The sequence below is a fragment of the Eximiradius proteiniborus genome, assembly GCF_058546985.1.
Window position 1 is genome coordinate 2198700 of sequence record NZ_CM178592.1, and the last position, 57671, is coordinate 2256370.

Annotated in this window: 46 protein-coding genes and 3 tRNA genes (2 of these 49 cut by a window edge); 31 read left to right on the top strand and 18 right to left on the bottom strand. The window is 37.8% G+C overall.

Annotation, left to right across the window (positions count from 1 at the left end):
- On the top strand, positions 1-6113 hold the 3' portion of the coding sequence (locus tag ACY2LT_RS09050; protein ID WP_491815266.1) for a T9SS type A sorting domain-containing protein. Its footprint begins 2845 nt before the window's first position; the window shows 6113 of its 8958 coding nt (coding positions 2846-8958); its start codon lies beyond the left edge, outside the window; its stop codon occupies positions 6111-6113.
- Between the two features lie 114 nt (positions 6114-6227).
- Positions 6228-7769 (top strand): YifB family Mg chelatase-like AAA ATPase, encoded by a 1542-nt coding sequence (locus ACY2LT_RS09055; RefSeq protein ID WP_491815267.1) that lies wholly within the window; start codon positions 6228-6230, stop codon positions 7767-7769.
- Here the strand turns inward: ACY2LT_RS09055 and ACY2LT_RS09060 are convergent, their stop codons facing one another.
- Both ACY2LT_RS09060 and ACY2LT_RS09065 read right to left on the bottom strand, forming a co-directional pair.
- Positions 7770-8663: a lytic transglycosylase domain-containing protein gene (locus ACY2LT_RS09060; protein WP_491815269.1), complete on the bottom strand. Its 894-nt coding sequence runs from the start codon at positions 8661-8663 to the stop codon at positions 7770-7772.
- A 5-nt stretch (positions 8664-8668) separates the two neighbouring features.
- Entirely contained in the window at positions 8669-9301 is a 633-nt protein-coding gene (locus ACY2LT_RS09065) for an ABC transporter ATP-binding protein (RefSeq protein WP_491815270.1), read from the bottom strand.
- A gap of 263 nt (positions 9302-9564) precedes the next feature.
- Between ACY2LT_RS09065 and ACY2LT_RS09070 the strand changes: the two genes are divergently transcribed.
- The 3 genes from ACY2LT_RS09070 (at position 9565) to ACY2LT_RS09080 (ending at position 12236) form a co-directional block, all read left to right on the top strand.
- A complete protein-coding gene (locus ACY2LT_RS09070; RefSeq protein WP_491815271.1) occupies positions 9565-10194 on the top strand; it encodes an MBL fold metallo-hydrolase in 630 nt (209 codons plus the stop codon).
- A 124-nt stretch (positions 10195-10318) separates the two neighbouring features.
- A complete protein-coding gene (lptE, locus tag ACY2LT_RS09075; RefSeq protein ID WP_491815272.1) occupies positions 10319-10735 on the top strand; it encodes an LPS assembly lipoprotein LptE in 417 nt (138 codons plus the stop codon).
- Positions 10736-10781: 46 nt separating this feature from the next.
- Complete coding sequence (locus ACY2LT_RS09080) at positions 10782-12236, top strand: cellulose synthase family protein (protein WP_491815273.1); 1455 nt, start codon at positions 10782-10784, stop codon at positions 12234-12236.
- Positions 12237-12296: 60 nt separating this feature from the next.
- On the opposite strand, the gene ACY2LT_RS09085 is transcribed toward ACY2LT_RS09080, so the two are convergent.
- Positions 12297-13736: an FAD-binding oxidoreductase gene (locus ACY2LT_RS09085; protein ID WP_491815274.1), complete on the bottom strand. Its 1440-nt coding sequence runs from the start codon at positions 13734-13736 to the stop codon at positions 12297-12299.
- Between the two features lie 46 nt (positions 13737-13782).
- Here ACY2LT_RS09085 and ACY2LT_RS09090 point away from each other — a divergent pair, with 46 nt between their 5' ends.
- From ACY2LT_RS09090 to ACY2LT_RS09160, 15 genes are all read left to right on the top strand, one after another.
- Entirely contained in the window at positions 13783-15693 is a 1911-nt protein-coding gene (locus ACY2LT_RS09090; protein WP_491815275.1) for an OmpA family protein, read from the top strand.
- Complete coding sequence (thyX, locus tag ACY2LT_RS09095) at positions 15693-16520, top strand: FAD-dependent thymidylate synthase (RefSeq protein WP_491815276.1); 828 nt, start codon at positions 15693-15695, stop codon at positions 16518-16520. Before ACY2LT_RS09090 ends, thyX begins: the two co-directional genes overlap by 1 nt.
- A gap of 76 nt (positions 16521-16596) precedes the next feature.
- On the top strand, positions 16597-16863 hold the full coding sequence (gene rpsT / locus ACY2LT_RS09100; RefSeq protein ID WP_491815277.1) for a 30S ribosomal protein S20: 267 nt from the start codon (positions 16597-16599) through the stop codon (positions 16861-16863).
- Positions 16864-16871: 8 nt separating this feature from the next.
- Positions 16872-16945: transfer RNA gene (locus ACY2LT_RS09105), tRNA-Arg, on the top strand.
- Positions 16946-17087: 142 nt separating this feature from the next.
- Positions 17088-19976 (top strand): T9SS type A sorting domain-containing protein, encoded by a 2889-nt coding sequence (locus tag ACY2LT_RS09110; protein WP_491815279.1) that lies wholly within the window; start codon positions 17088-17090, stop codon positions 19974-19976.
- Positions 19977-20295: 319 nt separating this feature from the next.
- Positions 20296-20961, top strand: a complete 666-nt coding sequence (locus ACY2LT_RS09115; RefSeq protein ID WP_491815280.1) for an RNA-binding domain-containing protein — start codon at positions 20296-20298, stop codon at positions 20959-20961.
- Between the two features lie 182 nt (positions 20962-21143).
- On the top strand, positions 21144-21722 hold the full coding sequence (locus ACY2LT_RS09120) for a 4Fe-4S dicluster domain-containing protein (protein ID WP_491815282.1): 579 nt from the start codon (positions 21144-21146) through the stop codon (positions 21720-21722).
- A complete protein-coding gene (locus tag ACY2LT_RS09125) occupies positions 21715-22596 on the top strand; it encodes a CoB--CoM heterodisulfide reductase iron-sulfur subunit B family protein (RefSeq protein WP_491815283.1) in 882 nt (293 codons plus the stop codon). The genes ACY2LT_RS09120 and ACY2LT_RS09125 overlap by 8 nt, the downstream gene beginning before the upstream one ends.
- Positions 22597-24597, top strand: a complete 2001-nt coding sequence (locus ACY2LT_RS09130; protein ID WP_491815284.1) for a 4Fe-4S dicluster domain-containing protein — start codon at positions 22597-22599, stop codon at positions 24595-24597.
- Complete coding sequence (locus tag ACY2LT_RS09135) at positions 24584-25042, top strand: hydrogenase iron-sulfur subunit (protein ID WP_491815286.1); 459 nt, start codon at positions 24584-24586, stop codon at positions 25040-25042. The genes ACY2LT_RS09130 and ACY2LT_RS09135 overlap by 14 nt, the downstream gene beginning before the upstream one ends.
- Positions 25035-25835 carry a 4Fe-4S dicluster domain-containing protein gene (locus ACY2LT_RS09140; protein WP_491815287.1) on the top strand — a complete coding sequence of 267 codons (801 nt, stop codon included), beginning with the start codon at positions 25035-25037 and terminating at the stop codon, positions 25833-25835. The genes ACY2LT_RS09135 and ACY2LT_RS09140 overlap by 8 nt, the downstream gene beginning before the upstream one ends.
- 7 nt (positions 25836-25842) lie before the next feature.
- Complete coding sequence (locus tag ACY2LT_RS09145) at positions 25843-26847, top strand: 4Fe-4S dicluster domain-containing protein (RefSeq protein WP_491815288.1); 1005 nt, start codon at positions 25843-25845, stop codon at positions 26845-26847.
- A 2-nt stretch (positions 26848-26849) separates the two neighbouring features.
- Positions 26850-27683: an FAD/NAD(P)-binding protein gene (locus ACY2LT_RS09150; RefSeq protein ID WP_491815289.1), complete on the top strand. Its 834-nt coding sequence runs from the start codon at positions 26850-26852 to the stop codon at positions 27681-27683.
- Between the two features lie 405 nt (positions 27684-28088).
- Positions 28089-28928: a DNA-methyltransferase gene (locus ACY2LT_RS09155; protein ID WP_491815290.1), complete on the top strand. Its 840-nt coding sequence runs from the start codon at positions 28089-28091 to the stop codon at positions 28926-28928.
- A complete protein-coding gene (locus ACY2LT_RS09160; RefSeq protein WP_491815292.1) occupies positions 28909-29568 on the top strand; it encodes a hypothetical protein in 660 nt (219 codons plus the stop codon). The genes ACY2LT_RS09155 and ACY2LT_RS09160 overlap by 20 nt, the downstream gene beginning before the upstream one ends.
- 232 nt (positions 29569-29800) lie before the next feature.
- Here ACY2LT_RS09160 and ACY2LT_RS09165 read toward each other — a convergent pair.
- Positions 29801-29872 (bottom strand) — tRNA-Glu (locus tag ACY2LT_RS09165).
- Between the two features lie 314 nt (positions 29873-30186).
- Here ACY2LT_RS09165 and motA point away from each other — a divergent pair.
- From motA to ACY2LT_RS09195, 6 genes are all read left to right on the top strand, one after another.
- The gene (motA, locus tag ACY2LT_RS09170; RefSeq protein WP_491815294.1) at positions 30187-31035 is read left to right on the top strand and encodes a flagellar motor stator protein MotA; all 849 of its coding nucleotides are present in this window, start codon (positions 30187-30189) and stop codon (positions 31033-31035) included.
- 15 nt (positions 31036-31050) lie between these two features.
- Positions 31051-31971: a flagellar motor protein MotB gene (locus ACY2LT_RS09175; protein ID WP_491815295.1), complete on the top strand. Its 921-nt coding sequence runs from the start codon at positions 31051-31053 to the stop codon at positions 31969-31971.
- Complete coding sequence (locus tag ACY2LT_RS09180; RefSeq protein ID WP_491815296.1) at positions 31964-33172, top strand: response regulator; 1209 nt, start codon at positions 31964-31966, stop codon at positions 33170-33172. The genes ACY2LT_RS09175 and ACY2LT_RS09180 overlap by 8 nt, the downstream gene beginning before the upstream one ends.
- The gene (locus tag ACY2LT_RS09185) at positions 33172-33921 is read left to right on the top strand and encodes an SDR family oxidoreductase (protein ID WP_491815298.1); all 750 of its coding nucleotides are present in this window, start codon (positions 33172-33174) and stop codon (positions 33919-33921) included. Before ACY2LT_RS09180 ends, ACY2LT_RS09185 begins: the two co-directional genes overlap by 1 nt.
- Before the next feature lie 206 nt (positions 33922-34127).
- Positions 34128-35459, top strand: a complete 1332-nt coding sequence (locus ACY2LT_RS09190) for a UDP-glucose dehydrogenase family protein (RefSeq protein WP_491815299.1) — start codon at positions 34128-34130, stop codon at positions 35457-35459.
- Positions 35460-35469: 10 nt separating this feature from the next.
- Entirely contained in the window at positions 35470-37851 is a 2382-nt protein-coding gene (locus tag ACY2LT_RS09195; protein ID WP_491815301.1) for a glycosyltransferase, read from the top strand.
- Between the two features lie 83 nt (positions 37852-37934).
- Here ACY2LT_RS09195 and ACY2LT_RS09200 read toward each other — a convergent pair whose 3' ends face one another.
- The 5 genes from ACY2LT_RS09200 to bshA form a co-directional block, all read right to left on the bottom strand.
- Positions 37935-38468, bottom strand: coding sequence for a 2-oxoacid:ferredoxin oxidoreductase subunit gamma family protein (locus tag ACY2LT_RS09200; protein WP_491815303.1), 534 nt, complete (start codon positions 38466-38468; stop codon positions 37935-37937).
- Position 38469: 1 nt separating this feature from the next.
- On the bottom strand, positions 38470-39264 hold the full coding sequence (locus ACY2LT_RS09205; RefSeq protein ID WP_491815304.1) for a thiamine pyrophosphate-dependent enzyme: 795 nt from the start codon (positions 39262-39264) through the stop codon (positions 38470-38472).
- A complete protein-coding gene (locus tag ACY2LT_RS09210) occupies positions 39264-40334 on the bottom strand; it encodes a 3-methyl-2-oxobutanoate dehydrogenase subunit VorB (RefSeq protein WP_491815305.1) in 1071 nt (356 codons plus the stop codon). Before ACY2LT_RS09210 ends, ACY2LT_RS09205 begins: the two co-directional genes overlap by 1 nt.
- A gap of 30 nt (positions 40335-40364) precedes the next feature.
- Complete coding sequence (locus tag ACY2LT_RS09215; RefSeq protein WP_491815306.1) at positions 40365-40595, bottom strand: 4Fe-4S dicluster domain-containing protein; 231 nt, start codon at positions 40593-40595, stop codon at positions 40365-40367.
- Positions 40596-40768: 173 nt separating this feature from the next.
- Positions 40769-41896: an N-acetyl-alpha-D-glucosaminyl L-malate synthase BshA gene (gene bshA, locus ACY2LT_RS09220; protein ID WP_491815307.1), complete on the bottom strand. Its 1128-nt coding sequence runs from the start codon at positions 41894-41896 to the stop codon at positions 40769-40771.
- 19 nt (positions 41897-41915) lie between these two features.
- Between bshA and ACY2LT_RS09225 the strand changes: the two genes are divergently transcribed.
- Complete coding sequence (locus tag ACY2LT_RS09225) at positions 41916-42521, top strand: IMPACT family protein (protein WP_491815308.1); 606 nt, start codon at positions 41916-41918, stop codon at positions 42519-42521.
- A gap of 84 nt (positions 42522-42605) precedes the next feature.
- Here the strand turns inward: ACY2LT_RS09225 and ACY2LT_RS09230 are convergent, their stop codons facing one another.
- Entirely contained in the window at positions 42606-43286 is a 681-nt protein-coding gene (locus ACY2LT_RS09230) for a F0F1 ATP synthase subunit B family protein (RefSeq protein ID WP_491815310.1), read from the bottom strand.
- Positions 43287-43427: 141 nt separating this feature from the next.
- On the opposite strand from ACY2LT_RS09230, the gene ACY2LT_RS09235 reads away from it, so the two are divergent.
- Positions 43428-43499 (top strand) — tRNA-Thr (locus ACY2LT_RS09235).
- Between the two features lie 52 nt (positions 43500-43551).
- Here ACY2LT_RS09235 and ACY2LT_RS09240 read toward each other — a convergent pair.
- From ACY2LT_RS09240 to ACY2LT_RS09265, 6 genes are all read right to left on the bottom strand, one after another.
- Positions 43552-46137, bottom strand: coding sequence for a glycoside hydrolase family 2 TIM barrel-domain containing protein (locus ACY2LT_RS09240; protein ID WP_491815311.1), 2586 nt, complete (start codon positions 46135-46137; stop codon positions 43552-43554).
- Positions 46138-46310: 173 nt separating this feature from the next.
- Entirely contained in the window at positions 46311-47633 is a 1323-nt protein-coding gene (locus tag ACY2LT_RS09245) for a cyclic 2,3-diphosphoglycerate synthase (protein WP_491815312.1), read from the bottom strand.
- A 37-nt stretch (positions 47634-47670) separates the two neighbouring features.
- Positions 47671-48873, bottom strand: coding sequence for an ornithine--oxo-acid transaminase (rocD, locus tag ACY2LT_RS09250; protein ID WP_491815313.1), 1203 nt, complete (start codon positions 48871-48873; stop codon positions 47671-47673).
- Between the two features lie 73 nt (positions 48874-48946).
- Entirely contained in the window at positions 48947-49084 is a 138-nt protein-coding gene (locus ACY2LT_RS09255; RefSeq protein ID WP_491815314.1) for a hypothetical protein, read from the bottom strand.
- A 76-nt stretch (positions 49085-49160) separates the two neighbouring features.
- Positions 49161-49922 (bottom strand): glycerophosphodiester phosphodiesterase, encoded by a 762-nt coding sequence (locus ACY2LT_RS09260; protein WP_491815315.1) that lies wholly within the window; start codon positions 49920-49922, stop codon positions 49161-49163.
- 63 nt (positions 49923-49985) lie between these two features.
- Positions 49986-51836 carry a T9SS type A sorting domain-containing protein gene (locus tag ACY2LT_RS09265; protein WP_491815316.1) on the bottom strand — a complete coding sequence of 617 codons (1851 nt, stop codon included), beginning with the start codon at positions 51834-51836 and terminating at the stop codon, positions 49986-49988.
- Between the two features lie 139 nt (positions 51837-51975).
- Here ACY2LT_RS09265 and ruvA point away from each other — a divergent pair, with 139 nt between their 5' ends.
- The gene (ruvA, locus tag ACY2LT_RS09270; protein WP_491815317.1) at positions 51976-52578 is read left to right on the top strand and encodes a Holliday junction branch migration protein RuvA; all 603 of its coding nucleotides are present in this window, start codon (positions 51976-51978) and stop codon (positions 52576-52578) included.
- Complete coding sequence (locus tag ACY2LT_RS09275) at positions 52575-53339, top strand: HisA/HisF-related TIM barrel protein (protein WP_491815318.1); 765 nt, start codon at positions 52575-52577, stop codon at positions 53337-53339. The genes ruvA and ACY2LT_RS09275 overlap by 4 nt, the downstream gene beginning before the upstream one ends.
- On the opposite strand, the gene ACY2LT_RS09280 is transcribed toward ACY2LT_RS09275, so the two are convergent.
- Together ACY2LT_RS09280 and ACY2LT_RS09285 are read right to left on the bottom strand one after the other, a co-directional pair.
- A complete protein-coding gene (locus tag ACY2LT_RS09280) occupies positions 53340-54341 on the bottom strand; it encodes a DUF3137 domain-containing protein (RefSeq protein WP_491815319.1) in 1002 nt (333 codons plus the stop codon).
- An 11-nt stretch (positions 54342-54352) separates the two neighbouring features.
- The gene (locus ACY2LT_RS09285; RefSeq protein WP_491815320.1) at positions 54353-54910 is read right to left on the bottom strand and encodes a LemA family protein; all 558 of its coding nucleotides are present in this window, start codon (positions 54908-54910) and stop codon (positions 54353-54355) included.
- Between the two features lie 177 nt (positions 54911-55087).
- On the opposite strand from ACY2LT_RS09285, the gene ACY2LT_RS09290 reads away from it, so the two are divergent.
- Positions 55088-57671, top strand: partial view of a T9SS type A sorting domain-containing protein gene (locus tag ACY2LT_RS09290; protein ID WP_491815322.1) — the 5' portion only. Its footprint extends 1205 nt past the window's final position; only the first 2584 of its 3789 coding nucleotides appear in the window; the start codon lies at positions 55088-55090; the stop codon falls past the right edge of the window.

Consider the following 57671-nt stretch of genomic DNA (forward strand, 5'->3'; position numbering starts at 1 on the left):
ACCACAATATTTCTCTATTAGAAAACAACATACAAAAAGTATATTACGGTATCCGTGTAATGGGTGCTTCACCTGGTCTCAATGGTTTGATTATTAGCAAGAACTATATTGGAAACGATGTTGATACCCTAACTGTTGTATTCAAAGGCATCCACCTCGAAAATACTAATGCAGCTCAAATCACTTATAACACTTTAAGAAATATTAAAGCTAATACTTCAATAAACATCGCAGCAATTGATTTAGCAAGTGGTGCATTCAATAATACATACATTTACGGTAATAAAATACAAGGTGTTGTAAATCCTGCTTCAGGTGGTTATGGTGCTTATGGTATTAACGTTGCATCTTCAACTACCTACAACACTTACATAATCAACAATATGATTTCTGATGTTACAATAATGAACTATTCTACCTCGAGTACAACCTACAATCCATTTGGTATTCGTGTAACTGGTGGTTACAATTATTACGTATATCACAACACTATCGATATGTCCGGCACAATGGCTAATGTTGGCTCAGCCGCAAGTATGAGTGCTTGCGTTCTTGTAACCGCTACTACTGTTGATTCTGTTTATGTTAGAAACAATATATTTGTTAATAGAACTGTTCATAATATTGCTGGTTCTGTATCATACATTTACTACTTACCATCAGCAACTTGGGCAGGTGTAAGATATTGTGATTACAACCATTATTATACCGGTGGCAACTATCCATATTTTGCTTATAGAGGATCTGCTATCCAAACATTTGATGCTTGGAAAACTGCTGTTGCTCCAGCCGACTCCAACTCAACTTATGGCAATGTTACTTTTGTTGGCGTTCGCAATGCATATATTGCTGCTCAATCCGTTGGTGACCCACTTCTTATCAAACCTACATTCACTGGTATGCCAGATGAAGATATAGACGGCGAATACCGTGATCCTCTTACTAACTATGCTGGCGCTGATATAGCTGTCCCAACAGGTTTCGATATTGCTGAAAACTTGCCATTCACTCTTCTCAAAGGCGGCGACCCATTCACTCTTGCGTTCCAACCAGTTATTTTAGGCTTTGTTGATGAAGTTGACCGTGGCGTTACTACTGGCGATGCAAATATTTACCAGTATGAATGGTACTACAACAATGCTCCACTTGCTAGCACACCAGGTGTTCGCGAAGTTAATAGAAATACTGTCGAATTTATTAACCCTGCCGCTAACTTATCTGGCGAATACTACGCTACAATTACTTATGGCTCAACAACATTAACAACTAATGTTTGTCAATTAACAATTGACCCATTGCAGCCAACATTGGTTGCTCCTGCTAACGATACTGATGATAAGCCTCTTAATGTATTGCTCCAATGGACTAATGTTGCAGCAGCTACTTCCTATCAGGTTCAGGTTTCGACTTCTCCACTCTTCACAACAATCGTATTCGATACTATTGTTACTACTAATTCTGTCATCCCATCTGGACTGACTTACTCAACTACCTACTTCTGGCGTGTTGCAGGTCGTCAGGGAACAACTGCTGGTCTTTGGACACAACCTTGGGCATTTACTACCCGCGTTGCTATTTATCCTTGCGTTCTTATTTCCCCAGCCAACGCACAGAATTTTGTAGAAATAAACCCACAACTTTCCTGGCAACAAAATGTTGATGCTTCTTCATATAGAGTGCAAATTTCTACCGACATTGCTTTCATTAATTTAGTCCTCGATACTGTTACAACTGATTTTGTATATACTTCTCCAGTTACATTACAATATCTTACTACATATTATTGGCGAGTTCAGGGTCTCAATCCTCCTTATGAAAGCGACTGGAGCGAAATTCGTGAATTCTTTACTCGTCCAGCTATATATACTCCAACTCTTGTATATCCGGCAAATAATGCTACCAAGATATCTACTAATCCTCGCCTGCGCTGGAATGTCGCAAATGGTGCTACTTCCTACAACATCGTTGTATGGAAAGATTCTATAAACACTACTCCGATTGTTAATACTGTTGTTCCTGATACAACATTCTTACTCCAAAATCTTTATGGCGAAACTAACTACTTCTGGCAAGTCCAAGGCTTGAACCCATCTTACCAGTCTGAATGGTCAGAAATTAGAAAATTCACTACCAAGATTATCTTCTGGGGTCCCGTCGTTCAGGATACTATTACCGTTGGAACTATAACTACAGCTACTGCTTCTTACCCATTCTATACTTTCTATATGGATTCCAGAACGCAAACTATTTTGCTTGCTTCCGAGCTCGGTAGTTTGACCGGAACTATTACTTCAATAGCTTATAATGTTGCTTCAGTTGCTACACAACCGATGTTTGGATTTACTGTTAAAATGAAAAATACTACTGCAACAACTGTAGGCACTGATTTCGATAACGTTGGTCTTACTACTGTCTATTATAACAACGGTGAAGTTGTATCAGCAACTGGATGGAAATATATTCAACTCCAAACACCTTTCACTTACGACCCGACTAAAAATCTTCTTATTGATGTTTGCTTCGACAATACATCATATACATCTAACTCAACTGTATATTCACACACTACTGCTACAAATCTCACATTACACAGATATGCAGATCTATCTACTGGCAATGGTTGTGTGGACCTATCATCAGCAAACTCTGGCGGTCCATATACCAACCGCCCGACAACACGTATTATTGGATATGCTGATGGATGGTTAAGTCCAAAACAATACTTGCCTCAAAATAATGCTGTCAATGTTGAAATTACACCTGCGTCATTTGTTTGGGGCTCGCTCGAAGATGCTTCTTCATACCAAATTCAGGTAGCAACAGACTCAAGCTTCAATAATTTAGTGATTGACGTTACTACTGCAGACACCGTATTAAACGCTACTACCTTATCATACATCACTACATACTACTGGCGAGTTCGTGGTATCAATATCCACCAGAATAGTATTTGGTCTTCAACCCGTAAATTTACTACTCGTCCTGCAATCTTCCCGGTTGTGCTCGTTGCACCTATCAACGGCGCTCAATACATTCCTATGACTCAAAACTTTATCTGGCGTCCTCAGACAAATGCTACCCAGTATCAATTGCAGGTATCCACTTCGCCAACATTTGCTACTACATTGCTCGACTATACAACTCCAGATACTACATACACATTCACTACAATTCCAAACGCAACAATTTACTGGCGTGTTCGCGGCTTGAATGCAACAAATACAGGCGAATGGTCTAGTGTTTGGTCATTCACTACTATTCCAAACATTTATCCTCCAATTCCGCTCGATCCATTCAGCGGTTCAACAGATGTAAATCCAAGCCCGATATTTGTTTGGTCTTCAATCAGCAATGCTACTGGCTATTCATTCGAATTAGCTGCAGATCCATTATTCAATACAATGCTCGATAGCTACACCGGTTCTGATACAACTTATCGTGTATGGGGTCTCGAAGGTGGCACTACATATTACTGGCGCGTTCGTGCATTTAACTCAACTGATGTTAGTGATTGGTCTGGTACCTCATCATTCATCACTATTAATATGCAGGCAGATGTTCAAATTGGCACTATTGGGACAACTACATCCAATCAAATTCCTATTAATCGCTGGTATGACCATAGCATTAGTGAAACAATTTACTTGCAAAGCGAAGTTGGCAGCGGACAGAAAACAATCAAATCAATTGCATATTATAAAGCAAGCGGAACCAATGTGGATCCAATTGCAGATGTTCACATCTATATGCGTCATACTACTTCAACGACTGCAACTATAGGAACAGTTCTTGCATCGACTACTGCACCATATACCCCGGTTGCTACTGATTACCAAAGAGTATATAGCGGCAACTTCCCGAACGACTCCTTAACTGGCTGGATGAAAGTAGATTTAGACTCATTCTTTGTCTATAATGGTGTCGATAATCTTCAAATCCTCGTTGTTAAAGGATTCCAGAATTATGTCAGTGGTTATCCTTTATATGCTGTATTCACACCTGGCAGCACTAATAGATCAGCATACCAATACCAAGATGGCACTATGCCAAATAATGTCCCTTACGTAACAACTAATGTTCCTGTTACTCGCTTCGAATTCCTTGCGTCAACTGTTCCTACACCAGAATTGCTCTCGCCACCTAATAACAGTATAGACCGCCCAACTACCAACAACCTTGTTTGGGACGTTGTCCCGGGAACTGTTTATTATAGAGTGCAACTTGCAAGCGATGCAGCATTCAACAACATTATTGTAAACGAGCTTACTACATCGACTAACTTCGTTGTTACTGGTCTCGATTCTGGTGCAACTTACTTCTGGCGCGTTAAATCAATTCACGACACAGCAACATCTGCTTGGTCTGCTGTTTGGAAGTTTACTACTGCATATCCGCAACTTGCTGCACCTATACTGCTTTCACCAGCAAATAACGCAATACATATTCCGTTCAACGCTCCAATTCCATTATCCTGGCAAGCAGTTCCTTACTCAACAGAGTACCATATTCAGATATCTATTGATACTTTCACAACTGTCTTAGCAGAAGGGACCTTCCCTGCAAGTGTTACAGAAGTTGTTCTGAATAACCCAACAGCTGGAACAACCTACTGGTGGAGAGTCCGTGCAATTAACCCATCCGACACTTCAGACTGGTCTGCTGTATGGAACTTCACAACATTACCTGTTCTTGTTGCGCCAACTCTTGTTTCTCCAGCTGATAGCTCAATGAACGTTCCTGTTATGGTTCAATTTACTTGGGATCCTGTAATTCCAAATTCCGGATACCATATACAGGTTACAGCTCTGCCAAACGTATTTGCCAACTTAATTGTTGACGATACAGTAACTTCTGAAAATCATACAATTCAATTATTGCCTAACACTGAATACTGGTGGAGAGTTCGCACTCTTCGTTCAGATGGTGTTTCTCCTTGGTCTGATGTTCGTTACTTCAAGACAGTCGGTCCTATCACGCAAACCTTCCCGTTAGTAAATGGCTGGAATATGATAAGTGCGAACGTAGAACCAATGAACGGCTCAATTCCGACGTTGATGGCACCGCTATCAGGCAACTTACAGATATTGCGAAACTATGTAGGACAATCATATGTACCACCATTCACAAATACACTATCGAACTGGAACAAATATCACGCATATCAGTTGAGATTAACAACATCACAACAATATGAAATACAAGGTTCACAAATAGCACCGGAAACTACGCCGATTACATTGAACACAATAGGCTGGTATTGGTTGCCATACTACCGCACAACATCAGCGGCAGTAGCAACAGCATTGGCAAGCATCAGCGGCAAATACCTGCAAGTGAAGACAATCACCGGCGAAGTATATATGCCACCATTTGCCAATACGCTCACACAGTTAGAACCGGGCAAGGGCTATATGATACGCTTGACAGCAGACGACGGAGTGCTTACATATCCTGCAAACGGACCGATCAAAGCAACAGGAACAAGCAATAGCATAGCAGAACCAAAAGTATTCGTAAGAGAGAACGTATCGACAGGCAAGAATGCGTTTGTAGCATTAGACCTTGATTTACGGGATGGCGACGAAGTAGGCGTATTCACACGAGACGGGTTGTTGGTAGGTTCGAGCGTATGGCAGTCAGCACTGAGAGGCGTAGTAGTATGGGGCGACGATGAATTCACGAACGAGAAGGACGGAGCATACGAAGGCGAAGAACTGATTGTAAAAGTATGGAGCCGTTCGGATGAGACGATAGGCAGTGTGCGTGTCGTAGAGAGCAAAGATATGACAAACGGCGTTCGTGGACACTCGTTGCGATACGAAACAGATGCGATAATGATGTTGAAGGGTGGCGTAGAGTACGATCAGGTAGGATTGACGATAACACCACAGCCTGCATCGAGCGAGTTGATAATAACATTGGGCAAAGTATCGAACGATGGGGTAGAGGTTGAGTTCTACAACCAGAGCGGGCGAATAATGCTACGAGCAAACGAGAAAGCATCAAACGGTGTGATAAAACTCAATGTTAGCGACTTGCCAAGCGGTGTTTACAACGCAGTAATTCGCACTGGTGCTACTACAATGAACGAACGTATAGTAATCGTTAGATAATACACATAAGAATCATACAATTAGGGGCGCGTCCATTGGATGCGTCCCATTTTTTTATTGAAAAATACATATTCATTTTGTATATTCTATCTAAAAACCATACAGGTGCATAAAATGTATTCCCGCGTTTTCTCTGCTGCTGTATTTGGTATTAATGCAATAACAATAGAAATCGAAACACACACCGATAATCAATTACCTGCTTTTAATATTGTTGGATTGCCCGATTCTGCTATAAAAGAATCGCGTGAACGTGTTACTGCCGCAATCAAAAACTCAAATTTTGCATTCCCGGCAAAAAAAATTACTGTAAACCTTGCTCCTGCAGACGTCAAAAAAGAAGGTAGTGCTTTCGATCTACCCATTGCAATAGGACTGTTAGCCTCCTTTGGTGAAATCGACTACAAGAGCATTCAAGATACGATACTAATTGGTGAACTCGCTCTCGAAGGTTTTCTTCGCCCCGTCCACGGTGTTCTCCCAATTACCTTGGAAGCTAAATCAAAAGGATTTCGCCGGATTATTCTTCCTGAACGAAACGCAAGCGAAGCCGCTCTTGTTGACGGAATTGAGGTTATCCCTGTTGAAACACTATCTCAAACCGTTGAGTATATAAATGAAGATACTTCTATCGAACCAAGAAAAGTGGACATTTTTAGTTTATTCAACGATGCTCAGTCTCAAAATCATCTTGATTTTGCCGACGTCAAAGGACAGGCAAACGTAAAGCGAGCCTTGGAAGTCGCTGCTGCCGGCGGACATAATTTGTTAATGATTGGTCCACCAGGCTCTGGCAAAACTATGTTAGCTAAACGAATCCCTTCAATACTTCCACCACTGTCGCTCGAAGAATCTCTCGAAACTACTAAAATTCACTCAGTTGCAGGTCTTTTGCCAAATGGTGAACCTCTTATTCGCATACGTCCGTTTCGATCCCCTCATCACACAATTTCAGATGCAGCTTTGGTAGGTGGTGGTATTAATAAAATTCGTCCCGGTGAAATTTCTCTTGCTCACCACGGAGTGCTGTTTTTAGATGAATTGCCCGAATTTGCTCGAAATGTTCTCGAAGTGCTTCGCCAACCTCTCGAAGATAAACGTATTACTATTTCTCGAACCAAGCAAACTCTCGATTATCCCGCTAACTTTATGTTAGTTTGCTCGATGAATCCCTGCCCCTGCGGCAACTTTGGCGACCCCAATAAAGAATGTTCTTGCTCTCCTCAACAGATTCAAAAATATCTTGGAAAAATTTCCGGACCACTCCTTGATAGAATTGATATTCACGTCGAAGTTCCTGCTGTAAAATATCAGGAACTTTCCAGCAAACTTTCTTCTGAGTCAAGCTCAGCTATTCGGGAGCGTGTTATTAATGCCCGGTCTATCCAATCCAAACGCTTCGAAAATGAATCAAATGTATTTAAAAATGCTGATATGAACACCAAATTAATCCGTAAGTATTGCTCGCTTGATGAACAATCCCAAAGCCTGATGAAAATGGCAATGACCAAACTTGGTTTTTCTGCTCGAGCTTACGATCGTATTTTGAAAGTTGCCCGCACAATTGCAGATCTCGCCGGCGACCAAGATATTTCTTCATCTCATATTAGTGAAGCAATTCAGTATCGTAGTTTAGACCGTCAATATTGGAAATAATTATTTCTCTGGCACTTCTATAAGCCACACTTCTCCCGGTTTTGGTGCTGGCAAAGAACGCCCTAATATCCACGGATTTAATATCTTAACGTCTTTGTATGTGGTTCTGTTTGCTTTTGCCCATTCTGCTAAATTTGCGATAGATGATGTTTCTTTAATTATCTTTGTCCTCTCAGGCTTATAGCGTTCCCAAGCCGGAACTCGAAATCCATATTTTTCCGGATTTTGCATTATTTCTTTGATGATTGCTATTCTGAAAATATATCTTGAAGTTTCCTCATTCAAGAATAGCTCAAAATAATTATCCGTTCCTTGAAAATTTATATTATTTGCAACTCCTTCCACTCCCATATTATATGATGCAAATGCAACAATCCAACTACCAAATCTTCTGTATGCCCGTTCAAGGTATTTCATTGCCGCTTGGGTGCTTTTCTCTGTATGTCTCCGTTCATCTACATCTTTGTCCACTCTCAACCCATATGTTCGGGCAGTCCCTTCGATAAATTGCCATAGTCCAACGGCATCTTTTGGTGAACGTGCCTGGTATAACGCACTTTCTGCTACCGACAAATACTTTATGTCGTCTGGCAGTTTGTTTTCCTTTAATATCCGTTCAAACATCGGGAAAAAACGTCCCGAACGCTTTAAATATAGTATTATTTGCCCCGGCTGTTGCAGCAACAAATAAAATTCTCGCTCTGCTCTTTCTCTAACTTCAGGTATTTCAAGCGGAATTCGCTCACCACATAATTCAAGCTTATCTGGCAGTGTAAGTTGCGACAAGAAATAAAAATAATTAGGTTCTTCTGCCTCAACTCTCGCTTCATTTGCTTCAGAGTAACACGACTTACTAAATAGCATCAATACAATCAAAAAAACAATCTTCTTCATATTTCCTAATTAGCATTATTTACAAATAACTTTTTTTTGCATAATCTGAGCTCTTCTTCATTATTGGAAGCTAAAAACACAATCCCGTCTTTATCAACTTGCTCTTTTATCAATCGGTTTACTAACTGTATCCCAATATCATCTAAATTAGTCGTTGGTTCGTCATAAATAAGCACAGCCGGGCTATGCAAAACCGATAGTAGCAATTTCATCCTTTGTTTCATACCCGAAGAGAAATTGCGTATATACTTATTATAATGCTTCTCTAAATAAAACAGTTCTAATAATTCATTGGTTTTGCTTCTGGAAAATGATATTCGTCGAATATTAGAGATGATTTTTATTAACTCGACCGGTGTGAACTCTTCGTAAATATTCAGGTACGGTGCAACAAACCCAAAATAGCTAAAAAGTTCATCCTGATTTAATTGCTTCCCATCAATTTTCCAAATCAGACTGCCTTTTGTTGTTGAATTAATCCCGGCAATTATTTTAACTAATGTTGATTTTCCTGAGCCGTTCGGACCACATATCCCAACAATATCTCCGTTCTTTCCTTCAAAACTTATGTTTTTTAATATATATTTGTTGCTAGAATACGCTTTGAAAATATTATTTCCTATAATTTCTAATTCCACTTTACTCATTTGTGATATTTAAATAATTTTCAATATAACAACAAAATTGTAATTATTAAAGCAAATGAATTGTTTTTCTGAAAAATTAATTTGTTTTCATAATATGTCTTTTGGTTATTCAAATAATAGAAGAATATTAATGGATTTTAATTATTTAAGCTATTTTTGCATAAAGAATTAATCAATAATTAACCACTATACTAATAATGTTTGTTATTTTACAAAAACTTGATAATTTTGCATATCGTAATTATAACAAAAATATGAAAATAGATATAATAACATCTGGACCATTTGATACAAACGGCTATCTTGTGAGTGATGAGACTAACGAAGCGGCGATTATTGATGCGCCGCTCGAAAGTACGCACATTTTTATGAAACATATACGAAACAAACATCTGAAAGTTACAGCGATATTTTTAACTCATTCTCACTGGGACCACACAGCTGATGCTCCTGAACTTCGCCGTCAAACCGGAGCTCAAATTTATCTCCACTCAGACGATAAATATCGTGTCTTAGAGCCAAACAAATTCACTATTTTCAGATTACCTTTTAATTTAGAAGAGTTTTCTCCAGATGTTGAATTATCCGGCAACGAGGAAATAAAAGTGGGGAATATGCTGTTCAAAGCAATTCACACACCAGGTCATACCGAAGGTGGAGTTTGCTATTCTGTAGAAAAGCAAAAAGTAATTTTTTCTGGTGATACTCTTTTCGATGGTAGCATCGGTAGATGCGATTTGCCCGGTGGTTCGCTCGACACCTTGCTTTCGTCTATTCATCAAAAATTACTCGTTTATTCCGATGATACAATTATCTATCCCGGTCACGGAGATTCTACCACCATTAGAAACGAAAAAGATAATAATCCTTACTTAAATATTTAGAAATCAACTAATGATTAAAAATAATTCACATATTTTTCATATATTAATTTCTTTTTCTTTTGTAAGTTGCTTGTTTATTACTGGCATATTTTTAAAAGGTTGTTATTCTTTTACTGGTGGGTCTGTGCCTGAACATTTAAAAACATTGTCTATTCCAACTGTCAACGATCAAAGTGGTTTTGGAAACCCCGAATATAAATTGATTCTAACTCAGTCATTAATAGATAATTTTAAACGTGACAACTCTTTCGAACTTGTTGAATCTGGAGGAGATGCCCGAGTGATTGTTTCTATAAACTCTATTTTGGAGCAAACAGTCGCGGTTTCTCCCGGCGAACTCGAAACCGAACGCAGAATTGTGGTTAATTGCACTGCTGAATACTACGACTTTATCAACAAAAAAAGTATTTGGAAAAAGAATTTTTCCAACTATGGTGTTTTTGATGTAAAAAATGCTATTGCCGGTCGAAATCAGGCTATCGAAGGTGCTCTCAGGCAAATTGCCGACGACATCCTTCTGGCTGTTGTTTCTGGCTGGTGATTCTTTACCGAAGTATGTTAATCTTTGAAGGATTTATTATCCTATTATGGAAGAAATAATACTAATTATCTATTTTCTGGCTCTCTCCATTCTTTTTGGATTTGGTATTCATGGTCTTATTCTTTTATACTATTATCGTAAGACTCAGAACAACAAAATTAAAGAGCCGGAATTACCCAAAGAATTGCCGATGGTTACAATTCAATTGCCTCTCTACAATGAATATTTCGTTGTCGAAAGGCTTATCCGTTCCGTTTGTAATATTAAGTACCCTAAAGAAAAACTCGAAATTCAGGTGCTTGACGATTCTACCGACGAATCTCAAGAACTCTGTAAGTCCTTAGTAGAAGAATATAAAAAGAAAGGCTTCAATATTAAATATATTCATCGAACCGACAGAACCGGCTACAAAGCTGGTGCTCTTAAGCATGGTCTTGAAATTGCAGAAGGCGATTTTGTCGCTATTTTTGATGCCGATTTCGTTCCAAACGAAAACTTTTTGCTCAAAACTGTTCCCTATTTCTCAAATCCTCAGATTGGTATGGTGCAAACTCGTTGGGAACACCTTAACGAAGAATATTCATACCTTACCCGTGCCCAGGCTCTTGCTCTCGACGGTCATTTCGTTTTAGAGCAGCAAGTGCGTAATAAAGCTGGCTTCTTTATTAATTTCAACGGTACTGCTGGCATTTGGCGCAAATCTGCTATTATCGATGCCGGCAATTGGGAACCCGACACTCTTACCGAAGACCTCGACCTTAGCTACCGCGCTCAACTGCGTGGCTGGAAGTTCGTCTATCTCAATGATGTTACTTCTCCTGCTGAGTTGCCAGCTGATATTAATGCTCTAAAAACTCAACAATTCCGCTGGACAAAAGGTGCTGTTGAAACTGCTAAAAAACTTCTCCCTCGCGTTCTCAAAGCTGATATTCCTCTCAAAGTTAAGCTCGAATGCTTTGTCCATCTCACAAGCAACATCGTATTTCCGTTTATCATTATTGTTGCATTGCTAAATGTTCCCATTGTGTTGATTAAAAACACTGTTGGCGGTTTCGACCAATTTTATTCCTTTATGAGTGTATTCGTTTTAGCCTCGATTTCTACATTCCTTTTCTATATGTATGCTCAAAAAGCTATCCATCTTGACTGGCGCCGCCGATTGCTGCTTTTCCCGGTCTTTCTTGCTGGCAGTATGGGATTTGCTGTGAACAACACCAAAGCTGTTCTCGAAGCTTTAATTGGTAAGAAAACTGGATTTGCTCGCACTCCAAAGGAAGGAATTGTTGGCACTGCTCCAAAACCTAAAGTTAAAAAATATAAATCTAATAAATTTAGCTGGATTGTTCTTTTTGAAATCCTTTTAGCTCTATATTTTGTTGTTGGAGTTGGTATTTCCGTATATTATCTCGAAATTGCTGCCATTCCTTTCCAACTTCTCTTCTTGCTTGGGTTTGGCACCGTTGGCTACCTGTCACTCCGACACGCAATCTTTTCTAAATAAATTGTGATAGATTCTATTATCAAAAAGGCTTCACTTCTGCGTGAAGCCTTTTTATTATTATTAAAAAATATTCCCACAATTCAATACATCTTCAGGGTCAAATGCTTTTTTTATTCTGCGAAATCCATCAATTACTTCATCACTGTATAAAATTTTCAAATACTCTTTTTTTATCTTCCCTATCCCGTGTTCTGCCGAAATTGTTCCACCCAACGATACAGCTTTGGCTAATATATCAACATATATCTTTTTAGCTCTGCTGAATTCATCCTCATCTTTTGTTAATATGTTTGCGTGAAAGTGCGAATTTCCTATATGCCCCCAAATCACATACTCTAATTGCTCTTGCATGAATAAATTTACCATATATTCATAGTATTCCTTAACAAATTCATTCGGAACTGCACTATCAGTGCCCAACTTTTGCTGCTTGTATTGCTGTATTTTCTCATACACTGCAAGTGGGAGCTGATGGCGAAAATGTGCAAGCCGCTTGTGCTCCTGCTCGCTCATTGCAATCCACGTATCATCAACAAGAGTTGTAAATTCCGAAGTGAATATATACAGATTTGCAAGTGTCTCGTCTGATTTTTCATTGCTTGTCTCGATTTCTATCCATAGCGCATAATGAGCATTTTTTGGTATATGTGGTATTGTTCCGCGTAGCAACATTATTGAATTGTTATCGAAAAATTCAATTAGCCTTGGCGATATTATTCCATTTTCCCGCCGTATTTCATTCAAAAAATCAAACATTCCTTCGTGCAAATCAAAGAAAATTATCGCACCCAGTATCTGTTCAGGACTATCAAGCAACTGCAGTTCTGCTCCTGTAACTACTCCAAGAGTTCCTTCCGCTCCTATAAATAAATCAATCAAATCCATATTCTGTTCAATATAATATCCAGCCGCGTGTTTTACTTTTGGCATCTGCACATTTGGCAATTCAAAAGATATACTTGTCCCTTCATTTGTGCTAAACTCAAACTTATGCCAATTAGCAAATATCTCGCCCCGCCTTATTGTTCTGCTTTCGCCTGTTGGAAAAACGACATCTATTGCATTGATATATCTCCGGGTTGCTCCATATTTATACGTCCTCGCTCCTGATGCGTTATTCCCAATGTTGCCTCCTATCGTTGCCAACTTTTCTGTTGGATTAGGTGGATAAAACATTCCACTTCCAGCAAGATAGTCGGCTATCTCTTCTATGCGAACAAAACTCTCTACTTTCAGAGTCTTTTTGTCTTTATCAAAATTCAAAATCTTATTAAATCGCTCCATCGATAAAATTTTCCCGCCAAGCGGAACACGGCTGCCTGTTAGTCCGGTGCCGGCACCGGAAATTGTTATTTTCTGGTTCTTTGCAGTTGCTTCTTTCAGTATTTGCTTTATTTCATCTACACTTTCCGGTATTAATAATTCATCTGCATATCCTTCGAAAGATGAAGCATCGACCAGATAATCCTCAAATTCATTTTTGTTATGTTTAACAATCATATTTTTAATATATTTGTATAGTTATATAATTAATTTTAATAAATTTATGAAAAAAGCTTTATTTTACGTAATTGTTTTTTGTTTAGCAAACATTGCTGCACTTTCTCAGGTTGAAAAATACGAACTTTTCACAGTTCAGCCTAAATTAGGATTTGGAATTAACAAGTATTCAGCCGATTTCAACAACTTTGAGGGTGCTGCTGATTGCGGTCGCTTCAAAGATGGTTCCGGCAGTGGGCTATTCTTTGGTGCATTATTCGAACGCTCATTAGATACCAAAAAATCCATTGGCTTGGCTCTAAGCTACATCAACCGCTCGGGCATTCTCTCTATTGATTATATCTACCCATTGCGAAATCCCGACAATACTATTACAAAAGCCAAAATTAAAGATAAAATTGATGCACAACTTTCATATTTAGAAATTTCTCCTTCATTTGTTTACTCTTTAACTGATGAATTTATCAATGCTCCGTTGCGAGCAATCGGAAGTTTGCGATTAGGTATTCCTCTTGAAAAAACTTTCGAGCAGTACGAAGAAATAGTCTCGCCATCTGGTGCTGTTTTCGTCGATAATGGTGTTCGCCGCAAACGCCGCGATATTGCTTCTGGTGATATTAAATCCATAAATAACCTTGCTTTTGGCATTTCGCTTGGACTTGAAAATAATTTGAAAATCGGTAATAATACTTTCTTTACTCAAACTTTGTCTTTTGATTACAATTTTAATAATGTTACCAGCGATGCTGATTGGAAAGTGCTTGGTGTTCGCCTTGATTTAGGCTTGCGTTATACACTGTTTAGAACGGTTGAACATCCGAAACCCGCACCGCCTCCGCCTGCAGAAATTGATATTTATGTCGAACCTCCAAAAGAACCGTTTGTTGATATCCGACAAAAGAAATTCGATGGCAAAGTCTTCGTTGGAAATGAACTTTTGGCAACTTCCCCACTTGTTAATGCATTGTTCTTTGCCCGCAATAGCGACAAAATCCCGGAATACTACGTCGATGCTGTCCCGGCAAGTATTAATTATTTTGTTTCCAGTCCGGTTGAACTTCACAGATACGTATTGCCTCGCATTGTTGAAATTGTTAAACATAATCCAAAAGCCAGAATTACTGTTGAAGGTGCCACCTCCGGTCCCGCAAATGAACCCGAAGGGCTCGAACTTGCTCGTCGCCGTGCTGAAAATGTCAAATCTCGCCTTATATCTCTTGGTGTTCCTGAAAGTATTATCAAAACTTCTGCTCGCGTTTCACCTCGTTTCCCGTCAAATCAGGATTTCCCAGAAGGAATTGATGAAAATCAACGTGTTGATATTCTTGTTAGCAATGCTCCTTTGCAAGAATACGTCGATTTGCAAAAATATTCTGAAATAGATGGCAAAATTTCGCTCTTAATTGCAGCTGAAAATATTAACAAATCAGAAATTCTTAAAATTACCGACAGTTTTACTAATTCGGAAATACAATTCTCAGGCTCCGGATTAGTCGAAATTCCTGTCAAAAAACGTTTAGATGATTTGGAAGATAAAGTTTTATCATACTCAATCAAGCTTAATGATAACACTTTCTTTGTATTCAAAGACACCCTTGCTGTTTCTCGCTTGCCAAGAGAAGTTATTGAACTTAATCTGAATAATTTCGAAGCAATTCTTCGTTTCGATTACAATTCAAGCGAACTTAGCGAAGACAACAAAGGTCTGCTTCGCCAGCTTTCAGAAAAACTTCCAGCCAATTCTACAATATTAATCTTGGGTTCAGCCGATGCTCTTGGCACTGCCGAGCGAAATGCCCGACTTTCCCGCGAACGTGCTGCTAACACCGAGCAATTTATTCGCTCTATCGTTGGCAATAAGTTTAAAATTGAAACAGGAATTAGCGAAGAAAAATTTGATGAAACAACACCACAAGGTAGATTTTTAAATCGTTCTATTAGAATAAGAGTAAAATAATGCAAAATAACAAAAATCTTGTGCTTGAATACAAATGCCTCGACCACGGTTTCGTTCGCCTTGTCGATTGGATGGGCGACGATAGCTCTATCGTTCAGGCGGCTCGCGTTTCCTATGGCAAAGGCACCAAATCAGTAAGCGAAGACACCGCACTGATTAGATACTTGATGCGTCATTTGCATACTTCACCATTCGAAATGGTTGAGTTTAAGTTTCACGTTAAGCTTCCGATTTTTGTTGCCCGGCAATGGATTCGCCACCGCACTGCAAATGTTAATGAATATAGTGGGCGTTATTCAGAAATGCCCGACGAATTCTACCTTCCCGAGCCAGAACAATTGCGTCTCCAAAGCACTCTCAATAAGCAAGGTAGGGGAGAGGCATCTATCGACAATTCTTCTGATGTTATTGCCCGAATGAAACACACTCAAGAAAAATTATTCCAAGAATATTCAGAACTGCTTTCTACTGGGCTTGCCCGTGAAATAGCTCGAATTAATCTGCCTCTATCCAATTATACCGAATGGTACTGGAAAATAGACTTGCACAATCTTTTCCACTTTTTGCGGCTGCGGCTCGATTCTCACGCTCAATACGAAATCCGTGTTTATGCCGAAGCGATTTCTAAAATTATCAAACAAATTGTCCCCATCGCATATCAGGCTTTCGAAGACTATACTTTGGAAGCAATCAGGTTCTCTCGCAACGAGTTGAACGCACTCAAATTATTGATAACTAAAGATTTGCCATCAGACGAAAGGCTCTCTGAATTGGGTCTTTCTAAACGCGAGATTCAGGAGTTTAAAGAAAAAATTAATAAAATCTGATTTTTCTTTTGGAATTTTTCATTAAATAAATTAATTTTGTAGTTCAAAAATATTGAGAACAAAAAAATAAAAGGAAATGGCTCATCATAAGTCAGCATTGAAAAGAATAAGACAGTCAAAGAAAAGACGTCTATACAACAGAGCAAACAAAAGACAAGTGAAATTGGCTGTTCGTGCCGTTCGCGAAGCTAAAACTTACGAAGAAGCATTGCAACTTGTAAAAAAAGCATACAGTGTGTTGGATAAAGTTGCTGCCCGCGGTGTAATTCATAAGAACAAAGCAGCTAATCATAAATCTGCTATCACAAAGATTGCTAACAAATTGCAGGCTGCTGCTAATTAATTTTTTCTGCACCCGTAGCTCAACTGGATAGAGCATCTGACTACGGATCAGAAGGTTTGGGGTTCGAATCCCTACGGGTGCGCTCCTGAAATTTGGCTGCCTATTCTATTAGGCAGCCTTTTTTATTTGCTAAATCGACTACTTCGAACTCCATTTTCCTATTGTATAAATCAAATAATTAACTTATTTTATAGTCAATTGTTTATGTTTATTTGGGGTTTGAGATGAAACGTGTTATACTTCTTTTAGCTTTATTGCTCGTTTTCTCGTCGCTGCACTCTGAACAGCGAAAAAGTAAAAGCCAAATGCTTAAAGCTATTCGTCACTATCAGCGACTTATGGAATCAGCTCAACCTCGCCCCGATGAACGATATCTGAAAACAGATAAATTTCCTTGGCTCCTTTCACCAAAATCTTCTCTTCCGCTTTTTCTTAATGCTAATACTATTGACGATGAAGCAAGATTTAACTATAAAATGCAGAATGAATCTTCCGTTGCTGTCAATCCTACAAATCCTAAAAATCTCATCGCTTCTGCTGTAGATTATCGCGATAATTCTGCTACTTGGGTTTATGTTTCAGATGATGCCGGCAAAACCTGGAGAAATATTAATCTGGGGCGTCCCTATCCGAATTGGCGTTCCTCAAACGATCCAAGTGTGTACTTTGCTCTGGATGGAACGGGCTACCTTTGCTATGGTGGTTTTGGCGAGTTCGACGAAAGCCAACCTGTAAATGTTGGCGAAAACGGTGTGTTCATTGCAATTACCAAAGACGAAGGAAAAACTTGGCAACCTCATATTCCTGTTATTGTTCATCTTGGAATGCAAACTCTCGACTCACTTTTCGAAGATAAATACTACGTCCACGTCGATAATTGTCCGGAATCGCCGTATTTTGGCACCGTTTATATTCCTTGGAAACGTGTTACTCCACGCGATTCTGCTACTGAAATTGTTATTGCAAGAAAAGCACCCAACAACGAAGTTTGGAGTAACCCTTTAAGAATTAGTCATCGTCTGCCGGGTTCGTCCGAAGATACTACTTTCGGACAAAGCTTTCCTTTGGCGGCTACCGGTCCTGATGGCGAACTTTATGTTGTTTGGAATCACGGTATTGAACACGGTATTGGCTTTGTCAGATCCTTTGATGGTGGAAATAAATTTTCTGACCCCAGAATAATTCATCGCTATAATATTTTTGGACGCACAAAACTTATCGAAGGTCAAGGTTATCGGCACGTTCTTAAAGATTCTGTCCGTGCCGAAGCCTATCCTGTAGTCGTTTGCGATATTACCAATAGTCCCCGTCGCGGATATTTATACCTTTGTTGGGCGGCAGATAATCCACCCAATGTTTATTTTTCCCGCTCTACCGACAAAGGGAATACTTGGAGCCAACCAATCATAGTCCATAGCGATACTACCAACGACCAATTCTGGCCCTGGATGGCAATTGACCCCAAAAATGGAGATATAGCAATTATGTATTTCGATAGCCGTAATTGTCCGGACAACTTAATGGTTGAATGCTACGTTAGCTATTCCTCCGATGGTGGACTTTCCTGGATAGACCGCCGTGCCGCTGATGTCTCATCTGATTTACGCCTTAATCCTTTTCGTGGCAACGCTTTCGCAGGTGATTATAGCGGTTGTGCTTTCTATGATGGAATTGTCTATCCAACTTGGGTTGATATGAGAAATGCTGTGTTGAATTTGCTCGATAGCGATGTATTTACTGCTATTGTCAATACTCGCGCACCACTGCCCGTCGAGAACCTGACTGCCAAAATTATCCCACATAAGCCTAATACTATTGAATTAATTTGGAATAATCCAACCGAACGTAGTTTTGGGCAGCCACTGAATTCTGACGAATTCCAAATATTTGTTAAACGTAGTGATGGGTATTCTTTCGTTTTGAATGGAGATGTCCACCAATTTATGGATACAACACTTGTTCCTTACGAAAAATATGAATACAACTTCTACGTAGTTTCTGGTCGTGATACAAGTATTGACCGCAGTATTTCAAGCTATGCCGGTGGTGCAAAAGAACCTGCTGCTCCTCAAATTCTTTCTTCCCGTGGTTCGCAGAATTTTATCACTAATCTTTATGTAAAAGTTCCGTCCTTAAGAGCAGATAATTTTACTCCTCTTGTCAATGCCAAATATATCAATTTGTTTCGCGACGGCGTTAAAGTGAATACTTTCGAAATAAGCGCTTCCGATACTTCAAAAGTTTTGCAATTTTCTGATAATTCAGGTAAAAAAGGTTATTTCTTGTATTCAATCAGCCTTGTCGATGAATATGGCAACGAAAGCCATAAATCACCACAATATTTAGCATATTCAGATGAGATTTATCCAATTTCACAGTATTTCGAAAATTTCGACGGAGAAATACCTAAATATTTCGTTGGAGGTAAGTGGCAAAAAACTAATGAATCTTTTGCTTCTGCACCTTTTAGCTTTTCAAATTCACCAAATAAAAAGTATGAAAACAGTCAATACGACACTCTTTTGCTTTTTCCATTTATTATGAACAACAACGACGTAACTGTTCAGTTCGAACACGCCTGCATTGTTGCTAACAATGATTATGCAACTGTTGAATATTCAAAGGATGGTGGCAAGACCTGGAGCAATAATTTTAACGGCACTCTTGCCCAATGGAAAAAGCCAGATTACCAGTTCTGGCAGGACAATTCTTTCGATGAACGCGACTGGAAATCAGAAACACTTCTTTTGCCAGCATCTAACGATACTATTTATTTGCGTTTCCGCTTTTTCTCTAACCTTGTTGTAAACGATTTGGGTTGGTATATCGATAATATCAGAATAAACGACAAAACTGCATGCGTTTCGTCTTCCAAACCTGCCTCTGTTTATCCAAATCCAGCCTGCGACTGGCTGAAAATTACTGCAAAATCAAACCTCAAATCAGTTAAATTATCAAATTCTATGGGGCAAACAGTTTTTGAAACTTATCTTACTCCAATTAATGAAGAGATAATTATTTCACTAACTACACTCCCACCAGGAACATACTTCATACAAATGATTGATGATTTGGGAAATATCTACGTTGAAAAAATTAGTATAATAAAGTAAATTATCACAAGACGATTAAATTCAACCTCCGCTGCCAGCAACTCTGTTTGCAGACAGCGGAATTATTAATTAAAGTATTAATACAATAACTACGTTGCGATTATTACCTGACCTTAATGCATCCGGTAGTGATAGCTTTTCACTTAAATGGAATTGTATTGAACAAATAATACTATCAATTCATTCCAGAAAAGTCAGTCTGTCTTATTTCTTAATCAGATATAATTATCATATTCTTCGGTAATCATCTTGCAATTTCATTATTTAATATTTATAAAATATAATGTAATTTTGTAATTATATTTATGCAGGGATTAATATGAATCCCAATGAATTTAAAGATTTAATCGCAGAGGGTGAATCAAGTTTTCTCGAGTTTAAGCGGAAAGCTACAACCCCAAATAAATTAGCTCGCGAAATTGCTGCTCTTGCCAATACAAAAGGCGGTATCTTAATTATAGGAGTTGATGATGATGGCACTGTTGTCGGTGTCCGTAGCGAAAAATCTGAAATCGATATTGTCGAACAAGCTTGTGGATTCTATATTTTCCCGCCTATCGAACCTGAAATCGAAATTATCGAATACAAAAATAAAGATGTAATTCTTGTGCACATTCCCGAAAGCTCCAGAAAGCCCCACGTTGTTGAAATCGAAGATACAGAAAAAAAACGTACTGTAAAGCGAGCTTATATTCGACTTGGCGAAAAATCTGTTATCGCAAGCAAAGAAATGTATAAATTGATGACTTCCCAGGCAAACGGTAAACCTCTCAAAATCAGCATCGGAGAACGTGAAAGGCGTCTCTTCCGCTACCTTGAAAAACACGAACGCATTACTGTCAAAGAATTTGCCTCGATCGTGAATATTTCCAGACGCCGGGCTGAACGTATTTTGATTGACCTTGTGCGTGCCAAAGTAATTCTAATTCACAACGACACAAATAACGACTATTTTTCACTTGCTCCAAATATTAATTTAGATTAAACTATGATTACTCTTATAATCGATGAATAAATTTTAATTGGTTTGACGAAGTAAAACTATGTATTTTGTCTTAATTTTTTTTCATTTTCTCCCTTGTCTTTGTTTCGAGAAATATTTATTTATAAATTGTATTAACTAAATTACAATTGTTAAAAATTATTTAATAACAAGGGATTTCTTTAATGGAAACCAAATCGAAAATCGAACCATTAGCCCAACCCCTTAAAGAAAAAATCCTCAACGAGATTAATGAACAGGTAATGAAATGCTATCAGTGTGGTAAATGTGCTGCTGGTTGTCCTCTCTCTGGTGAAATGGACTATACCCCGAACCAAATTTTACGTCTGCTGCAAATTGGTGATACCTCCTGCGATGATGAAGTTCTGCGTTCCTATGGTATTTGGCTATGCCTTACTTGCGACACTTGTCATAGCCGTTGTCCGCAAGAAGTTGATTTTCCACACATTATGGATTTCCTCCGTTCCGAATCTATCAAACGAAGGAAAGTTCATTCTAAAGCTAAAGAAATTATCGCGTTCCACCGCTCTTTCCTGGAAAGTATTGAAAAAACAGGGCGGCTCCACGAGGTTGGGCTTATCGCTTCATACAAGCTTAAAACTTTCAACTTGTTGCAAGATGTCGATTTAGCTCCAAAAATGTTTGCAAAAGGAAAACTCGAAATTTTCCCGCACCGTATCAAAGGAAAAGAAGCAATTGCCCGCATTTTCGAAAAGGCAATAAAGGAGGCTAAAAATGACTAAAATCGGATATTTCCCGGGATGTTCGCTCAATGGTACTGCAAAAGAATACGACCTGTCGCTTCAAGCAATTGCTCGGTTTGCTGAAGTTGAATTAATTGAACTCGCCGATTGGAATTGCTGCGGTGCTACTGCCGCTCATTCGCTAAATTCTACTCTCGCGGTTGCCCTTCCTGCCCGCAATTTAGCTATTGCCGAAAGTATGGGATTCGACGAAATTCTTGTTCCTTGCGCTGCTTGCTACAGCCGATTAGCACAAGCTCGCCACGAAATCAAATCAGATGAAAAATATAGAACAAAAATCCCTCAACTTATTGAAATGGATATTAAAGGAACAGCAAATCCTATAACTGTCCTCGATTTTATCAACAAATATGTCCTTGGTAAACTCAATGATAATTTATCGAACAAACTTAATGCTAAATTTGCCTGCTACTATGGCTGTTTGCTCACCCGTCCCGAGCACCTTTCTACTATCGAACGCCGGGAAGACCCACTTGTAATGGAGCAAATTGTTCAGCTTGCTGGTGGAGTGCCAATTGATTGGGCGTTCAAAGTTGAATGTTGTGGTGCAGGGCTTTCCGTTGTTAGAACTGATATTGTTGGCAAATTGTGTGCAAAAATTCTCGATGATGCCAATAGCCGCGGTGCCGACGCAATTGTTGTCGCTTGCCCTATGTGTCATTCAAATTTGGATATGCGGAGAAACGAAATTAACAAAAATCTATCTGACGCTAACAATATCCCTGTAATATATATTACACAGTTGTTGGGTTTAGCACTTGGTGTTGAACCGAGCAAACTCGGTTTCGACAAGCATTTTGTATCTACCGAGAAATTCCTACATAAGTTGCAAAAACAAACGATGGAGGTATAGATGGCACGTATTGGAGTATTTGTATGCCACTGCGGAGAAAATATTTCTTCCACAGTCGATTGTGCCAAAGTTGCCGAAATTGCTTCTAACTATCCGGGTGTTGTCTATAGCATCGATTATAAATATATGTGTTCAGACCCAGGACAAAACTTAATAAAAGAAGCAATTCAAAAGCAAAAACTTACTGGCGTTGTTGTCGCCGCTTGCTCGCCTCGTATGCACGAACCGACTTTCCGCAAAGCTACTGCCGAGGCTGGACTTAATCCATACCTTTGCGAAATGGCTAACCTTCGCGAGCATTGCTCTTGGGTGCATTTCCGCGAAGATTCAACAACTGAAAAAGCTGCCGAACTTGTTCGCGTCCTTGTTGAAAAAGTTAAGCACAACGAGGAGCTTTATCCCATCAAAGTTCCGGTTACCAAAACTGCACTTGTTATTGGTGGTGGAATTGGTGGCATTCAGGCAGCTCTGGATATTGCGAACAGCGGGCATAAAGTCATTATGGTTGAGAAAAATCCATCAATCGGTGGCAAAATGGCTCAACTTTCAGAAACTTTCCCAACTTTGGATTGTTCGCAATGTATTCTTACCCCTCGAATGGTTGAAGTTGCTCAGCATCCAAACATTACTTTATACACTTATGCCGAAGTCGAAAGCGTCGATGGCTTTATCGGTAATTTTAAAGTTACTATTCGTCAGAAAGCAAAAAGTGTAGACCACAAAGCTTGCACCGGTTGCGGACTTTGCATTGAAAAATGTCCAATCAAGAAAATTCCGGATGAATTTAACGCCGGTCTTGGCAATCGCGCTGCAATTTATGTTCCTTTCCCACAAGCTGTGCCCAACAAACCTGTAATCGACCGCAACAACTGTACTTATTTCCTTAAAGGCAAATGTGGTCTTTGCAAAAAGGTATGCCCTGCCGACGCAATCCATTATGAACAAGAAGATGAATTAATCAAAGTTGATGTCGGTGCAATTGTTGCTGCGACTGGTTTCGATATTAAACATTCAGATTTCTTCCCGGAATACGGCTACGGAAAATATCCTGATGTAATAGATGGTTTGCAATTCGAACGACTTGCCTCAGCCTCAGGTCCAACTTTGGGCGTACTTAAACGTCCTTCCGACGGCAAGGAACCCGAAAGTGTTGTTTTTATAGCTTGTGCTGGTTCGCGCGATCCCGCAAAAGGCATTCCCTATTGCTCAAAAATTTGCTGTATGTATACCGCAAAGCACGCTATGCTTTTCAAACATAAAAATCATCACGGCAAAGCCACCGTATTTTATATGGATATCCGTGCCGGTGGCAAAATGTATGATGAATTTGTCCGCCGTGCTATCGAAGAAGACGACGTAAATTACATTCGCGGTCGAGTTTCTCGCATCTACGAAAAAAATGGAAAATTAATTGTATGCGGTGTTGATACTTTGCTAAACTCTCGCCCTGTCGAAATTGAAGCCGATTTGGTTGTGCTTGCAACCGCTGCTATTGCTAACTCTGATTCCGAAGAATTAGCTCAAAAACTTCATATTAGCTACGACCCATATCATTTCTTTTCAGAAGCTCATCCTAAGCTGCGCCCAGTTGAAACAAACACAGCTGGCATTATGCTTGCCGGTGCTTGTCAGGCTCCGAAGGATATTCCGGACACTGTTTCGCAAGCCTCCGGAACTGCCGCCAAAGTCGTTGCTTTGTTCTCTCAGGACGAACTTACCCGCGAACCTCTTATTGCTTATGTTAATAATAATACTTGTGTTGGTTGTTTCCTCTGCCAAAGTGTATGTCCTTATCTTGCTATTGAAAAAGAAGAAATTCGCCGCCGCGATGGCACTTTGGTGAAAACAGTTGCTAAAATCAATCCCGGACTTTGTCAGGGATGTGGCACCTGCGTTGCTTTGTGCCGCTCGAAATCTATTGATATTCACGGATATACTAACCGTCAAATCTATGCTGAAGTTTCGGCTTTATTCAACAGGAGGGAATATGCAGGAGTTTGAACCTAAAATCGTTGCTTTTGTTTGCAACTGGTGCACTTACGCTGGCGCCGACCTCGCCGGCACAAGCCGAATTAAATATGCTACAAATGTTCGTATTGTCAGATTTCCTTGCACTGGTAGAATAGATTATATGCTAATTCTCAAAGCATTTCAAAATGGTGCAGATGGGGTTATAGTCTCAGGTTGCCACCCTAACGATTGCCACTATACCTCCGGCAATTTCCACGCCCGTCGCCGCTGGATTGTCTTTAATGAACTGCTTGAACTACTTGGCTTCGACAAACGTCGCCTCTTCTTCTCTTGGGTGTCTGCCGCCGAAGGTGCTAAATGGGCAAATCTTGTTAACGAAGTTGTTACCGAAGTCCGTAAATTAGGTCCGTTCACTGAATACGAGGAACTCTCTAAAATTAATATTAATTCCATAGGAGAGCTTTGCAATGTCTGAATTAATAAATAAGATTAGTCAATTCTTTGCTTCCCAAACAATCGATTTGTTCATCGGTTATAAAAAAGGACGTTTCGGCGAAGGTAAGCCCGCTTTCTTTACTAAACCCGAACAATTAAAAGAACTTGTCTTTGATGATAAATGCATTGTTAATCTCGCTGTTTATCTTCGTAAACCCGAACTGAAAAAGTATAGCAAAATTGGTATTTTGGCAAATTTCGGTACCTTGCGGGCTCTGCTCCAACTTGCCGCAGAAAACCAAATCGTTGATGGGCAGTATTTGATTTTTACTGTTGTAGATGGAAAAGTCCTTGAGTTTACAAATCTTAAAGCAATTGAAGAATTTGTATCAAAGAATTTGCCAAAACCAAATCCCGAACGAGTTGCACTACTTAAAGAAATAGAGAGCAAACCTCGCGAAGAACGCTGGGACTGGTGGACACGCGAGCTATCAAGCTGCATCCGCTGCTATGCTTGCCGTGCAGCTTGCCCGCTTTGCTACTGCGAACAATGCCTTGTGGAATGCAACCAACCGCAGTGGGTAGGAGTGCCCCCAACGGGAATAGGCAATCTGGAATGGCACATTGTGCGAGCTATGCACCTTGCCGGACGCTGCATCGGATGTGGCGAATGCGAAGCCGCTTGCCCGATGGAAATACCAATCGGCTTGCTCACTCAAAAATTGAATATGACTATTATTTCTAATTTCGGTCAAATTCCCGGCACTAAACTTGAACCTAACTATGCTCTCTCAACCTTCAAAGTAGATGATAAAGAAAACTTTATAAGGTAGTTGAATTATGGAATATAAATTAATTAAACTCGAAAAAATTCAGGATTTCGTCAATGCTTTGATTGCAAACGGCAAGCAAGTTCTTGCTCCAAAGCAGAAAAAAGATAAAGTTTTCTTCTCACTGATTCGCTCCTTCGACGAAATTGCTATGGATTTCATCCAAACTGCATTTTCTGCGAAATCAGCCGTTTTCCCTAAGTGTGAAGAACTTTATTCATTTGAAAAGAATGGTAAGGATACAATTCTCAATAATCCTCCAGCACCGCAACACGATACAGTTGTTTTCGGAATGCGTCCTTGTGATGGAGCGGCTTTCGATTATCTCGCCACTTTCTTCTTAAAAGAAAATCCCGACTATCATTTCAAAATGCGCTACGACAAAACAATTCTTATTGGGCTCACCTGTCCCACGGGCGATGAATTCTGCTTCTGCACCTCTGTTGGAATTTCTCCTTCAGACACTCGTGGTAGCGATCTCTTGCTCACAAAGACCCAAAACGGTTATTTTGTGGAAATCAGCACAGATAAAGGAAAAAAATTAGTTGAGCAATTCTCGGACTTTTTCGAACAGACTAATACAATCGACAAAACAAAATACACTGCAAATATTCAAAAACGTTTCGATAGCTCTGCATTAAAAGAAAAGATTAGTGGTGTCTTCAACTGGGAACGTTGGGAAGAAACATCTCTGCCGTGCTTTGGTTGTGGCACCTGTGCTTTTTCGTGCCCAACCTGCACTTGCTTCGATATTCAAGATGAAGCAAATTTATTGGGTGGCGCTCGCTACCGTATCTGGGACACCTGTGCATTAGGTATTTTCACAAAGCACGCTTCCGGACACAACCCACGTGAAAAGCAAAGCGAACGCTGGCGCAACAGAATTCTGCATAAGTTCCTATATACCGACGAGCAATTTGGCACTCTTTCCTGTGTCGGTTGCGGTCGCTGCATTCGCAATTGTCCTGCCGAACTTAGTATTATTGAACAAGTAAATGCAATTATGGAGGGCTGATTATGGATAATATGTATTTGCCATATAAAATGTTTATCGAAAAAATTACTGAAGAAGCGCCACTTGTTCGCACTTATCGCTTGAAATTCAAAAATCCTGCCGACGAGGAAAAATTTTCCTTCAAAGCAGGACAATTTGGTGAGTATTCAATATTTGGCGAGGGCGAAAGCACATTCTGTATAGCTTCCTCACCGACACGTAAAGGTTATATCGAGTGCACTTTCCGCGTTGCTGGGCGTGTTACCAAAGCGCTTGCCAATTGCGAGGAAGGCGATGAAATTGGCTTCCGCGGTCCTTACGGAAACACTTTCCCGATTGACGACTGGAAAGGCAAAAATTTACTTTTTATTGCCGGTGGTATCGGGCTACCTCCACTTCGTTGTGTTATTTGGAATTGCTTGGACTTACGTGAGAATTTCCGTGATATTACCATTCTCTATGGTGCCCGCAGCGTCCAGGACCTTGTTTACAAACACGAACTCGAAGAATGGAACAACCGTCCGGACGTTAATTTATTTACAACTGTCGACCCCGGTGGCGAAACTCCCGATTGGAAAGGAAAAGTTGGTTTTGTTCCTTCGATTCTTAAAGAAGTTAGCCCAAGTTCTGATAATACAATTGCAGCTGTTTGTGGACCTCCGATTATGATAAAACTTACTTTACCAGTGCTTTTCGAACTCGGCTTCAAAGAAGAAAATATCTTCACCACTCTCGAAAATCGTATGAAGTGCGGTATAGGAAAATGTGGACATTGTGCAGTCGGACCTTACTACGTTTGCAAGGATGGTCCCGTTATTACATACAAAGAACTCAAAGAACTTCCTCAGGAATATTAACAGCAATCCGAACAAGCCGTTCCCAATCCAGCGTGAACGGCTTGTTCAATATAATAGTAACTGTAATAAACTAACTTCTTTAAATAAATTAATGAGTTATTATATCTCTAAATGACATATGTTTAATAATAAAAGCCGAGTTTTTCTATCCGTTTTTTTTGTGAGTTGTTAAATAAGATCCTAGAGCAATAAACAAACAAATAAATTAATTAGTTTCTGATAAAGTATATAATAAAATCTTCATTTGATGATTAATCAAATTTTTATATTTTTGAAAAAAAGCCTTACAAAATTTACAATTTATATATCCTAAAGAATATTTTTTTGTAAGGTAATTTTCGAGATAGAGAAAAGCGAATTATTTGAAAATAAATAAATACTATTGAATATTGTTACAAGTGAAAGATGAACATATCATTTGAAGTAAACAAAGTGTATAATTGTGACTGTATTGAAGGAATGAAAATAATTCCTTCTAATACCATCGATTTGGTTATTACTGATCCACCTTTTGGAATTGATTTTAAAGCTAAAAAGGAGAATTATAATAGAAGAAATTCAAGAGTGCTTGAAGGATATAATGAAATTGTAGGAAAAGATTATTATGATTTTACATTAATGTGGATGAAAGAGATAAAAAGAGTATTAAAACAATCAGGTAGTATGTATATTTTTTCAGGATGGAATTATTTAAAAGATATTTTAAATGCAATTGATGAATTGGGATTTATCACGGTCAATCATATAATATGGAAATACCAGTTCGGAGTCGTTACATCACGAAAATATGTTACTTCACACTATCATTGCCTTTATGTATGTATTGATGATAAAAAAAGAAAATTTTTCCCTTATGCCAGATTTAATAAAAATATTAAAGATAAAGAAGGAAAATCAATTCACTATCAGGATAAAGAAGATGTATGGGTAATTAACAGAGAATATTGGAATGGCGATATAAAGACGCCGACAAAACTACCAGCAGAAATTATAAAAAAAATTCTCGCATATTCAAGTGAGAAAGGTGACGTAGTTTTAGACCCATTTTTAGGATCAGGTCAAGTAGCAGTTGTAAGTAAAATGGAAGATAGAAAATATATTGGTTTTGAAATAGTGAAGGAGTACTATGATTTTATTTGTAAAAGATTAGATGAAAATCTTTATAGAATTAGAGCAAATGAATCTAAAAATGAGAATAGAGATATTTTTTCATTTTTTGATGAAAATGAAAAAAATGATAAATAAGAGAAACTACAATAATATTTCTGATCGTCTATACAAAATTCCGAAGAAATGGAACGGAAAAGCAGCTATTCTCGAAATGAAAGAGAATAATTTCCCTCATTGGAGACAAATGGAATGGATAGGTTTTTATTTTCAATATTTATGCGAATATTTTTTGAAAGACATTTTTGAATTTCAAAAACCACGATACGGAAACGCATCATTCGACGGTTTTTATAAAATACCCTTTGATTTCAAATCTCATGCAATGAATACAAGTAGTCATCAACTTATCGTTAATGATAGTATTGCAATTGCCAATGCAATAAATGATTATGGAAAAGTTGGCATAATATTATCTCTTGGAAAAGTTGAATACAACGATGAGTTAAGAAATTTCCAACAATGGCATGAGGAATTAAAGGGAGGATTATCTATTTATTCAAGAAAGCGAATTCAGAGGGGTGCATGGTCAAGGCTTAGAAAAGTCGAATTTGATTTACAACAAATATCTATTTTAGAAATCACCGATAATACACTTATTAAATGTGGATCTTTTCAAGAAGATTTTAGAAATTCAAATGGGAAACCAAGAAGAAAAAAAGTTTTGTTAGATTTAGAAAAAATAGACAAAGAAATTGTTCAAATTTTAGATTTTTAAAGCAGTTTCCTATTAAAGAATGCTTGCTCATTGTGTTACAAAATCATATATAGGATAGAATTTTTCTAAAAGCAATCGAAAATACCTCGAACGAACTCTATAACACTTCGCTTCATTGGATTAATCAAGATCAACAAAAAACAAACCCCAGATATTTTTATCTGGGGTTTAGTACGAAGTTTTTAATATTCATTCGAAAATCATCTGAAACAACGATTTTCATTTTATCTTGTGATCCCAAGGGGATTCGAACCCCTACTGCCAGCGTGAAAGGCTGGTGACCTAACCATTAGTCTATGGGACCATCAAATTTTCAAGAATTCAAAATTACGACTATTTTCTTAAATATCCAAAAAATTTTTTATAAGCATAATTTTTTTTGAAAATTATTTCGATTACTTTCATAACTTGTTCATTCCTAAATTACATATTTTATTATTATTGAAATTTTTGTATTTTAATTATAATTATTTCGAGTTAGATTTATTTTCTTATGTTTATCGATCATGTATGTTTCTAAACAATTTTGCAGAATTGCCGATAAATGAAATTAAATTTCCCATTTTGGGTATGAGTTTTCTACAAAGCAGATATGAACAACATTAGAAGGGATAATATATGTTTGTAATCATAGGTGTTGTACTTGTTTTCGGAGCTTTGCTGGGTGGATTTATGATTTCGGGTGGTAATCCACTCTCCCTGATTGTACCCGGCGAATTTATCATCATATTAGGTGTTGCTACTGGTTCGTTAGTTATTGCTAATCCACTCCCTGTTATCAAACAAATCATCGCTGCTGTTCTTGCCACTCTAAAGCCTCCGAAAGTAAGCAAAGCAGCCTACTTAGACTTGCTCAAAATGCTTTATGAACTATTCCAATTTGCTAAACGCGAAGGTTTAATCGCTCTTGAACAACACGTTGAAAACCCCGAATCAAGTTCCATTATCTCTAAATATCCAACTTTTCTTGCAAATCATCACGCTGTCGATTTCCTTTGCGATACTCTGAAAGTTGTGCTTTCTGGTGGTGTCCCCGCCCACGATTTAGAAGAATTAATGGATATGGACCTTGAGGCTCTTCACGAAGAAGAATTTGTTATCCCTGGTGCTCTCCAAACTTTTGCCGACGCTTTCCCAGGCATCGGTATCGTTGCTGCTGTGCTTGGTATCATCGTTACAATGGGTTCGATTAATGAAGGTGCCGAAGCTGTTGGTCATCACGTTGCTGGTGCTCTTGTGGGAACATTCCTTGGTGTGTTGATGTCTTACGGTATTGTTGGTCCTATCTCTTCGCTGGTTGGGAAAACTTTGGCTAAAGAAGCTAAGTATTTGCTTTCAATCAAAGCGGCGCTTCTCTCTTTCGCCAAAGGTGCTCCTGCAACTGTTGCTATTGAGTACGGTCGCCGTGCTATCGATCCTGAATTCCGCCCAACTTTCAAAGAAACAGAAGAAAACTTGAAGCGTTAATCCATCGAGGTTTGTATGTCGTCTGATGAACAACAAGGTCATAAAGAACAACCTATAATAATAAAAAAGGTTAAAAAAGGTGGACACGGAGGGCATCACGGTGGTGCGTGGAAAGTTGCTTATGCTGACTTCGTTACCGCAATGATGGCATTCTTTATCGTTATGTGGATTCTTGCTTCGAGCGAAGAAGTCAAGCAAGCTGTTGCATCTTATTTTCAGGAACCCGGTGCTTTTAATTTCCTCACCGGCAAAAGAACCGTTCCTGTTGATTTGAATTTGTACCCCGAAAGAAAAAAAGGTGATGGCGAAGGTAAAGGCAAAGGGGAATTCGTTATTTCTTTCCAACCTACTAAACCTGATACAATAAAAGCCGAAGAACTCTTTAAAGCTCTTAATGACAGTATCTCAGCAGCAAAACGCGTTGAAGTTACTGGTGATAATATTAAAAAACTTCTCGAAAGTGAACTTTCTGCTAAACCTGAAATCAAAGATATTATTTCTTCAATCAAAATTGAAATGACAAAAGAAGGTCTTCGCATTGAACTTATTGAAACAAGCGAATCCTTGTTTTTCGAAGTCGGTAGCAGCACTCTCAAAAGAGAAGCTGTGGATCTCCTTCGCAAGTTAGCTCTGGAAATTGGTAAACTCCCGAATAATGTCGAAATCGAAGGACACACAGATAGCCGGGCATATCGTGGCAAATCGCTCTATACTAACTGGGAACTTTCCGCTGACCGTGCAAATTCCGCTCGTCGGGTATTAGAATCTTCCGGGCTCTGGCAAGGACAAATCGTCAAAGTTACTGGCTTTGCCGATAGAAAACTTCGTAACCCCGAAAATCCTTTTGATGTAACAAATAGACGTGTTAGTATTTTAATTAAGCAGATGTCTACCGACCAATTTATGTCATTAGCAGGAGAAACAAAAAATGAGTAGTAAAATCTCAATTCTTGTTGTAGATGATGAAAAAGCAATTCTTTTAACTTTCGAGAAGTTGCTCGCTAAGACTTTCCCGGATATTGTAGTTTATACTGCTGAAAATGGCAAAGAAGCTTGGGATATAGTATCTGTTCATCATCCGAATATTATTATCTCTGATATAAATATGCCAGTTATGGATGGCTTCCAGTTGTTGATCAAAGTTCGTTCCAACCCCGAATACAATGATATTTTCTTTATTCTACTAACTGGTAATACAGAAGTTAGCGAGCGAATCAAAGCATTGGATAAAGGTGCAGATGAATTTATCACCAAACCTGTCGTCTCTGTTGCATTGGAAGCCCGTATTCGTGCTGCTTTGCGTATTGTTCGTCTTCAGCAACAAATGAAAGAAGAAAATCAGTTATTAGTTGAACTTGCCGAAGAATTAGAAAAAGATATTCACGATATGGCTCTGCTTGCCGTAAAATTTATGCAGGCTCGCATCCCAACTTCTCAGGAAATGCTTAGCCGTGTGGCTGACTCATCTGTTTGGATTGCTCGCCAACTCGGCAAATTTACTGACGATGAAATTCGCGATATTGAAATTGCTGCTCTGCTCTCGCAAGCCGGACGAATGACCTTGCCCGACCATTTGCTCCAGCAACCTATAATGATTGATGGCAATCCTACCGACCCAATTATGATGCAAGTTCCAAATGCTGCTCGTGAAATTGTCTCCGGTGTTCGGCGATTTGCTGATATTGGCAAAATTCTTTATTCACTTTATGAAAATTTTGATGGTAGCGGTTTTCCTCAACGACTCCAATCTTGGCAAATCCCTTTTGCTTCGAGAATTATCCGTGCTGCTCTCGACTATGAAGAAGTTAAAGCCAGAACCGGCAAAAAAGGTTCCGATATTATTAACATTATGAAAAATCAATCTAATAGGCTATACGATCCTCGCGTTGTAATTCTATTGGAACAATACATCTATACTTACGAAAAAGAACTTCAAAATCCAAATGAAGTGCCTGTTCTGCTTTCCGATCTCAAAGAAGGTATGATTTTGGCAAGAGAAATTGTTACCGAAAAAAATCTGAAACTTTTGCCTGCAGGTGCTGTTCTCAAAAAGCCTATTATCGATAGAATTATCGCTCACAATACTACCGACCCGATTTTAGGTAATATTTATGTGAAAAAATCATCTATCCAATAATGTGGGATCTAAAAAATAAAACTGCTATTATCACCGGTGCCTCGCAAGGTATCGGTTTTGCTATTTTAAAGGAATTCCTTTCGCTTGGGGCTCAGTGTATTGCAGTTGCTCGCAACAAGCGAGAAATTGAATCGCTCGAAAATCAGTTTCCTGATACTTCCCGTTATTATAGCTACGATTTATCTGCAAAAAAATCACGTTTAGAATTCATTGAATTTATCAAGTCTAATTACAAAGAGGTTAATGTTCTTGTAAATAACGTTGGCTCTAATATTCGTCGCTCTACTTGTGATTATTCAGATGAAGAAATTGATTTCCTTTTTCAGATTAACTATTTTTCATCTTTGGAGCTATCAAAAGGGCTTCACCAACTTCTCAGAAATTCAGGAAATGCCTCGATAATTAATATTTCTTCAATTTCAGCAAGTAGAATAGTGCGTTCAGGTGCAATCTATGCTTCTGCAAAAGCAGCTCTGTCTCACTTGACGCGTTATCTTGCTGTTGAATGGGCTTCTGAGAATATTAGGGTTAATGCTATCGAACCCTGGTATATTGATACTCCACTTGTTAGCCCTATTCTCAATGATAATGAACGTATTAGCAAAATTATCGACCAAACCCCGCAGAAACGAATCGGACTTCCACACGAAGTTGCTTCTGCTGTTGCGTTCTTAGCAATGGATGCTTCCTCGTATATTACTGGTCAGGTTATAGCTGTCGATGGAGGTGCTTCTTGTTTGCTTTTATAAGTTTTTCTTCCATTATAGATTACTTTGCCAATCAATCCGGCACATTTAATACTATTATCCTATTTCTTGTGATTGGCTTTTTCATTTCTCTTATCAAAAAATTAATCAAACTTGCGATTTACATTTGTATTCTAATAATTTTAATAATAGTTATCGACAAATTATTAAATTTGTATTTGTTTGTATCTTAATTTTTTAGGAATATTATGGCTTATAAAATTGGAGTTATAGGGACAGGTTATGTTGGGCTTGTGTCTGGTACTTGCTTTGCAGCAACAGGCAATTTTGTTACCTGCGTGGATATAGATCAGGAAAAAGTTAATAAATTACGCCAAGGCATCTGCCCGATTTTCGAACCCGGTCTCGATAGATTACTTGTGCAGAATATTCAGGAAGAACGACTTTTTTTCACAACCAATTTGGAAGAAACTGTTGAAAATTCTCAAATTATTTTCCTTTGCCTTCCCACTCCTCCAAATGAAGATGGCTCAGCAGATTTGCATCACGTTTTAGATGTTGCAGAAAAAATTGGAATAATTATTCGCGACAAAAAAATTAATGATAAAAAAATTATCGTAAACAAAAGCACCGTCCCTGTCGGAACTGCCCAGAAAGTCCGTGATATTCTCATTAAATACATCCCTGAAAGCTTATTCGAAGTTGTTAGCAACCCTGAATTTCTGCGCGAAGGCTTAGCTGTTGAAGATGCTATGAAACCAGAACGTGTTGTCGTTGGCACTCGTAGCAAATGGGCAGAAGAAATTATGATTGAGCTCTACAAACCATTTGTTCGCACTGGCAACCCTATTATTATTATGGATGAGAAAAGTGCAGAAGTTACCAAATACGCCGCTAATGCTTTTCTTGCAACAAAAATTTCATTTATGAATGATCTGTCTGCTTACTGCGAAAAAGTCGGTGCCGATATCGACAAAATTCGTTTTGGGCTTGGCACTGATAGCCGTATCGGCAAAATGTTCCTTTTTGCTGGCATTGGATATGGCGGTTCCTGCTTCCCTAAAGATGTCCGTGCTCTGATTTATTCTGCCGAAGAGCACAACCAACCTCTTAGAATTGTTAAGGCAACTATGGAAGTTAATGAATCTCAAATCAAACGCTTCTTCGGCAAAATTAAAAATAGATTTGGCGAACTCTCTTCGCTCAAATTCGCTATTTGGGGACTTGCCTTCAAGCCTAATACTGATGATGTTCGCGAAGCACCTGCCTTCAAACTTATAGATATGCTACTTGCTGAGGGAGCCACCGTCAATGTTCACGACCCGGAAGCATTAGAAAATACTCGTCGCCACTTCGGTGATAAAATTAATTATTTCAATAAAATGTACGATGCTATTCAGGATTGCGATGCTCTTATCGTTGTTACTGAATGGAATCAGTTTAGAACACCTGATTTCAACTTAATTGCCTCCAAATTAAAAAATAAAATTATCTTCGATGGTCGCAACCTATACTCGCTCGATAATATGTCCGAGTTAGGTTTTGAATATTACAGTATCGGTCGCAAAGATATTCGTTAAGAGAATCTGTATGGAACCCAAAATATCTGTCTGTATTATTGCAAAAAATGAAGAAAAAATGCTGGGCGACTGCCTCGATTCAGTTCGTCCTATTGCTTATGAAATTATTGTTGTCGATACTGGGTCTGTCGATGATACTGTAAAAATTGCTCTTTCAAAAGGTGCTAAAGTTATTCGTTCGCAGTGGCAAAATGATTTTTCTTTCTCTCGTAATATTTCTCTCAAAGAAGCTACGGGTGATTTTATCTTGGTGATTGATGCAGACGAGCGTCTTCAAAATCCCCAAACACTTCTCGATACTGTTCGCAATGCAGAACCAACCGATGGAGGTTGGCTTGTGCAATTGCTTTCAACTGTCGATGTCAGGTCCAACATTATTCAATCTCATATTTCTTACGTGCTTCGTCTTTTCCGTAATAATCCAAACTTTTTTTTCGAAGGTGTTATCCACGAACAAGTTCTCTATTCGATTTTAAAACAAAATTATAAAGTTAAAAATTGCTCTGTCCAGCTTCTTCATCTTGGCTATGATTTAGACCCGGAAAAGCTTAGATTAAAGCAGCTTCGAAATCTCGAACTTCTCAATATTGCACTTGCGAAAGAACCCAACAACCCATATAACCTTACCCAACGTGCCCACACTTACGTTGCTCTTGGCAGAAAGGAAGAAGCACATCAGGATTATTTGCGTGCCTTAGAGATTGTCCCAAAAACAAACAAACTTAGAATTCGTATCTTGGGCAATGGAGCGATGAATGCCTACAAAATGGGCAATAAAGAGCTTTCTTTCCGCTGGGCTTTAGAATCTTATGAAACTGTTCCTAACCAATCATTAGCTAATTTTATTCTTGCTGAATTATATTTCGAAAAACAGCAATACCGACAGGCACTTACGCACTATTTGAAAATGCGCGAAGTCCATCAACAACAAGAAAAGGATTTCTTTGCTATTCTTGCTGGTGATTACTTTATTCCGCTCGACCATCTTGCCTATAAGATTGGCAGATGCTATTTCTTGATGAATGATTACCAAAACGCAAGCGAAGAATATGACCTTGCTTTCAAGCTTAATCCAAAAAATGAACTCGGACTTATCGGCTTAGCTAATATCGCTTTTGTGCTGGGTAAATACGACCAATCCAGGCAACTCCTCGAATTTGCTCTTAAAATCAATCCAAATCAAACAGCTATTTATGATTTTCTGAATAAAGTTGAAAATGCAATTAAAAGCGAAATACAATCAGATTTTTCGAAAAATACAACCATTCCAACCGAGAACCAGTCTGTTGCAAGCGCAGTGCAGCCACCACCTGCTCCGTCTCTTTTTGAAAGTGTGAATAATTTTGGCAGGCAAGCCACTTTGTCCGTTTGTATGATTGTAAAAAATGAAGAAGATATGCTGGCTGCTTGTCTCGATAGCGTCAAAGATGTTGCAGATGAAATTATCATTACCGATACAGGTTCCACCGATAGGACTATCGAGATAGCCCGAAGCTATGGTGCAAAATTGTTCCAGATGGAATGGAAAGACGATTTTTCTGCTGCACGAAATAATTCACTTATGAATTGCTCTTGCGATTGGGTGCTTTATATCGATGCAGACGAACGCCTTACCCCTGAAAGTCAAAAAAACATCAAACGCTACATCAGTCAGGCTTTGCCTGATATCGGTGCTTTTATTTGCACAATTGAAAGCGACCACAATTACCTTGACGGTAATTCCGAAGTTCACCGTGGTGGCTATCCTCGATTATTCCGTAATTTGGGATATCCAAAAGTAAAATTTGTTGGTCGGGTTCACGAACAAATTTCGCCATCATTGATTGAGGCAGGCTACACTTTCGCTATCTCTGATTTGAAAATTATGCATCTTGGGTATAACGTCTCTCGCGAGGAAATGGAAGAAAAAGTTCGTCGCAACTACAGAATGCTGATTGCTCACGTGCAGGAAGAACCTCTGAATGGCTATGCGTGGTTTCAGCTTGGGCAGACTCTTTCACAAATGCAGCTGTTTCGTGAGGCAGAAGAAGCAATCCGCTTCTCAATTAAATGTGGTGATTTATCAAAAACTATTTATTCCTCAGCGGCAGCAGCACTCTCTCAGATAAGTGGTCGCCGTGGCGATTTCAATGAAGCACTTCGCTGGGCGGATGCAGCTCTGGAAAAATCACCAAATCAGATTTACGGTATTACCTTAAAAGCGTTTGCTCTACTTAATCTAAATCGTGCCGCCGAAGCAATCCCTTACTTTGAACAAGCTCTTCAAATGCTCAAACAATCTGAAAAATACTTTACTTTTGGCAGCCCTGCTTTCGATATTGATATTTCAGAAGATGTGCTTCTGAAAGGGCTTGCTTCTGCTAAGCAAAAAATTAATTACAGGGAAAATTAATTCGTTCACAATAATTCTTTGAATAAAAAAAGCTGTCTCAAATCTATGAGACAGCCTTTTTATTTCCGGAATATTCTGAACAACTATTTTATGTAGCTCATTCCTACTTCTAATGCTTTAATATTCAGCGGTATTAATTTCTGATAACGCTCAAATACTTTCTCTAATGCTTTGTGTATGTTTTCGACAGCAACGCAATTTGTTTTCTTCAAAAAAGCACCGAGCATAACCATATTCAATACTTTTGTATTTTGTAGTTTGATGGCTTCTTCACTTCCTTGCACAGGAATGATGTTAATATCAGTCCGTGTTGGTGGATTAAGTATATTCGCACTATCGTAAATCAAATTGCCACCTTTCTTCACTCTCGACTCAAATTTATCAACTGATGGCTGATTGAGTGCAACTACTGTATCATACATTGAAATAATTGGCGAACTTATCGCTGAATCAGATACAATTGTAATACAGTTTGCTGTTCCACCACGCATTTCAGGACCATACGATGGCATCCAGCATACCTCTTTTCCTTCAATCATTCCGGCATAAGCAAGGATTTGTCCCATTGAAAGAACACCTTGTCCACCGAACCCCGCAAATAATGCTTCTTGTGTCATACTACTTCACCTCCGGGACTTTAATGTCGCCTAATTTATAGAATGCTAACATTTTATCTTCTATGTATTGGTTTGCTTGTGCTGGTGTCATTCTCCAGTTTGATGGGCAGTTCGAAACTATTTCCACCAAACACAAACCTAATTCTTTCTTCTGATATTCTAACGCCTGACGCAATGCTTTCTTTGCCTTACGCACATTTGCTGGCTTGTGAACTGATTGGCGTGTAATGTAAGCAACGCCCGGAAGCGGAGCAAGCAATTCGGAAATCTTCAATGGATAACCTTGTGTCTTAACATCACGTCCGTGAGGGCTTGTTGTTGATACCATACCTTCCAACGTAGTTGGTGCCATCTGCCCGCTTGTCATTCCATAAATACCGTTATTGATGAAAATAATTAAAATATTTTCACCGCGATTAGCTGCATGAATTGTTTCGCCTGTGCCTATTGCAGCTAAGTCTCCATCACCTTGATATGAGAAAACATACTTATCCGGTTGCACACGCTTAATTCCGGTTGCAACTGCACAAGCACGCCCGTGGGCTGCTTGCTGCATATCTACTCCCATATAATGATATGCAAAAACAGAACAACCAACCGGTGCTACACCAATTGTTTCATTTTCAATGCCCATTTCTTCTACTACTTCCATAAAAATCTTGTGCACTGTACTGTGTCCACAGCCAGGACAATAGTGAAATGGCTCTGGAAGCAAAGTAGAAGGCTTGCGATATACTAAATTTTCATCTGTGCAAATCTCTGGGCGGAATTTTGCTGTTTCTATATTATTGCTCATTATGCTTCTCCTTTAATAAACAATTTTTCGAAATTCTCTACTATTTCTTCCGGAGAAGGTATCATTCCTCCCATTCTTCCGTAATATTCTACACGAGTTTTCCCACATACTGATAATTTTACGTCTTCTACCATCTGTCCTGCATTCATTTCTACATCTAAAATCCCTTTAATTTTTCCAGCTACCGATTCATAAGCTTTCTTCGGGAATGGGAATAATGTAATTGGGCGAATTAATCCGACCTTGTATCCTTTCTCTCTCAAAATATCCATTGCCTTACGGCAAATTCTTGCTCCAAGACCATAACCCGTCAAAATATATTCTGCATCTTCTAAATTGAATGCTTCGTAACGAACTTCAGCATCCTCAATTTGCTTATATTTTGCTTGAAGATGTTTGTTTATCTCTTCCATTTTTTCAGGCTGTATATGAAGCGATGTAATATAGCGACGCTCCTTATCTTTTGGTTTGCCTGTTGTTGCCCAATCCGGAAACTCTGTCTTACGAGGCATTTGGTCAAATATCTCAACCTTTTCCATCATCTGACCAATCGCTCCGTCGGCAAGTATCATCACCGGATTGCGATATTTCTCTGCCAAATCAAACGATAATCTTACAAAATCAACCATTTCCTGTACTGACGATGGTGCAAGCACAATTAATCTATAATCACCGTGCCCACCACCTTTTACTGCCTGAAAATAATCAGCTTGTGATGGTTGAATTGTGCCAAGCCCCGGTCCCCCACGTACAACATTTGCTAATACACAAGGTAATTCCGCACTCGCAATATAAGAAAGACCCTCCTGCATCAAACTAATACCCGGACTGGATGAGGTTGTCATTACACGACGACCGCAAGCAGCAGCACCGTAAATCATATTGATAGCTGCTACTTCGCTCTCTGCCTGCAATACAACCATTCCTGTTCTTTGTGTTGCATCTTTAGATAAATATTCCAATACTTCCGATTGTGGGGTGATTGGATAACCAAAATAAGCATCGCAGCCCGCTCTTATCATCGCTTCTGCTAATGCTTCATTGCCTTTCATTAATTTTATTTCGCCCATTTTAACTCCTTTTTACCTCCAAATTATTCATTAGGCGGATTTTTCAATTTTTCTATATACTGTTATTACTGCATCAGGACAAATTATCGCACAACTTGCGCAGCCTGTGCAGTTACTATTTACTGTTACTATGTATTGATAGCCCTTCTTGTTGATTTTGTTCGTCAGCGACAAAACCTCCTCCGGGCAAGCTTCAATGCAAAGCGAACATCCTTTGCATTTCTCAATGTCGATGATAATCTCACCAAGTGCTTTTGCCATTTCTTTTATCCTTTTTTGTTAGAAATAACGCCATTGTTTTTTAAAACAATGTTTTATAAGTTACGAAATTTACAAAAAAGTGTTTGAGTTTCAAAATTTTTGAATCAAAAAAATTACTATTTTTCAAATACTTACATAAAATCTTTATTTAGGCTGGACTAAACGGGAAGTTTTTATCGATAATTAATTGTTTCTCTGTATATTCTCTCATACATCGGAACTATTTTTTCTGCTTCGTATTCTCTTTTAGCAAATTCAACTGCTTTTTCCGAAAATATCTTCCATTTGTTCTTGTTTCTAATCAATTCTATGGCATATCTCGCCATCCGCGAAACATCTCCGATCTCTGCTATATATCCATTTTCGTTGTGTTTGACAACCTCAGGTATTCCTCCCACGCTCGATGCAACAACCGGCACTCCGCAAGCCATCGCTTCGAGTGCCGACAGACCAAAACTTTCCGACTGACTTGGCAATAGAAACACATCTGCACACGATAGCAACTCTATGATTGCATTTTGCTTTCCCAAAAATTTAACATTATTGTGCAATCCTAACTCATATGCTAATTTTTCAGTTTCACTCTTTTCGGGTCCATCACCAATTAATATCAATTTTGCGGCTATTCCTTGTTCGAGTATCTCTTTTAGTACCCTTATTGTGTCCGGCACCCGTTTGACTGGTCGGAAATTTGATATATGCATAAGAATTGCTTCTCCATTAGGTGCAAATGTCTTTTTCAGGTTACAACTTTCAATTCTTTTGTATATTTTTGTATCAATAAAATTTGGGATATGGTGGATTTCATTTTCTATTTGGAATTGCTGAATGGTTTTATCTTTTAAATATCGCGAAACAGCTGTAACTGCATCTGATTGCTCTATTGAATATTTGACTATTGGCGAAAATGCCGGTTCAAGCCCTATCAGTGTAATATCCGTACCGTGCAATGTCGTTACTAATTTTACATTGCTCTTTGTTGCTATTTGCTTACTCAATATTCCACTAACTGCGTGCGGTATAGCGTAATGAACGTGAATTATATCGAGTTTTTCATACTTAAGCACATCAAGTATTTTTCCAGTCAATGCCAATGTGTAAAGATGAAATTCAAACAGTGGGTAATGTGGTATCTCAACCTCGTGAAAAAAAATGTTTTCCCTGAATCTATCCAGTCGAATTGGATTCGCATAGCTGATAAAATGCACTTCCCAGCCGCGTTCTGCAAGAGCTTCCCCAAGCTCTGTTGCTACTATTCCGCTTCCGCCATATGTGGGATAACAAACCATTCCTATTTTCATAATTTTACCCGTTTGTAATATGAGCAAAGAATTCTACTATACAATTGCAAAACCATTTCGGGCTGAACAAAAAATTAAAGGCTCGAAATTCATCGCTTCAGTTGCAAGCGTTTCAAGCCGCGACGAAGCACTCCTTTTTTTAGAGCAAATCCGTAGTGAATATTTCGATGCCACACATAACTGCTTCGCATATCGATTGGGTGCCGATGGACTGGATATTCGTTTCGGCGACGATGGCGAACCAAATGGCTCCGCTGGCAAACCAATCTTGTTCTCTATCAAAAAATTTGATTTTAGCGACATTATCGTTGTTGTTACTCGTTATTTCGGTGGCACAAAACTCGGTATCGGTGGTCTTTCTCGTGCTTATTCTTCAACTACTGAACTTGCACTCTCCCAGTGTGAGAAAAAAATCATTCATATTACTACTGCCATCAGAGTGCTTTGCTCCTATGAAGACGTCTCCACTATAAAAAAATTGATTAACGAATTTGCAGTTTCTGCCACTGAAGACTACAAAGATTCAGTCGAGTTTATTGTTCACATCCACCAGTCCAAAATAGACGAATTCGAACGAAAAGTCATCTCATCGACAAACGGACGTTCAGGCGTTTTTCCGGTGTAATATCCAGTTTCTCTATCATAAATAACAAAGAGGCTGTGCTTCTCACTGCACAGCCTCTTCCACAATTTAGCAAAATCAATAATCTTATTCTTTTATTCCGAAATATTTGTTCCAGATTTCCAATTGTTTAGTTGTTAGTATTGATTTTACATTTTCAAGGAATGCATCGTGGCAATCTTTCAAGCCCTGACGAGCTATTGCAATGTCTTCGTTAGTTTCCATTGCAGTGCGTGTTTCTTCACGTAACTGTTTTAGTGCTTGCATTGCCTGTTCTCTCGTAATTTCGCCAGCTTTAAGTTGCTCCATAATTTGGCGGCGTTGAGCATTTGCATTCTCAATTATTGCACGTTGAGCTTCACGAAGCATTTGACGATATTCTTTAATACAATCTTCAAGTTCTCGTGCGAAAATCTTTACTTGTTCTCTTTGTACAGAGTCAAGTTCCAGCATACGTAAAAGAACACCAATCCTGAATTGTCCGTTATTTGGTTCTGGCTTTGGAGGCATTTCGCCGTTTGGTCCTTTATCTTTGCCATCAGACGGTGGCATAAGCATCTTATCATATACGTTCTGAAGTGTGAAATCTGTTGTTAAGCTTGCTTCAGAAAGTTCACCTACCATTGCATCAGGAGAAACAAGCACCATTGAATAATCCATACCATTGTCCACTGGCTCAACTGGATTATCTTTTTGGCATGCTGCTATTCCAAGCATAGCTGCTAAAATTGCTACAACATAAATGTTGCGGAATAATTTGTTTTTCATAGTAACCTCAAAATAATGTTGAACGGAATTCTAACCTTTTGACTAAATTACACTCAATTGGTTTAACCGTTTCAAAAAAATTAAAAAAAATTTGATTATTGATTTTTATATCTTAAATACTTAATTTTGTGTAGTGATAAAGCCAATTTAGCTCAGTGGTAGAGCAGCTCACTCGTAATGAGCAGGTCAGGGGTTCAAGTCCCCTAATTGGCTCAAAAAAAAAGCAGGCTAACCTTAGCCTGCTTTTTTATCAAAATTAAGTATTTTATAGATACGCACACCAGAAATACGTCAAATACGAGAAGAATTGATAATTAATCTGATATATTCCTATTGGAATAGCGGCGAAAACTAATATTACTATTATCCCGATTCCATAAACTAATACAGATGGTTTATCGAAAACAACCGCAGTTGCTTTCAATATTCTTGCAATAACCCATAACTTAATTATTAAAAACAGTATAACTGCTATTATCGCAACCGTATTATTTATTTCAAGTAAACGAATGAGCGGAATTGCAAACGGAAGCAATGCAACAAACGGAGCACTTGCCCAAACCGATATTATCAAACAATCAGAAAAATATATCCTTGCTCGCGAAAAGAAAGCAAATATTTTTATTACTATCGAGATTACAAATAATACAATAAAACTAATCAATGCAACAATAAATAGCGAAACTTCGGGCATCCAGATCATCTTGTATATTATTTCTTGCCAAAAACTTGATGGGCAAGCAAGCATTACCATAAATTGTATAATATCATAATTTCTATAATAAAATAGAAGTGATGTTACAAACATTCCTATCGTAAACGATACAATTAGAGCAAGTATTACAGTTTGAAATGATGGAATAATCCTTTGGTCTCGTATATCCGAATAAAAATTATATGGTCTCAGTATTGCACGAGTGAGATATTCCCGAAAACGCCGGAAACGATTAATAAAAAATAACAATACAACTAACAATATAAAACCAAATATTATGAAACTGACCAAAGTTTCACCCGAATAACTTCCCGCATTTATCAATGGTTCTTTTTCGTCATTGAATAAAGCTTGCAACATTGAATATGAAAAACGTGGCTTATTTGTTACGTCCGTAATTCCTGTTGTCAAAATTGATGAATGATAATTGTCTGTTCCTAAATATGGATGATTAAGCTCGTAATCGTTGAATGAATTAATTACAACACCAAATGAACCGTTCTGAAAAGATAAGTTATACAGACTTTTAATATAAAAAGCTTGATGTTCATTTGAATATGGGTCAGAATATCCGTTGTGGTTGTGCTCATTGACTGGAACACCAAAGCACGTTATAAAAGGTTTGTTGTTACTTCTTTGAATAATATCTCTCAAAATACGAGATTGGCTCAAAATTGAATTTTCTTTCTTTAGATTGATTCCAATGAAATCAAAATTGTCCGAATTGACAATCTTTTCATCAGAATTAATAAACTTATAATATAAATAATTCCCATTCGAAGTGACAATAGATTTTATATTGGAAGCGAATTCATTCGGGAAACTTGCCTCGCAAATCCCATCAGAGAAGCCGAATGCAAAAGTTGAAGCGTAATTCTGCTTGAAGTATGTAAGTAATTTGCTTTGATTTTTGATATATACTTTAAATTCGTCGCGTTCCAATAGTTTGTTCGGTATCGCATATACTGGCAAATCAAGTAGCATCAGCAATCCGTATTTATCACATAAATACGCAAAATACGGATGAGGTGGATTAAATTTGAAACGTATCGCATTAGCTCCAAGCGTCTTTATCATTCTTATGTTTTCTTCCATTCTCCATAGTGATAAACTTTGCCCCGATGAGATATGATAATCAATATAACTTACAGCTTTCAGTGGAATATGATTGCCATTGAGAATAAAATTTGACTTATCATTTCTTGTTACAGCTATATCGCGAAGCCCGAAATTTGTTGCAAAATTGTCCACTGTTCTTCCCAATTGAACAAGATTTGCCTGAATTTGGTACAAATTTGGATTTGAAGGTGACCATAAAGATGGTGCTGTAATATTAAATTTCACATCTACATCAATTGTTCTTTCCGCCTCAATCGAAATCTGTCGTGGCTCTCCGATGGCAATTGTCTCGCCAGTCCCAGTTTTTACAATCTTTGTTTCGAGCAGAAAATTTGCCTTATTTTTCGATTCCAAATATTCGCCTGAACTACTCTGCAATTTTGAAATTAATTCGAAATTAGCAGAAGAAACAGAAATAGTTGCGTTTATATTTGCTTGCGAATAATTATGCGACAGAGAGTAATTTGTATTAATGTCACTTATCCAAACTGGTGGGTTACCAATTAAAAAAGCTTCACGCACCAATCCGTTGTATCGCTTCCTTGCATAAATATAATGCTCAAAAACAGTTTTAATTATATCATTTGGAACTAAAAAAGTAATTCTTATCTCGTTTTCTCCTGCTTCCAAAGCCTTCGGTGGAATTTTAACCCATATCGGAGCCATCGAGCTGATAAAGCGTCCCAGAAATTGCCCATTTATCGAAATTTCTGCTTGATGATTAAATCCTAAAAAAAACAATTGCCAACTTAGTGATTCTTGCTGAGATTTTTCAATACGTACTTTCCTCACTAATGTGATTTTTTCTAAAATAACATCTGAATAAGGTATATGGACATTTTCCCAGTTTATACCATCTGCAGATTTTTCCCATTGACCGTTCAAGGGGATTATGTATCGCGTGTCTGAATTTAGTATTGTTTTTATTTCACTTTGGGATAAATTTTTTGCATTTATTGAAGTATTTATAAATATTAGAGATAGGAGAATAATAAAAAATTGAATGTTTCTATACATATAAACACCGAAGTATTTAAAAATACACAAAAATAAAAAATAAAAATAATCAAAAACGGAGTGAAAAAAAAGTATAAATATAAACCAAATCGATTGCCACCTGTCTCAACCAACAAAAAAGAAAGAGGTTGCCTCTTCTGGGGCAACCTCTTTTGAATATTATATACTACAAATTACTTTAATTTTGGCATATCTCTGAGAACATCAGCGATTTTTGGAGCAGAAATTTCTGTTAATTCGTAGTAAACACGTGTGTTTGGCTTGTTAATTTTAATGAAGCGTGCAAGATTAATCGGAGTACCGATAACAACAGAGTCGCACTCAACATTGTTAATCGTAGCTTCAAGATCAGCCATTTGTTGTTTGCCATATCCCATTGCCGGAAGCAATACACCGATTTCTGGATAAATTTCAAATGTTTCTGCAATTTTTCCAACAACATAAGGACGAGGATCAACAAAATCAGCAGCACCATAGCGACGAGCTGCTACCATTCCTGCTCCGTGATCCATTTCGCCGTGTGTTAATGTTGGACCATCTTCAACTACCAATACATTCTTGCCTTTGATAACTTCTGGCTTTTCAACCATAATTGATGATGCTGCAAGAATAATATGTGCTTTCGGATTATATTCGCGAACATTATCTAATACTTCTTCAATATCTTCCGGATATGCAGAATCAACTTTGTTTACTACGATTACATCAGCCATACGAAGGTTTACTTCACCGGGATAGTAGCTGATTTCGTGACCAGGACGTAATGGATCTACTACTACGATATTTAAATCTGGCTGATAGAATGGCATATCATTGTTACCACCGTCCCAAACTATTACGTCAGCTTCTTTTTCTGCTTCACGTAAAATTGCTTCATAATCTACACCAGCATAAATTACCGAACCCATTGCGATATGTGGTTCGTATTCTTCCATTTCTTCGATTGTGCAGTTGTGCTTGTCTAAATCTTCAATCGAAGCAAAGCGCTGAACTTTCTGAGCTTCCAAATCACCATAAGGCATTGGATGGCGAACAGATACTACTTTTTTGCCCATTGCTATCAATTGGCGAACTACTTCTCTTGTTGTCTGGCTCTTTCCACAGCCAGTGCGAACTGCACAAATCGAAATAACTGGTTTTGTTGATTTAATCATTGTTGGATATGAACCCATCATTGAGAATTTTGCACCAGCTGCCATTACGCGTGAACCAATGTGCATTACTTTATCATAAGGAAGGTCGCTGTATGATAATACGCATTCATCTACATTATATTCTTTGATTAATTTTTCTAAGTCTGCTTCATCAAAAATTGGAATTCCATTTGGATAAAGTTTGCCTGCTAATGATGCAGGATATTTACGACCATCAATATCCGGAATTTGAGCTGCTGTAAAAGCAACTACTTCATACATTTCATTGTCGCGATACATCGTGTTGAAATTGTGAAAATCACGACCTGCAGCACCAATGATAATTACACGTTGTTTTTTCATAAAATCTCCTGATTAATTGTAAAATTATTTAAAAAAATTATCCTAAATTTTCATTTAATACTTTTTCAATTGTCGAAACAGCCCAATCAATTTCCTCTTTTGTAATTACAAGAGGTGGAGCTATTCTGATAATAGTTTCGTGTGTATCTTTGCAGAGCATTCCTTCTTCCATCAATCTTACGCAATATGGACGTGCCTTTGTGTTCAACACAAGACCTATCCACAAGCCACGACCGCGAACCATATTGATTTTTGGGTTGTTTATTGCGCGAAGCTTATTGATAAAGTATTCGCCCATTTCTGCAGAACGCTCAATCATTTTTTCTTCTATCAATACATCTAATGCACGAATCGCTACCGCTGCTGCAAGTGGATTGCCCCCAAAAGTCGAACCGTGTTGTCCCGGCTTTATTACAAGCATAATATGTTTATCAGCCAAAACTCCCGATACTGGATAGAATCCGCCAGAAAGTGCTTTGCCTACAATTACTATATCCGGGCGAACACCTTCATAATAATGTGCAAATAGCTTTCCTGCACGACCAAGTCCAGCTTGAATTTCGTCGCAAATAAACAAAATATTGTTTTCACGGCAAATCTGTTCTACTGCTTTCAAATATCCTTCTGGTGGAATTACAACTCCGCCTTCGCCTTGAATTGGCTCGATAAGTATTCCAACTGTATTCTTTGAAATCTTGGACTTCAAATCCTCAATATTACCATATTCATGCATTGGGAAAGCTTCTTTGCAATACGGACCGTATCCATAAAATGAATCCGGGTCGTCAGAAAATCCTACAATTGTCGTTGTTCTTCCATGGAAATTTCCGGTTGCTACAATAATTTCAGCTTTGTCTTTTTCGACGCCTTTCACGTCATATCCCCAACGACGTGCAAGTTTAATCGCTGTTTCTACTGCTTCAGCACCTGAATTCATCGGCAAAAACATATCATAGCCAGTCAGCTCATGCATTTTCTTATAGAGCATAGGCAATTTGTCGTTACGGAATGCACGACTTGTGAGTGTTACTTTGTTTACTTGCTCCAGAAAAGCTTCTTTAATTTTTGGATGGCAATGTCCTTGATTAACTGCTGAATAAGCAGCAAGGCAATCCAAATACTTTTTCCCTTCCACATCGTACACAAAGCAACCTTCGGCTCTTTCTACAACTACATCTAACGGATGATAATTGTGAGCTCCATATTCATTCTCAATAGCAATGTAATCTTGTGTTTTCAATGTAATTCTCCAATTAATTAATAAAATGTATTAATTTATAAGTTGTTTATTTCAATTTTTTGAGGTAAAAAAATCAAATAGGAGCATCTGTTGAATAGTGTTTGAATCGCAAAATCTTTCCTGCCCGTGATGCAGGAACTGCAAATGGGCTTTTGCTTGTTTTGCCATTCAAATAAGAATAGTTGGTTATATGTAAATCGATTTTATACATATACTTTTTCAAAAGTATATGCAAATATACAAAAATATAATCACATAAAAAATATGTTTCTACTATGAAAAAAAGATTAATAATTATTTAATTTTGAAAGCAATTCGTTCATTTTACAAGGATAATTCGTTCCTATTGCATTTACTTCCGACTTTATCGCAAGTTCAAAATCTTCCTCGCTATCTGTATTGTATACTCCCCAAATAATTCTGCTCTTGCTTATATCTTCTCTGATTTTGTCATTTATTTCATCCACCGAGCAAATGTATGCATCTATTGCGAAGTTTGCTTGTATCTCCGAGGGCAAAATGTTGTCCCCGGGAATTTTTATCGCCGCTATATGTGCAGATGGATATTCCTGCTTGATTGTTTTCAAAATATTGTAATCAAAAGAAGCTAAAACAGATGAGGCTATAAAATTGTGCTTCTCTAATGTTTTCAGAATTATTTTTGCCGTTTTTAACGTTTCAAGGTTAGGCTTAATTTCTAAGCCTAAAAAGCCTCGGCCCTTTATCAATTCAATTAATTCATCTAATAGCGGTATTTTTTCATTTTCATACTCTTTTTTGAACCAAATACCAGCTGAAAGATTTCTTAGTTCATTATAAGTATATTCTGCTATCAGACCAGTTCCCGAGACTGTTCGTCCCAACTCGTCATCGTGAAATACAATAGGAATATTATCCTTTGTAATTTGAACGTCAGCTTCTACGACCTTCGCACCACAAGCTATTGCCTGACGAAAGGCTTCTAATGTATTTTCAGGAGCGTTCCCCGATGCTCCACGATGGGCTGCTATAAATCTATTGTTCTTCTCAACAAACTCTTTTAGTGTCATATCCTCTATTTATCCAATATGCAATTATCAAAAAATTAATTTACGAATTTTCTGTTTAAAATATTAATTCGAACTCTGCAAAATAAATTTTCCGTTAAGCCATTTGTCTGGTTCATACTCGTATCTGATAAAATAATAGCCATTTGGAAAACTTGTTAAATCAACCGTAATCAATCTATTGCTTGTGTTTTCAATGCGATATATTATTTTTCCTGTAATGTCTGCAATAAATAGTTCCTTAATATCTTGCCTGAGTTCTATATTCAATACTCCGTTGCACGGATTCGGATAATATTTCCATTTAACTTCAAAATCATCACTGATTGTATTCTTTTCATCAGATGGCATAACCGAGTTTATTACTTCATTGTTTGGATTAGCAACAATTAATGTGTCGCCGGTCAGAGCTGTCTTTACTATGCAAGGTGGCAGATAACTGAACTGATATATAGTTCGCAAAATTAACGAGTTCAGTAGTTGCACTGAGTAATTATCGGTTGTCGGCTCTAAGTGTTTTCCGCCAATACCGCTGTCATCAGTTAAAAATAAATATGTTCCATTGGTAAGTAGTGCAAATGCTCTCATTAAATATTCTGTGCTTTTGTCTATTCCGCTGCAGGTTAGTGGAACAATGCGTATTCCTTTTGCCGAAGCGAGTTTTACATACTTTTGAAGCCGTTTGATAACCTGAGGCTCGGAGTGGGGTGGAGCATCGAGCACAAGAAACAAAATTCTTGATGTTGCGTTCTCGCTCCAACTCAGATTTGTAATCGCTTCTTCCAGTGCATAATCTACTGCTTCCGGAAAATCTCCTCCTCCAATGGCTTCATTTGTTTTGATAAAATCTGCCAACTTAGTAATATCTTCCGTGAAATCAACAGACTTTACTAAATATTCATCTCCGAAATCACGATAGAATGACGACGAAATGCGTATCGATAGCTCCGGTATAGTGTCCTTTACTCGCTCAATTATGTCTGTCAGTTCCGCTTTCAAATATTCAATCTCATCTCCCATCGAACCAGTTGCATCAACCACAAAAGCAATATCAAGACTTCTGTTGTAATCGCAATTCTCATCGAGTTCAACAAAGTTTATTCCTTCATAAAATTTCTTTGGCTTTTCAATAAAATAACTGCGGTTTTTATAGTTTATTTCAACATTTAATTTTTTTTGATTTTCAAAATTATTAAACGAGTTTGCCCAGAGTTCTGCTTTGCCTGTATTATCTGTTCTTGATTGCCACAACACTTTCTCGCCGTCTTTGAGAGCAACTAAGGCATCTACTATCGGACTGTTAGTCGAAGTTTTTATCTGAACAGTAAACCTGTCAATCGGACTAAAACTCCAATTTTTTCTATATTCATACAAATCGCTTTCTGAAATATCATTCCACATTTTCCATTTTTTAAAGTCATTTATATCGCCAGCGGTTAGTTTCTTCGATGAAATATTATCCTGAGTAATGGAAGATGCAAATTCCGCCAAATCCATCGTTGCTTTTGGTTTCGCATAATCTGCTCCATCTTTTCTCGCTGCCAGTGCTCCGGTTCTGCCTTCGTACACTGCTGTTGTTCTGTAATATCCCTTTCCTCCGCTACTAACCTTGTATTCCTTGCTTAGTGTGATCAGATAATTTTCATTGTTGAATGCAAATACAGTGATTTCCTTTGTTCCGTATGATTTACTTTTGATTATGAGTGTTCCTGTGCTGTCGCTTGTTTCAAACGAGAAATATCCTTTTGCGTTTGTTTCACTTTTGATTGTTTGGTTAGAGCCTTTAAATTCGATTTTGGCTTTCGCTATTGGCTTATGATGGTCATTTATTACTCTTCCTTTGACATTATAACCTGCAAATAATGAACCAAAAGAGAGCAAAAATACAACCACGAAAATTCCGATATGTTTTTTCATATCTATTTCCTCTAATTGTTAAATTAATAACGTAGCATATTAATTATTAGTTACATAGAAAATTAATAATTTCTAAAACTTCTTTTTCATTCTTGTTAATTGATTATTATATTTGCTAAACAATAAATTGTATAGTTATATGATTTCATTAATTTCTGGAAAAATTTTAGAAAAGAAACCAACTTCCGTAATAATTGATTGCAACGGTATTGGCTATCTGTTGCTTGTCTCTGTTATTACATCTTCAAAACTTCCGGAGGTAGGGGATAGCGTCCGGCTTCTTACTGTATTAATCCCACGCGAAGACCAAATATTACTTTTTGGTTTCATAGATGAGAACGAAAGAGAACTATTCAAATCATTAATTAGCATTTCGGGCATTGGCCCGAAAACTGCTATCGGAATTTTATCTGCTGCAAGTCCTGCTGAATTAGCAAATTATATTCAAACTGAAAATATTCGCGCACTTCAAAAGTTGCCCGGTATTGGAAAAAAGTCTGCCGAGCGTCTTCTGATTGAACTAAAAGATAAAATTTCTAAGTTATCCATTACCGGCGAAGACTTGCTTGGCGAAAATGCTTTGCTCAAAAGCGAAACTGTCGCTGCTTTGTGTGCGTTAGGGTATAATCGTTCAGTTGCCGAAAAAGCTGTTAAAAAAGTCTATGATGAAAATGCCGGAAAAATTAACAACATTGAAACTTTGATTAAGCTTTCTCTTCAATTTGCGATGGAAATCAAATGATTCTGGTAATGCCACTGATAAAACTTGCCGAGGGTGTTGGGGCAATCAAAATTCAATGTTTGCCCGAATTCGATGAATATTTCTGTCGTATTTCCGAGGATCCACTGCTACTTGTTAAATTATGGCGAAAAGAAAATGCTAAGTGTGTTCATATTGTTGATACAGATTCTTTCGAACGAAACAATAATTATCTGAATTCCACTGCTGCCGTTTATATTGCTGAGTCGGTTGATATACCTATCGAATTTTCTTCTGAATTTTCCGATATTGAAGTATGCAGAGCGCTTCTAAATTCAGGTATTTACAGAATTGTGCTCAACGAGCTTACAATTGTCGATCCAATTAATGTACGTAAGTTGGTAGAAGAATTTACCCCGTCTCGCGTAGCTTTTCTCTGTCGACTAGTTCAGGGAATGGTCTATTTCCCTGTTTCAAACTTATATTACAATATCTCTGACTATTTAAAACTTATCAAGAGCTTCGGCGGCGACAGAATTATTTTTCACGATGAAACCTCTTTGTCAAAAAACGAAGATTATAGCTTCAATTTAATCGAACAAATTGGTAAAACCTTTGGAATTAAAATCACATTATACGAAGGTATTAGTAGTTCAAAATCATTAATTGAGTTAAAAAAACTAAACACCCAATACATTGATTCGACAATTCTTGGAATACCACTTTACCAAAACATTTTCCCTTGCCAGAATATTTGGCGGGAAGCCGAATCTCAAAAAATATCACTATTTTTAGAAGATTAACTACTGCTTTGTCCAAATCCGGGTGTTTAAATTAAGTTCCTCAACAATTGAAACTGTATCGTTTATTAATGAGAAAAATTCTTCTGTTTTCTTGTAATCATTGTTGGAACGAAAAACTGACGGTTCAAACAGTTTCTTCTTAAATGGCAAAGCTATATAAAGGCAACTATCTACAAGAGAAATAAAAAGATATTGAAATTTACCTTGTTTCAGTTTTAATATCCGCTCCATCATACTCGACGAAAGCAAATATCTCGCTTCAATTTGGTCTGAACCATATACTACAAATTCACGTTCAAAATCTGGATTTTCGAGTTCAATAAGTTTCCCTCTGCTAAAGTTCATCTTCTGGAAAAATTTTCCAAGCCCGCCAAATCTTTTCTGTGCAAAATCAGGAAATATAAAGTATTTCCCATTGAAGTCTTTGTGAAAATCTGCAATAAAAAATATCCCATCGAATATCGGTTGTTTTTTTCTTTTATCCTCACCCGAATCGACTATTTTCCAGGCATGAATCTCCGAAAATTTTATCTCGGTTTTATCAATCGTTCCCGAAACCAAATCATCTCCGTAATATTTGTTTATTCTGTCTCTGAAAATATCTGATTTAATAAATTGTTCAGGTGGAATATATTCTGTCGGTGAGTAATTCAAATTCTCATTTATGAACTTTACGATTTTCTCTATTACTATTTTTTTGAAGTTATAGATAAATTCTTGTATTGTTTTAGCATTTTTCTGAAAAAGCAGAATAATTGTCGAAATTGAAAAAACTATTGAAACAATAAGCGGAATATTGTATTCTTTTTCATTAAAATAATCGCCGTAAATTAATTTATTTACAAATAGACCAACCACAACTAATAAAACAATGATACTTATATAAATAAGAATGTTTTTGAAAATTTGCTTAATAGTTTGCTGCCGCTTATGTTCAAGCATATTCAAATCGATATGCAAAGTAGTATCGAAAAAATTCTTGAACTCTTCAATAGTTTTCATCTTACTATCCTTTAACTATTGAATAAGTTTTTTACATTTACATTTTGACGTTCTGTTTCGCTTGCTTCGAAGAATGGACGAGCTTTAAAACCCAGAATCATTGCGACTAAGTTCGTTGGAAACATTTGCACTGCGTTATTATAAGAATTAACTGCAGCATTGTATGCACGGCGTGCAGCAGAAATCTGTTCCTCGACTTCATTGAGTGCCGCCTGAAGTTGAAGAAAGTTCGTGTTTGCTTTCAAATCAGGATAATTTTCCACAGCAATATTTATTGCCCCCAATGCTCGGGATATTTTGTTGTCGAGTTCCACTCTTTCGCTGTCCGATATGTTCCCGCTGATAGCCCGCGAACGAAGTTCAGTAATCTCTGTTAGCAATCCTCGCTCGTGTTCCATATATTTCTGAACCGCAGCCACCAAATTGGGAATTAAGTCGTATCGCTTCTTTAAATATGCATCAATCCCTGAAAATGCATTGTTCACAGCATTTCGCTTCGCTATCAACGAGTTGAACAATATAACGACTAACAAAAGAACTGCTATTATGACTATTAATTCTACTGACATAACACACCTGCATTTTTGAGGATAATAATTAACTTGCTTAATTTAAATAAATAAAATATAAATAGCAATAAATAAATCTTGAAAAAATTAAAAATATTTTTATTTTTGGTATATTTATTGCATTATTATTTGAAATTTTAATTAGTTATTAGACCCTATGTTGGTTGGGGGGATAAAATGAGAAAAGTTTTTATTATTTCGTTGTTGTTTGTGCTTTCGGGTTCTCTTCTGCAAAGCCAGAATTTCTTGAAGATAGTTGATTATTCCTACTCTGATTATCCGTTGATGAAACTTCGTTTCTTTGCATATTCTGCGAATGGAGAATTAATTGTAAATCCTGATAGAAATAATTATTCTCTTTCTGATAACGGTGCCGTGTTGAATTTCTCTGGTATTAACTGCAATTTAGTTGATTTAAACAATAAAAACTCTCTCGTTCTCTCCCTCGATAAAGCCCTTTCTTTAGGCGACGCCAACCAACTTTATCTTAAACTTGCAAAAAGAATTTTTGATACATTAATTTTTTTGATGAGTGCAAAAGAAAATGAAATTGCTATCACTTCTTTCGACACCCGCAGCTATTTAAATCACGATTTCTCAAACAATTATGTTTCGCTTTCACGTGCAATTTCCGCAATTCCAAGCTCCTCAAGCTCTTCAATCAATAAAGGTCTCCAATACAATTTGCTCGGTTCGCTAAATATTGCAAAACTTGGTGGTTGGAAACGTTCAATAATTATTGCTACACAAGGAGTTGCCGATTTTCAGGCTGACTACATCGCACAAATTGCTAACCGTGATAGCATCTCAATCTTCTTTGTTTACTTTGGAGCAAAAGCACCTGCTGAAATAATTGAATTATGCAAATCCACTAATGGTATTTGCTTTGATAATATTAATAATCTTGATGATATTACTCCTCTTGTTAATTCTTTGTTCTATCTTGTTAGCGGTTCAGAACCTTGTAGTATTGATTTTATCGGTAATTATGACTGTTCGGAACATCATACTATTAGGCTTACAGATATTTCAAGTGGATATTTTGATGAATTTGAATTTGGTATTATTGATAAAGATAAACCAACCATTCAATCAAATCCACCGTATCTGAGCTACTCATCTGTTCCAATTGGTCAAACTCTTACACAGGATATTACTATTACTGCTGTTAATTCTGATATCGCCATAAATTCCACAAGAACGGAAAATCCATTGTTTTCAATAGTTGCTGGGGCAATCGCTAATCCATTTGTGCTTGCAAAGAACCAGTCTCACACTATTTCGATACGATATTCACCATTAGATTCAGCAATTGTTTTTACTCGATTAATTATTGAATCAAATGCTTGTATTGGCAACGAAGTCTTCATCACCGGTGGTTTCCCGAATCGTCCTCCAAAAGAAAAAACTATTGAAATAGTAAATCCTAAATGCGGAGAAACTCTTGTTGTCGGCGATACAGTTGATATTCGTTGGAATGGTTTGCTTCCGAAAGACATTATCCAACTCGAATATTCAATTGATGATGGCAAAAATTGGCACGCTCTTGCAAAAAATATAGAAAACCTAAGCTACCGCTGGGTTGTCCCGGATATGGAAACAAATAATTTGCTTATTCGTGCTGTTCAGCTCTGGCCTAATAACGTTGGCAGAACCTTGAATTTAGAACATAGAAATTCAGTTAATTCTGCTTTCTTCAATACTATTTGCGATAGGGTGGTTACTGCTTCCGACGATTCTACTGTGGTGGTTTGGAACTCCAACAATGGTGATAAAATTGCCACTTTTAATTTTTCTGACAAAGTTAATTACGCCGTTTTTGATAAAACGGGGAATTATATTCTTGTTGCTGTAAAAGATGGATATGTTTACAAATATAATCTCTCAAATTTAAAATTGGAGGGAATGTATTATCATAATATTAATACCGAAGTGCTTAATGTTCAGGTTTGCCCGCATAATCAACGCTTTGTTTCAACTACAAAAGATGGTAGCTTTTATATTTGGAATTTAAATGGCAGCTTAATCAAAAAAATTGTCTATAACGGTGATGATTACGCTCTCTATGCTACTTTTGATGCTGCTGGTAGTATGATTATGGTGAATACTCAATCTGGGAGAACTAAGTTTTATAATATTGATGGAAATGAAATTTACTCTATTGATACTAAACTAACAGGGCAAACTATTTCTTATTCCAGAAATGGCGCTATCAACTCCAATAACACATTGATTGCTGCAGTTAATGACCCTGATAATTCTGCCGTTATCTATAATTTTAATGATAAAACCTTAAAATATAAAATTCAACACAAATCTGATGATACTACGAGAGTCTTCATCAATTATCTATCATTCTTTTATAATCCTGACGATAACACTGAATATCTGCTTTCTGCTGGAACTGATAATACTGTCCGTCGCTGGATAGCCCGCGATGGCTCAATTCCAAAAGGATTAGATGGCAAGGATACTCTTCACATTTTCCGCGAACATACTAAACCCGTAATGACAAGTGTTTTCAACTTTGATGGCTCGCGTCTCCTTACTGCCAGTTGGGATTCTACTGCCAAAATCTGGAACTTAAATCAACGTGACCTGCAAATGGATACAGTTGATTGTATGCTCTCAATTGGTAAAGCGAAAATAGAAACTATCAGCGTTGATTTTGGCGATGTATATCTCAACGACGTTTCTGTCCGAACTCAAGGCTTTATCAAGAATTTGAAGAACTTTAAATTCCAAATCAAAGAACTTAGCT

Excerpts from the sequence above, each read along its gene's own strand:
- ACY2LT_RS09215 (WP_491815306.1), bottom strand. The coding sequence starts at position 40,595 with ATGGCAAAAGCACTTGGTGAGATTATCATCGACATTGAGAAATGCAAA.
- ACY2LT_RS09125 (WP_491815283.1), top strand. The coding sequence starts at position 21,715 with ATGACTAAAATCGGATATTTCCCGGGATGTTCGCTCAATGGTACTGCA.
- ACY2LT_RS09260 (WP_491815315.1), bottom strand. The coding sequence starts at position 49,922 with ATGACACTAAAAGAGTTTGTTGAGAAGAACAATAGATTTATAGCAGCC.
- ACY2LT_RS09240 (WP_491815311.1), bottom strand. The coding sequence starts at position 46,137 with ATGTATAGAAACATTCAATTTTTTATTATTCTCCTATCTCTAATATTT.
- rpsT (WP_491815277.1), top strand. The coding sequence starts at position 16,597 with ATGGCTCATCATAAGTCAGCATTGAAAAGAATAAGACAGTCAAAGAAA.
- ACY2LT_RS09070 (WP_491815271.1), top strand. The coding sequence starts at position 9,565 with ATGAAAATAGATATAATAACATCTGGACCATTTGATACAAACGGCTAT.
- ACY2LT_RS09205 (WP_491815304.1), bottom strand. The coding sequence starts at position 39,264 with ATGAGCAATAATATAGAAACAGCAAAATTCCGCCCAGAGATTTGCACA.
- ACY2LT_RS09145 (WP_491815288.1), top strand. The coding sequence starts at position 25,843 with ATGGAATATAAATTAATTAAACTCGAAAAAATTCAGGATTTCGTCAAT.
- ACY2LT_RS09155 (WP_491815290.1), top strand. The coding sequence starts at position 28,089 with ATGAACATATCATTTGAAGTAAACAAAGTGTATAATTGTGACTGTATT.
- ACY2LT_RS09225 (WP_491815308.1), top strand. The coding sequence starts at position 41,916 with ATGAGCAAAGAATTCTACTATACAATTGCAAAACCATTTCGGGCTGAA.
- ACY2LT_RS09200 (WP_491815303.1), bottom strand. The coding sequence starts at position 38,468 with ATGACACAAGAAGCATTATTTGCGGGGTTCGGTGGACAAGGTGTTCTT.
- ACY2LT_RS09280 (WP_491815319.1), bottom strand. The coding sequence starts at position 54,341 with ATGAAAACTATTGAAGAGTTCAAGAATTTTTTCGATACTACTTTGCAT.
- ACY2LT_RS09190 (WP_491815299.1), top strand. The coding sequence starts at position 34,128 with ATGGCTTATAAAATTGGAGTTATAGGGACAGGTTATGTTGGGCTTGTG.
- motA (WP_491815294.1), top strand. The coding sequence starts at position 30,187 with ATGTTTGTAATCATAGGTGTTGTACTTGTTTTCGGAGCTTTGCTGGGT.
- ACY2LT_RS09210 (WP_491815305.1), bottom strand. The coding sequence starts at position 40,334 with ATGGGCGAAATAAAATTAATGAAAGGCAATGAAGCATTAGCAGAAGCG.
- ACY2LT_RS09055 (WP_491815267.1), top strand. The coding sequence starts at position 6,228 with ATGTATTCCCGCGTTTTCTCTGCTGCTGTATTTGGTATTAATGCAATA.
- ACY2LT_RS09175 (WP_491815295.1), top strand. The coding sequence starts at position 31,051 with ATGTCGTCTGATGAACAACAAGGTCATAAAGAACAACCTATAATAATA.
- ACY2LT_RS09150 (WP_491815289.1), top strand. The coding sequence starts at position 26,850 with ATGGATAATATGTATTTGCCATATAAAATGTTTATCGAAAAAATTACT.
- ACY2LT_RS09085 (WP_491815274.1), bottom strand. The coding sequence starts at position 13,736 with ATGATTGTTAAACATAACAAAAATGAATTTGAGGATTATCTGGTCGAT.
- ACY2LT_RS09130 (WP_491815284.1), top strand. The coding sequence starts at position 22,597 with ATGGCACGTATTGGAGTATTTGTATGCCACTGCGGAGAAAATATTTCT.
- ACY2LT_RS09120 (WP_491815282.1), top strand. The coding sequence starts at position 21,144 with ATGGAAACCAAATCGAAAATCGAACCATTAGCCCAACCCCTTAAAGAA.
- ACY2LT_RS09110 (WP_491815279.1), top strand. The coding sequence starts at position 17,088 with ATGAAACGTGTTATACTTCTTTTAGCTTTATTGCTCGTTTTCTCGTCG.
- ACY2LT_RS09245 (WP_491815312.1), bottom strand. The coding sequence starts at position 47,633 with ATGAAAAAACAACGTGTAATTATCATTGGTGCTGCAGGTCGTGATTTT.
- ACY2LT_RS09195 (WP_491815301.1), top strand. The coding sequence starts at position 35,470 with ATGGAACCCAAAATATCTGTCTGTATTATTGCAAAAAATGAAGAAAAA.
- ACY2LT_RS09140 (WP_491815287.1), top strand. The coding sequence starts at position 25,035 with ATGTCTGAATTAATAAATAAGATTAGTCAATTCTTTGCTTCCCAAACA.
- ACY2LT_RS09265 (WP_491815316.1), bottom strand. The coding sequence starts at position 51,836 with ATGAAAAAACATATCGGAATTTTCGTGGTTGTATTTTTGCTCTCTTTT.
- ACY2LT_RS09080 (WP_491815273.1), top strand. The coding sequence starts at position 10,782 with ATGGAAGAAATAATACTAATTATCTATTTTCTGGCTCTCTCCATTCTT.
- ACY2LT_RS09275 (WP_491815318.1), top strand. The coding sequence starts at position 52,575 with ATGATTCTGGTAATGCCACTGATAAAACTTGCCGAGGGTGTTGGGGCA.
- thyX (WP_491815276.1), top strand. The coding sequence starts at position 15,693 with ATGCAAAATAACAAAAATCTTGTGCTTGAATACAAATGCCTCGACCAC.
- ACY2LT_RS09185 (WP_491815298.1), top strand. The coding sequence starts at position 33,172 with ATGTGGGATCTAAAAAATAAAACTGCTATTATCACCGGTGCCTCGCAA.
- ACY2LT_RS09285 (WP_491815320.1), bottom strand. The coding sequence starts at position 54,910 with ATGTCAGTAGAATTAATAGTCATAATAGCAGTTCTTTTGTTAGTCGTT.
- ruvA (WP_491815317.1), top strand. The coding sequence starts at position 51,976 with ATGATTTCATTAATTTCTGGAAAAATTTTAGAAAAGAAACCAACTTCC.
- ACY2LT_RS09255 (WP_491815314.1), bottom strand. The coding sequence starts at position 49,084 with ATGTATAAAATCGATTTACATATAACCAACTATTCTTATTTGAATGGC.
- ACY2LT_RS09180 (WP_491815296.1), top strand. The coding sequence starts at position 31,964 with ATGAGTAGTAAAATCTCAATTCTTGTTGTAGATGATGAAAAAGCAATT.
- ACY2LT_RS09135 (WP_491815286.1), top strand. The coding sequence starts at position 24,584 with ATGCAGGAGTTTGAACCTAAAATCGTTGCTTTTGTTTGCAACTGGTGC.
- ACY2LT_RS09230 (WP_491815310.1), bottom strand. The coding sequence starts at position 43,286 with ATGAAAAACAAATTATTCCGCAACATTTATGTTGTAGCAATTTTAGCA.
- ACY2LT_RS09060 (WP_491815269.1), bottom strand. The coding sequence starts at position 8,663 with ATGAAGAAGATTGTTTTTTTGATTGTATTGATGCTATTTAGTAAGTCG.
- ACY2LT_RS09090 (WP_491815275.1), top strand. The coding sequence starts at position 13,783 with ATGAAAAAAGCTTTATTTTACGTAATTGTTTTTTGTTTAGCAAACATT.
- ACY2LT_RS09115 (WP_491815280.1), top strand. The coding sequence starts at position 20,296 with ATGAATCCCAATGAATTTAAAGATTTAATCGCAGAGGGTGAATCAAGT.
- ACY2LT_RS09160 (WP_491815292.1), top strand. The coding sequence starts at position 28,909 with ATGAAAAAAATGATAAATAAGAGAAACTACAATAATATTTCTGATCGT.
- bshA (WP_491815307.1), bottom strand. The coding sequence starts at position 41,896 with ATGAAAATAGGAATGGTTTGTTATCCCACATATGGCGGAAGCGGAATA.